The sequence below is a fragment of the Bradyrhizobium sp. BRP23 genome (assembly GCF_020194135.1).
Classification (GTDB): Bacteria; Pseudomonadota; Alphaproteobacteria; order Rhizobiales; family Xanthobacteraceae; genus Bradyrhizobium; species Bradyrhizobium yuanmingense.
On sequence record NZ_JADYVW010000027.1, the window covers coordinates 1 to 46895 of the forward strand.

Consider the following 46895-nt stretch of genomic DNA (forward strand, 5'->3'; position numbering starts at 1 on the left):
GCGCCGAGCCTTTCAAGCTCTCTCGACCAAGATCTGTGCCGCTCTCCCAGTCAGTCCGATCCGCCGACCGCAATCAATCCGCTGGTCCGAATGATTAGGCAATGTTGCCCGCGCGTCATTCCATGACATCTCGCCTTGCGCCGCGCTGAGATACGGTCCTTCGTGTCACCCGTGCAACGAAAGCTAGCTCACACTTGCCGCGGATGAGGCTCAAGGTCAGGCGCCAGTACTGCGGCCAGCTGCCGATTGGCCTCACATAGGATCCCGCCCCATTGCATTTCCCCTCGGGTCTACGGGCAAACTAGCACCGGGAAGACGTCGTTTCTCGGCGATCTGACTGCCTTCGCTGGAAACTAGCGGTGAAACTCCACGAAAGACTGGAGGTAAGTGAATGATTCCTGCAAGATACGATGGATTTTGACGCGCGAACGAATCAGCATCGGAAAGCACCCGCACCGAATGTCGCGCGCTCTGGCGCAGCCGGAGACCTAACTGGTCGTCGTGAGGTTGAGTTTCAGCGTGCGCGGCAGCGATCGTCCGCCATCCATGACGATTGATTGTCCCGTCACCGCGGAAAACTCCGATGTACAGAGAAACGCCACCATCCGGGCGACCTCCTGTTCGGTGACCAGTCGCGCCATCGGTGTTTCCATGACGACGCTGGCCTTGTAGTCGGCCATCATATTGGTACGCTCGCTGGCGATCTGGCCGGGTACGATCGCGTTGACCGTAACGAGCGGCGCAAATTCGAGCGCGAGGCACTGCGTCAAATGGATCAAAGCCTCTTTGGCAAGCCCGTATACCGAATGCGACCTCGCATAGGCCGAGGTTGCGCTCACATTGATGATCCGGCCCCAGCCCATTCGCTCCATGCCTGTGATCGCGCTTTGAGCAAGCTGGTACGGGGTCCTTAGATTCACCGCCATGACCGTCTCCCACTCCGACAAGGATAGCGACCGAAACGGTGTATCTGAATAGGGACCCGCATTGTTGACTAGGATGCCTAAGGCTCCCAGTCGCTCTGTGACCCGGCATACAAGCGCTGCCGCCGCCTCTGGGTCTCTTAGGTCAACCGGAAACAGCATCGCTTTTCCACCGATCGCGGCGATGCGAGCGACAATGCTTTCGCCCTCGCTCAAAGCACGCCGGCAATGCACCGCGACACGCGCCCCACGCCGGGCGAGCTCGACTGCGATTGCAGCGCCGGTGCCTGATGAGGAGCCGGTGACAAGGGCGACCTTGCCGTTGAGATCACATTCGCCCGCACTCATGGATCGATTCTCCTAGACCAGATCAACTTCAGCTTCGACTCGTCCAGATATTTGTTGTGTATCAGGTCGATCAGATCCTTGGCGGATGTGGCGAGCTCCGCCTCATAGGCGGCGCGATCGGTCACCTCGATGCGCTCGATGTAATCCCAGGGGCCGCCGTCGAACGGCACCGGCTCCGTCAGGCGATGAATCCGATAGCTGATGATCGTCTTCAGCTTTGCTGTAAACGGATAGTCAACCTCGCGCTCGAAGCGTTCATATTCGTCCGGGTCGACACCGGTTTTCAAGGCGGTCAGGATATAGACGACCGTCGTCATCATTTGCTCCTTATGAATATTGCTCAGAGAGGACGAACGAGCTTTGATAGCCTGAAGGCCAAGCTTCGGCAGATCCTTATGTTTGGGATCATCGGGCGCCGATAAGTACCGCTGTCCGCCAAGCACGAGCCACTCGTCTTCACCATCCCGCTCGTCTCCGACGCCAAGCTACACGCGTCATCCGTCACGTCCCTGGCAGGGCTTCGATCAGCGCGGCGCAAAGAGCCCGCGAGGAGACTGCCAGTCCTCTTTTGGGAAAAAAAGTTGGCTCGAGGCTTATGCCTGCCGATCGCTCGACGCCTTCGCGAAAGCCGCCTCGACGGCCGGCCAGACTTGCGTTCCGAAGCGCATGATGACGTCTTCGTAACTGACGCCAGGAGCCGGAACCGGAAAGATGTTGAAGCCGGTGACGCCGGCGCGGCGGAGGTCAATGACGTGCTGGGTCACCTCTTCGACAGTCCCGCAGAGGGTGAGAGCATCGACATGGCGGTCGGTGACGAGAGGAAATAATGCGGCGAACGGGGCGACGCCGGCAGCATAAGGGACTGGACCAATGGCATCGACGACCTCTTTTGGCAATGTAAGTCCCTGTGTCTGAAGCGTGTAGAACCGCGAAGTGGCTTGCGCAATGATCCGCGTCACTGAAGGGCGCAATATATCGCGCGCCTGCTTACCGTCATTGGCGATACAGCAATCAAGGCGCGCGACAAGCTTGATCTCGCCCGGAGAACGGCCGGCCTTTGTCGCCCCCTCGGCGACGGCCGACGCGAAGGCCTTTGCTTCGTCGACAGAGCCGCACCCTTCCATCATCACGCCATCGGCGACTGCGCCGCCCAATTTCTGACCGAGCGGACCATTGCTTGCGACGCGAACAGGGACGCGCGCGCGCGGCGGCGTGAAATTCAATCGGCCGCGGTGAAATCGAATGATCTCGCCCTGGTAGTCGACCTCCTGCCCGGCCATGAGCTGACGAATCAGATCGACGGCTTCGCGAATGGCGAGAGGCGGCTTGCGCGATTGGATCCCGAGCTCGGCGAAGCCGGAGACACCCGCGCCGATGCCGAGAATGGTGCGCCCCTTCGAGATTTCATCGAGGGTGCCCAGGGCCATGGCGGTCAAAGCCGGGTGGCGCGCGAACGGATCGGTCACGCAGGGACCAAGCTTGACGCGTGAGGTTTGCCCGGCCAGATAGGACAGACACGAGTAGGTTTCGCGGTAGAAGCGCTCATCCGCAAGCCAGACGGTTTCAAATCCGCTCTCTTCGGCAAGCCTGGTACGAGCGGCAAGGCGGGACACCGGTTGGTCGCCGAGCATCAACAGTTCTATCGACATGAACGTCTCCGACAGTTGCCTCCCTCCGCGCTCAAGCGAGCTGACCCGGCCGAGAGGTGATGAAGAAAAAGGGCTTGACTTGCCGCCTCGCCGGTCCGCGGCCAGGTCCCTAACCAGCCGAGGCATCCGATCCTTGAGGGCGAATGCGCGATGACGCCGAGCCACGTATTCGGGCGTCGCCATGGCGCCGGCCTTCACGAGGGTGGATTACCGGGCAACAGATAGACGAAGAAAGCCGGTCACGCTGACGCCGAATAGGGTCGGCGTCAGCAAAGAGTGACTGGCGAAGCACGAAAGCGAAGAACGACATGATCTTGTCAGCGCGTCCAGGCCGCTCTCAACTCAGCTTCATCTTGTTGAAGCGCTCGAAGGAATCCCAGTACTTCGCAACGCCCGCGAGCTCGGAACGAGTCACCCTCGCCCAATTGTCATACCAAAGCAGACCCCAGGCCGCGTCATCCAGAAGAATCTTCTGCGCATCCTTGACTGCGGCCATGCGCCTGGCTGGATCAGCCTCTCGGATATTCTCGTCGATGATCTTGTCGAGGGCAGGATTGGCGTAGCCCCCCTTGTTGGTCGCGCTGGCTTTGCTGTGAAAATTCCAATAGAGGTGATAGAATGGGTCGTTGATCCAGGACTGCCACGATTCAATCGACAGCTCGTGCCCGCCGGTCGATGACAGTTGGCGGAAGGTCGCGTCAGTCTCCTTCTCGATGCTGACCCGGAATCCGATTTTCTCCAGTTCGCGCTGAATCCATATCGCTGCTTGCTCATGCGGCGCATATCCAACACGCACCGCGAGCTTGACCGGGATCGGCTCCGAGCCGAGCCCAGCTTCCGCCATCAGTGATTTTGCTTTGGCGACATCGTAATTGTACGGCGAGAGCGAACCATCATGGCCGGGCGTTTGAGCTGCGATCGGGCTTTTCATCTGTTCGCCATAACCGTAGAGGACGTTCGGGATGATTGCGTGGATCGGCATCGCGTAATTGATCGCCTGGCGAACTTTCACGTTATCGAACGGTTTTTTCTTCAGATTCATGCAGAGAAAATTGCAATTGGTGTCGGGCAGCGACACGACATTGAGACCCGGCTCGCCCTCAAGGCTCTTGAGATTCTTCGGCGACATCGAGTTGGGTCCGATCACCATGTCGATGGCTTTGCGCTTAAGCAGGAGAATCCGGTCAGCCTCATTCGCCGTTGATTTGATGACGATGCGCTTGAAATAGGGTGACGCCCCCCAATAGCCTTGTGTGGCTTCCAGAACCACCTCGACGCCTGGCTCGTTTCTGACGGCTTTATAGGGCCCGAGCCCGGCCGTGTTGCGCTTAAGCCATTGAGAGGCCCAAGGATCGTCGGCGGTCGCGTGCAGCTTGATCTCTTCGGGATCAAGAAGTGCGTTGTTGGACAAGGACAGCACGTCGAGCAACATGGCACTCGGCGCCGGCAGGTTGATCGCAAAGGTACTATCGTCGCGCACCTCGAATTGATCTGCCTCCGTCACCCCGATCATGGTTGGAAAGATGAGCCGCATGTAGCCGGAAGATTGCAGCCCACGGTCGAAGAGATATTTCACCGCGTTCGCATTCACCGGCCGGCCGCTCGGAAATTTCAGGCCACGACGGATGTTGACGACAAGGGTTTTGTTGTCGTTCTCATACGTCCAGCTTTCGCCGATGCCGCTTGCGAAAACAGCGGGCTTGGAAATCGCAAGGTTAGGCGATCCGGCGACTGGCTCTGCACCCCAGCTCAGCACCGTGTCGTAGATGTTTGCCTGAACGATATAAGCGCCGTCGGACTTGAATTGCGCCGGATCGAAGGAATCGATATCCGTGCCCCAGGCCACCGTGAGCGTCGGACCAGCCTGTGCATTTGCAGACCCGGTAAAAAGGCCCGGCGTGAACATCGCACTGCCGCTCGCCGCCAGCTTGAGAAAGCTGCGGCGTGATTGATTTCCCAACATTCAAGTCCCCTGCGTAGGTTCTGGATTTGCGTGAACAAGCTCGAATGACGTGGATAGCTCTGTCTCGTGCGCACGAGTCTTCGAAGGCGCTCCCGCAAAGGAGCGACCCAGGAAGTTCCGCTTGCGTCCGCACAATCGACGATCGCGGAGATAAAGATGCGCCTGACGTGTTCAGACACACAGCTCGGGATAAGGCATGAACCGCTGCAGGATCCTCAGGCAGAGGCGTTTCCGCGCCTGCCTTTCGGAGCGGCCGCCGATCGCTTCTTTACGGGTTTGTCGATAACGCGCGAGAGGCAATTGGCCGCCTGCATGATGTCATCGGTCACAGCCGCGCGGGCGGCGGGGCCGTCGCGATGCGTCAGCGCATCAAGGATGCGGCGATGAGCATCCATGGAGCGGCGCAGGTGCGCGGCGTCGGGCGCAACGAGCACGAAGCACGGGCCAATCAGAACCCAGAAATTCTCGACCGCACCAAGGATGATGGGTGCTTGAGCGATCTCATAGATCCGCCTATGAAAGGCGAAATTCGCCGATAGATAAGCGGGCACATCGACTGCATCGGCCGCCGCCTGGAGACGATCATAGAGCTCAGCGACCTCACTATCGTCAACGCCCGTCATGCGGATTGCCGCGCGCTCGGCAAGAAGCCCCTCAAGCGCCACCCGTGCATCGCGCACGTCGCGCAATTGCGCGCCTGACAGATGAACGACGCTCAGGCGCGCCGTGTCGCTGAACTCGAATGCACCTTCAGCCTGCAGGCGGCGGAGCGCCTCGCGCACCGGCATCGGGCTCGAACCCAACGCCTCGGCAAGTCCTCGAATTGTCAGCCTCTGGCCCGGCGCGAAGCGGCCGGCCATTACGCCGTCACGCAAATGCCGGTAAACCTGATCCGCCATCGAGTCCCGGGCAACGGACGGCAGTAGCGGCAGCGGTTTCTTGTCCTTCACCATCGCGGGTCCCCCCAAGTCTTAATTTCGGATATGTGATCACAAATTCGCGTCTACGTCAAGTTTGCTCAGCCCATTCTTGATTTTGGACTTAAGGTTGCAGACTTGTCGGGTCGTTCGGTCAACGTGAGACTTCAGATGGGACGCGAGCGGCGGAGCACCGTTCGTCCCGCGGATCATGGGCCTGAAAAACCGGTTCTTGGAAAGGCCTCCGGCGGGCATGCCGGAGGCCTTCTGGAGGTCAAACTCGATTCTAAAAGCCTCTTCCTTTCTCCTTCGTGCTAGTTGCCAAAACAGATCACCAATTGCGCTGAGCTCGCAGGAGCAAGCTCACCGTGCTCTGGTCCTTCAGCTCGTAGGTAACTCCGGGCTTGGCAATACCCGTCTGCGCCGGCAACACCACAGTGCCGCCGGCCGCATACTTCTGGTCGAGCACGCTGTATGCCAGATCGGCCGAGAAGGTCAGGTTCTTGACCGGAGTCCAGCGAGTGATCACGCCTGCGACCGCATAGTTGAAGTCGGGGTTGCAGCCGGCCGCGCCGCTCGAGAGCGCAAGGCCCGCGACGAATGCACCGCAGATGTAGCCTTTCGCTGCACTATTATATCGCGCAGCAGCCCACGCACCGTAGATGCCAGTGTTCCAGTAAGGATCCCAGTTGTGGGTATAGCCGCCACGGAAGCCGTAGGTGGTGGTCAGTTCCTGACGGGAGCCCGCCACGAAGACCGAGTCGGCGAGACCGGCAAGGCCGACGCTCTGGTAGACCCCCGCAAGTCCCGCCCCCCCGTACATCGCGTAGGTGGTGGGTACGAGGTCCTGGAAATTATAGCGGCTTGCGCCATACGTATAAACGCCTTGGACGTTGATTGTGTCACCCGGACCGGTCGGGAGATTCTTGATTGACAAGGCCAGTTGACCCGCCCAGCCCCACTTGTCGCCGGGATGACCGGTCGTCTCGTCGGCGCCGTAGTAAGCGGCATGATTGTCATGCATCGCGACTGACGCCTGGAAGAGGCCCCAAGCCTGATCGACTCGAAGCATAGCGACAAGGTCAGGAGAGCTTGCACCGGCAATGTCGCTCGCGCCGTACGCGCCTGTCGCAAGACCAGCCACTGTCGCGCCGCTGATGTTCCAGATGTTGGTCGTGTAGTATTGGACCTGATCCTGCGCCGAGAATGATGCCGTGATACCCTGGCCGAAGTCAGCGGTGTACGTAAACTGATTCACACCCGTAACCGCACCGCCGCCGCCCGGCAGACCGTCAAAGTTGTTCGCGGGGTAATTGATCCAGGGCGTTGAGAACTGGGAGATGGTTTTGCCTATCGTGAACCCTGCGAACTGGATGAAGGCCAGATAGACACCAACCGATCCACCAGCGACGCCAGTTCCGCCGTAAACCGTCGAGCCGTTAACACCGCTGGTCCCAACACCGGTATAGCCGCCCGACCCCCAGTCGAACACACCATCGAAGAAGGTGCGGAGCATACCGTATTGTGTTGCGGTGCGCGTATCGATCGTCAGATCTTCACGGGCATTGGTGGAATAGGAGTTGCGCAGGCGATTGCCCGCTCCAGGCGCACCATTCACCGCGCCCTGCGTGTAGATCGAGTTGGTGTTGAAGGCCGCATCAACGCGCAGATAACCTCCGAGCTTGATGCATGTGTCGGTGCCGGGGATATAATAGAACCCGGCGCCATAGAGAGAGCAGACCTTCACGTATTCAATCGGCCCTGCCTTGGCCGGCAGGTCGGCCGCCTGTGCACCACCCATCAAGCTGAGCGCAGCGGCCGAACCGCAGAGCATTCGGTTAAACGTCTTCATAAAAGCCCTCCAACATCTTCTGCGGCCCTTATGGGCGGTTGCCGAAGAATGATCCCAAGTTCACGACTGTTGCTTCTCGTTTCGCGCACCTCGACGTCTTCGCCACGCGCGAATGGATCGATTTGCTTGACGTGCGACCGAGGGGCCGCTCCGTCACGGGATGGACATTATATAAGCTACTTATATATGCAACTGATATAAGTTAGCGAAGTGTCGATTCGGGAAAGAGTCGTGGTATTCGAGCAACACACCACCGCACCCGCATTGTTGCTGCGTGTTGCAAACCGGGTTAGGTAAGTTGGCGAAATAATGAAGAGGAGGTCTCGGATCATGTCCCGAGATACGACCCGGCAGCAGCCCTCGCTGAGCGCGAAAGGTCACAGGACAAGCAAACAAACCGCTCCGTCGGACCGAATCATAGGAGAAGTCGGTTGGGACATTGCGGCCATCAATGTGCATCTGGAGGACATTCGGCGGACCTGGGCAAAGGCACTTGGCGTCAGCGGCCCCCAATGGCTGATCCTAATGGCGATTGCCGATCTGGATCAGGGTGCAGGCGTGTCCGTCGGAGATGTTTCGGCGAAGATCAACGTCCGCTCCCCGTTCGTGACCGCAGAGACCAAAATGCTGGAAAAGGGGGGCTTCGTATCTCGCACTGCCTCTCCGGCGGATGGCAGGGTCGTTTTGATGTCGCTGACCGAAAAGGCTCGTAAGGCAATTACGAGCCTTGCAGCCAAGCGCAGAAAACTGGATGAGACGATTTTTGCAGATCTTGGGCACGAAAGGCTGCAAGATTTCAGAGAAGTGCTTTCGACCATCAAGCGCAGAATGGAGAAAGTGGCCCTTCAGCTCGAGCTGGATGCAAGCAAGCCGGACGTGTGAGTGGCTATATTACAGGAGCCATTCGGCTCCGAAGGATTTATGAGCAGATTGTGCGCACCGGACGCCGAGCGCGAGAGCGATTGATCCCAATTGAATTCGCGCCCTAGGCCCTCGACGCCGTGCGGGTATCATTGAGCGCCAGCGGCCGAGCGTTCTTTACGCAATTCTTTCGCGTTGGAATGCTAGGCGCCTGGTCGTTTCGGTCGATGCGCAGTTTGTCTCTGAGCCAATCGAAGATAAACTGCCGCCCAATGCTCGGATTGTCGAGTTGCCGGTGCGATGAACCGGTCTCCTCGCCCTTGAAGATCTTGAGATCCATGGGTACGCCGGCGGCGCGGCAGTGCTCATGCAAGGCAGTGATATCCTCCAGGCTGACATAGTCGTGCTCTCCCACAACGACCAAGGATGGACATTTGATCTGACGGGCAAGCTTACAGAACGGGGATAGTTTTATATCTGGACCGAAGAGGCTGGCGGTGACATATCTGTGCTCGAGATCATCCCAAAATCCGCCGTCGCAAACGGCAGCAGCCCACCTCGTTTCGGTTGCCGCCACGCGTGTGGCAAGGGCCCCTCCAAGACCATCGCCTATCAAGGCGATTCGCCTCTGATCGACGTCATCGCGGCTGAGTAGATAATCCAACCAGCGACGTAGAGCCACGCATTGATAATGGTGGACCGGTCGATCCTGGAAGCGCTCGATCTCTCGCGGCAGGTCGGTAACGAGCAATGACAGGCCGTTTGCAATGGCATGAGACTGAAATCTCACCAATAGGTCTTCTTTGGTATCTCTTTCCTCGCCGATAGCCACGACCACCGGGGATTTGCGCGGCGCGGCCGATGAACGAATGAGATAACCTTGGAGCAAATTGGTACCGAAGCGGATCTCGAGCACCTCTCCACGCGGAGACAGCACTTCCAGGAAGGCCTCGGCACATGAGTTGGCAATGCGAGACAGTTCGGGAATTCTCGGATCGCTGCGAACAAGAAAGGCGGAAGCTGTGCGATAATAGTTCAAGGCGCGCAGCCATTCGTTCCTTGCCGTCGTAAAGTGGCCTTCTGCGCTTGAGAGGCGCGCGCGCCTTGCGATCCGGTCGGCCAGGGCACGCCACTCCTCGAGCCAGCTCTCGTCGTCGCCGACAACGATCTTGCCGGCAATCATGAGGCACTCGGACACGAAGCTTGCGCCCTCTTGAGCATCTCCCAGCAGGCGTCTCAGCTGGGTGCTCTCGACCTCATGATCCGGCCAGTGGGTCCAGCCGTCAGCGTCATATCTGGGCGAGCGGTGGACATTTTTCGCCTGTTCTCGCATCATCCTGCCCTCCCTATTAAGCCGCGTAGAACGCCTCTGTTCTTTGCGGTCGATCACCTTTTTTTCGTCCAAGCGCCGAATTGACACGTGGCGATATGTCGTATGGTGCGGCGCGCGCATGCAATGCTATTTGAACTCATGCTCGAACCCGAAAACGCGACGATTAGGCCGGCTGGTCACATTGAACCGCCATCGGCTCGTCCTGCGGAACGTGTGACCATTTCGTGTTCGCCTATGCCCAGCGGAGTCTAGGCGACGACAACGCACGCGCTCACGGCAGAGAGCCAGACGCTATTCACAGCTCACCGAGTTCTCCTGTCTTCGCCCCGAACGCTGATCGGTGGCCCTTGGCTGCCTTGCTGAGCTGGCGCCGGTCTCATTCGCAAAAGGTCGCCACAAGATCGCACTCAGAAGCCGACATCGCTCGTCCCTTTCAACTTCAGCATGACACGAGCCTCGTCCGGGGTTGCTGCCTCTAATCCGAGTCCTTTCAGGATCGAGCGGGCTAGCCTCACTTGCTCGGCGCTGGAGGTGGCGAGCTTGCCAGGCCCCGCCCAAAGGCTGTCCTCGAGTCCCACGCGGATATTGCCGCCCATTGCCGCAGCCATGGCGCCTATGCGCATCTGCGCGGCGCCCGCGCCGAGTACCGACCAGACATAGTCGTCGCCGAACAGCCGCTCGGCCGTGCGGCGCATGGTGACGATGTCCTCATGATGCGCCCCGATCCCGCCGAGCAAACCGAAGACGGACTGGATGAAGAACGGCGGCCGCACCACTCCGCGGTCGACAAAGTGCTTAAGATTATAGAGGTGGCCGACATCGTAGCATTCGAATTCAAATCGCGTGCCACTGGGCGCGCACAATGCGAGGACCTGCTCGATCTCGGCAAAGGTGTTACGGAAAACGAGGTCGCGTGAAGACTCCAGGTGCTCGCGTTCCCACTGATGGGTGAACTCGTGATAACGCTCGAGCATCGGAAACAGGCCGAAATTGAAGGAGCCCATGTTGAGCGAGGCCAGCTCAGGCCGGAAATGCCGGGCGGGCTCCACGCGTTCGGCGACCGTCATGAATGGGCTGCCGCCGGTCGTGATGTTGATCACGGCCCCCGATCTGCGGCTCAACTCCGGGAGAATCTTCGCAAATCCTTCGACCGATTGGTCCGGCTGACCAGTTTTCGGGTTGCGTGCATGCACATGCAGAATCGCAGCTCCCGCTTCCGCAGCCCGCACGCCCTCTTCGATGATCTCCTCCGGTGTCACCGGCAGGTGCGCGGACATTGAGGGCGTGTGGATCGCGCCGGTTAAGGCGCAAGTGAGAATGACCTTGCCAGGCCTGGCCATGTGAAACCTCAAGAGCTAATCGGTAGTGGGTAAGCGGCGGCGGCCGCGGAATTTTCGGCTTTTATGGCAGGACAGCCGGATCAGGAGTGCCCATCGCGCTTGCGCACGATGGATCTCCTCGCCTGCCAATTGATGACGAGGCAGCTTTTCGCGAGGTCAGCTGGCGAACCGCGGCTCCGGTATGCCCCGGACGCCAAGCCCCTTGATTGCAAATAGGGCCCCGCGCTGCTGTCCGTCATCGGGAAATCGCGGCAAGGGCGGCTTCGCCATGGAGGTCACATAGAGAATGTCGAGGTTGGGACCACCGAACATCACGCTCGTGACCTTGCGCACCGGCATCTGAATAACGCGCTCAACGCTGCCGTCGGGCGCGTAGCGTACGAGCTTTCCATCATAAACAAGCGCTTGCCAAAGAAATCCTTCTGCATCGACCGTAGCGCCATCGGCAGCACCGCCGTTTGAGCGATCTACTGGCGCGAAACGGCGCCGCTTGGTCGCAGCGCCGGTCTCGATGTCATAGTCGTAGGCCCAGATTTCTCCAGTCCAGGTGTCGGCGAAATAGAAGGTCTGGTCGTCCGGGCTCCAGCACGGGCCATTGGACACGATGATCTTCTCGTCCAGGACGTGCAGCGAGAGATCGGGATCGAGCCGGTAGAGACGGCCAGAGGCCTGATCCTCCAGTGTATCCATGGAACCGAACACGAAACGCCCGCGGCGATCGACTTTGCCGTCATTCAATCGATTGCGCGGCAAATGTGCCTCGGGGGCCGCGATCAGCTTCAGCTCCCCGCTCTCCAGATCGAGATCATGCAGGCCCGATTGCAGCGCGACGAGCGCATGCGTACCGTCGCGACGAAGCGCCATCGAGCCGATTTTCGCTCCAACATCCCAGGCGCGAAGCTCGCGTCCATCTGCGGTCGCACGAAAAACGCGACCATCGATGCTGTCTATCCAGTACAGACGCTGCTGCTCGGTGTCCCAAAGCGGGCCTTCGCCAAGCGTCGTCTTCAGATCCGCCACGATCTCGATCTGCAAAGTCATCCCCCCCATTCTCACGTTTCACAGGTATTCCACATTCCCGTCAACGCTGATCGCCTGGCCAGTCACATTGCGTGCACCTGGCGAGCAGAGGAATAAGGCCATGGCCGCAACGTCCTCAGCCGTCACCATGCGACGCAGCGAGATCTTCTTGAGGTATTCCTGGCGCATCGCCTCGTAGCTGGTATGGAGCTGCTCGGCGCGCGCGCGGATTACGCCCTCCATGCGCGGGCCCTCGACGATACCGGGCAAAAGCGCATTGACGCGGATGTCGTCAGGACCGAGTTCGGCAGCAAGCGATTTGACGAGCCCAACAATAGCCCATTTCGTTGCCGCGTACGGGGTACGCCAGGCATAACCGAGGCGGCCGGCAACGGAGGCCATGCAGAGGATTTGTCCATAGCGAGATTGGCGAAGCATCGGGACCGCATGACGGGCGAAGCGGTACTGTGCATTGAGATTGATATCGATCGTTTGCTGCCAATCGAACTCTGCAATGGCATCGATTCCGCCCGTCGGTCCGGCAATGCCGGCATTGTTGATGAGCACGTCGAGCCCACCCCAACGCGCAGCCTGCGCGCGAAAGACGGCCGCGACCGCACCGCGGTCCGATACGTCGGCCTTTGTGGCAAGGACCTGCGGATGTTGATTGCAGAAGCTTGCAAGCGCATCGTCGTTGACGTCGCAGATATGCACATACGCACCAGCCTCAACGAAGGCACCCGCAAGTGCGGCGCCAATGCCGGATGCGCCCGCCGAGATCAGGACGCGCAGCTCGGGATGAGGCACAAGACGCTGCAGCACGCTCATGCCGGTGCACCTCCCCGGCCGCGTCTCGGAACGGCCACGGAGCGCCCAATGCCCGCATTGTCGAGAAAGCGGGACAGACAATTGGCGGCCTGCATGATGTCGTCTGTCACAGCGGCACGAGCGGCGGGCGCATCGCGGCTCAACAGCGCATCGAGGATCTGGCGGTGCGCGTCCATAGAACGCTGCAGGTGGGCAGCGTCGGGAGCAACGAGCACGAAGCACGGACCAATGAGCAGCCAAAAATGCTCGACGGCGCCGAGAATCGCCGGTGCCTGTGCAATTTGGTAGATCCGCCGATGAAAGGCGAAGTTGGTCCAGAGATAAGCGGGTCCATTGACTGCATCAGCGGCGCTCTGCAGCCGGCCGTAGAGTTGCGCCACCTCGGCATCGTCGACACGCGTCATACGCGAAGCCGCGCGCTCGGCCAGCAGCCCCTCGAGCGCCACGCGCGCATCGCGCACATCCCGCAGCTGCGCCTCGGACAGGCTCCCAACGCTCAGTCGCGCCGAATCGCGGAATTCGAAGGCGCCCTCGGCTTGCAGGCGGCGGAGCGCCTCCCGTACCGACGTCGGGCTTGAGCCCAGCGCCTCGGCAAGGCCCCGGATTGTCAACTTCTGACCCGGCGCAAAGCGTCCGGCCATCAGACCATCTCTCAAATGCCGGTAAACCTGATCCGCCATCGAGTCCCGGACGAGGGACGGCAACGGCAGCAGGGCAATGAGGTTGCGCGATTCCAAGTTCCCTCTCCTATATGAGATATGTGATCACATTATGAAAAACCCGTCAAGCTTCGTCGGCGGGATTCCCGAATCGCGCGTTGAGGCAATTGCCGCCCGGCTGGCGGCGGCAGAATGCCTCGCAGAGGAGGCAAGAGGATTGAGCTTTTCACGCACCGAGGAGTTCGTTCGATGACAGCTGAAGGATGCCGACTGCGTAGAGCCCATCCACGAAGGCCCGATACTGCGGTCGCGCCGCAACGATGGCGGCAACGAGTCTCCTCCCTGAAGCGATCTCGCCGGCGCGGATCAGCAGCACGCCCTTCCAGAAGGTTGGCTCTGGATCAAAGCCGATCAATCCCTGGGCGTTCGTGAGCATGCGCAGCGCCTCTGCAAGCTGCGGACCTGTCGCTGCCGTCTCGCCCGAGAGCAGCCCGGGTGTGAAGACAGATGCGCCGAAGATCGTGTGGGCCTGAGAGAGCTTGGTGAGCCTGCGCAATTCGGCAAGCGGCTCCGGATGGTCGTCAACTCGCACATCGATGAGCCGGTTAGCCCAGGGCGCTGGAGCGATTTCGGCGGACACAACGAGGAGCGCGGCCGACATCCGGCCGCGGGCGTCACCTCCAGCGGCTTCAGCTGCATCCATCGCCGCGAGCATGCGGTCGAGAAGTGGGCCGGCAGTATCCTCGTAAGCTGCCAGCATGGCGGGAACCACGGCGTCGCTGGCCAGCATGTTTCCCAGCACCACAACGTTGCTGGCCTCGAGCTGAGCGCGGTGGGGAACGCAGCGATCGCCAGTGAACATGGCTTTGCCGCCAGCGGCATCGAGAAAGGCGACTTGGCGCAGCTCTCGGTCCTCGTCCTTCGCAAGCAGGCTCGTGAGCGCCATCGGCGCCGACACGCCGGAGGCCATGAGATCCAGCCCGTTCGGCCCGTAAGCTGGATCAACGAACGATTGGGTCGCAACAACACCAACGCCGGCTCGCGCAAACGGCACAACGCGCCCGAGGGCGAAATAATGCGATTGGCTCGCAACACCCAACTCACCCGTAACCGAATCCCGGGCGACAATCGAGTACGTCATCATCAAGACTCCACACGCTCGAGGTGCGCCTTGATCGCCGCGATCAAAGCCAGCGGATCCTCCAGCATCGGCAAATGACCGATACCTGGCAGGAGAACGTGCGGAGCATGCAGCGAGGCTGCCATTTCTGCGCCGGCTGCGGGAGGGCAAGTCAGGTCGAACTCCCCGGTCAGAACCGTCACAGGGCAATTGACGCTGGCCACATGGGCGCGGATATCGGCCGCGCAGGCGGCTCTCCACACGCGACGGATGTCGTCCTTTCCGTTTGGATTGCGCAGCGCAATGGTCTTGGCCACCACTTCGGCAGACGCGTGTGGACCCAGCGCATATTTCGGCAAGATAAGCTCAAACATTTCGGTGACGGTGTGATACTCGAGGGTGGCTAGAACAGCCGCATTGTCAGAATCTCGCGAGTAGAGCTGACTGCCTACCGCAACAACCGAGAGGACCCGTTTGGGCTCTGCAGCGGCGAGATAGACCGAAATTGCTCCACCAAGCGAACCGCCGATGGCGTGGAAGCGATCGATGCCTGCCCGGTCCACGGCATCGATGCAGTCCTGCGCCCACCGCGCAAGGTCGTACTGTTCGGCCGGCGGCGAGTCACCGAATCCACGCATGTCGGGGACAATCGTAAATCGGTCGGCGAATGCCGGAACAATTTCGGCCCACGCCGCGCCCTTGAGATTGATAGGATGCACGAACAGGATTGGCGGCCTGCTCGCGTCGGTCTCGCCATGGTAAGAAACGGCGATCGGACCGACCGGTCGCTTGATAGTGAGCCGCCTCATGAGTCCTCCACGGTCACGACGTTCCGAACGGCCGAAGGGACGCTCGATTGCGTGTGCTCTCCCTTTCCAGTGAGGCTCGCGCACTACGGTCCATCCGCTTCTCGGCGGTCACATCGGGCGGCAAGTTCAGCTGGAAAATCTTCTTTGGACGTTCTTCGCCCCGGCGGGATCAGCCTGTCCGCCGGATGTAGGCGGCGCGGCCAGCCCGGCGGGGCGCTCGCTTTGATTACAGCTTTTGGTCGTCCGTAACCGAGAAGCTCTTGCCGAAGCCTGGCGGCAGATAACCCACGCCGCGGCTGGCGTAGCTATCGCCGAACGGCTGCCGGATCTTGTCTTTGGGCGCCATCTCCGAGCAGTGGAAGTGCCAGATCTTCCACTCCGGCTTTCCCTCTCCGTCGTTGCGCACGTAAATTTCGGTGCTGCGCAGGTACTGGTCCGGTTTGTCGGCTTCCTCGAAATTGCCTTCGCAAAGCAGGTAGGCCATGTCGCCATGGAGATCCAGACGCCAGATGTGCATGACCGCAGGCTTCGATCGCGGCCTGTCCTTGAACGACTCCCAAAAAGCGGTCAGTTCCTCCCGCCCAAAGTACGGATCGCCGCTAAGGTTGAAATTCAAGAACGCGGTGCCACTCGGGAAGCAGGTTCGCATCAAGGGGATATCCCACTTGTGATTGGCAACCCACCAGTCGCGGTGCACTTTCAAAATGGCTGCTCGGTCCTCATTTAAAGTCGGCATGAATGCTCCTGATTGGTGTGATCGTTAAATTGGCCGCCGGGAAAATCCCCCTCAGATTGGCGACCTCATCGGCCTTCGGGTCAAAGACCGAGGCAGATTCTTGTGCTTACGCCTCGGCCACTAGCAGTCGCTCTGGACAGCAGTTCTGAGCGGTTCAGCTGAGCGCGCGCCAGAAACGCGAAATTTCGAGCGCTGAAGCAGGGCGTTGCCGCTGCTCGTCGTGATCCACTGACGCGGACGGCGCCAAGAATGCACTTGGATGGCCTGCAACGCTGAGCCAACTCATAGGCCGCGGAATAGTTGATCCAATGACTCTTGCGGCACAGCGCATTGCGCGCCCACAACAAGCTTGAGCTGAGAGCAACACGAAGAGATGGCGCGAAGCGCCGGCCGATCGAAGCTGGATGCGCGATCAATGCCCGGCGAAGCGTGCGCTGGCGCGATAATGCGGCTCACTTTAGGGTCCCTCCGTTCTCGATATGTGATCACAAATCAAATTCAGCGTCAAGCATTCCCGGCCGACGCCTTTCGGCATCGTCTCAGGCTCGCGCGGGACGCGCTCCCATTACGTCATTTCAAGCGCGCGGGACCGAGGGATGTTTCGCACCTCGCGATGGTCGTCCAGTCCCGTAACAATCGGAGTGAGCGCCGGAGGGTTCAGCGACGCGAGATAACGATCGTCAGCAACTTCGCCATAGAGCGTCGTACGTTGGCGCGGCAGGCGTGCCATGGCCCGGATGAGCTCTTCCATTTGTTTTGGAGCCATCTCGTGGCCATGCTGAGCACCGGCTGAACGCGAGATCGTTTCGTCCATCAGCGTGCCGCCGAGATCGTTCACACCAGCCTCAAGGCAGGCGCGAATGCCTTGTTCGCCGAGTTTCACCCAAGAGGTTTGGATGTTGGAGATTTTCGTGTGGAAGACGAGCCGCCCGATGGCATGCATGAGAACGACTTCGCGGAAGGTCGGCCCCTTGCGCGAGCGCCCTTTCAAGTAGATCGGGGCCTCCATGTGCACGAACGGCAATGGGACAAATTCAGTGAAGCCGCCGGTCTCGGTCTGAAGATCCCGGATGCGCAACAGATGCTTTGCCCAATGCTCGTAACGGTCGACATGACCGAACATGATCGTTGCGGTGCTGCGCAATCCGGCTCTATGGGCCGCTGCCATGACCTGCAGCCATTGCGCGGTGTTGATCTTGTCGGGACACAGAATCGCGCGGACCTCGTCGTCCAGGATTTCTGCGGCGGTCCCGGGCAATGTACCAAGACCGGCGTCCTTCAACTCGCGCAGAAACTCATCGACCGAAACTCCGAGCGTCTTGGCCCCCTGAAACACCTCCAAGGGCGAGAAAGCATGGATATGCATTTCGGGCGTGAACTGCTTTACGGTCCGACAAATCTCAAGATACTTTGCGCCGGTGTAGGCGGGATGGATGCCGCCCTGCATGCAGACTTCGGTCGCGCCACGCTCCCAGGCTTCGCGCGCGCGCCGCCCGATCTCATCCATGGAAATATCGTACGGCCGCCCGCGCAAGTTCTCGGCGAGCTTTCCTTTCGAGAACGCGCAGAACTGGCACCTGAAGTAGCAGATATTAGTGTAGTTTATGTTGCGGTTGACGACATAACTAACGCAATCCCCATTGACGGAGCGGCGCAGCTCGTCAGCAGCGCGGCACACGGCCGTGAAATCGCACTCCTCGGCTTCGAACAGCGACACGATCTCTGCCTCGTCGAGTCGTGCCCCAGAATGAGCCTTTGCGACGATTCTCCGAAAGCTGCCGGTTAGGACGGCGGGCGAGCTGGCATCTTCACGCAGCATCGCGAGGTCCCCGGCAGGCGGCTCGCACCTCGCTCCAGGGCACCATTCGTCTCGGCGCGGCCAGCCATGTCCGTCGACAAGACCGAGCAGGTTCTTCTGCAGCGACATGTCAGTCCAGCGAGCATATTGACGCGCATAGGGCGGATAAACTGCGAGGCGTTCGACGAGCGTCTTGCCGCATTGAACGGTGGCCTCGGAGAGACGTGCCAGATGCGGCCATGGCGCCTCCGGATTGACATGGTCCGGTGTAACCGGGGATACGCCGCCCCAGTCATTGATGCCAGCGGCCAGAATCTTGTCCAGTACGCCCGGGCTGAGATTGGGGGGAGCCTGGATGTTCATGTCGGGCCGGAACAGCAATCGCGCGAGCGCAATGGTCCACAGATGCTCTTCCATTGTTGGGGCCGCCGCGCCCCTCATGCGGGTATCCGGCTTCGGCTTGAAGTTCTGGATAATGACTTCCTGAATGTGCCCGTAGCTTTCGTCTAAATTGCGCAATGCAAGCAATGAGGAGATGCGCTCAAGCGGCGTCTCGCCGATACCGATGAGCAATCCGCTCGTGAATGGGACCGAGAGCTGGCCTGCCAGTTCAATTGTCCGCAACCGACTTCCAGGCTCCTTGTCAGGTGAGCCGAAATGTGGCCCCCCGGGCTCGCACAGTCGTGCCGAGGCGCTCTCGAGCATGATCCCTTGCGAGATGGAGACCTTGCGCAAAGCTGCGATATCGTCGGCCTCCATCAAGCCTGGATTGAGGTGCGGCAACAAGCCAGTCTCGCAGAAAACCACGCGCGCGGCTTCCTGGAGGTAGGCGAGCGTCGATGCAAAGCCCATCTCGTGCAGCTCTCGCTCGGCCTGGCGGTAGCGCAGCTCAGGCTTGTCGCCCAGCGTAAACAGCGCCTCCTTGCAGCCGGCCTCACGACCGGCACGCGCGATCGCCAGCACCTCATCGATGGTGAGGTAGGCACGCTGCCCTTTTTGGGGCGGATGGGCGAATGTGCAGTAGTGGCAGACATCCCGGCATAACTGGGTCAGCGGAATGAAGACTTTTCGCGAGTAGGAGATCTTTCTGCCGTGAGCCTCATCCCGCTTTGATGCCGCCATCCGCATGAGATCGGGAAGGGACACGTCGCTGACGAGAGACATGGCCTCGGAAGCGGAAATGTCACTTCGCCTCAAGGATTCCAGAAGCATCCGATCCACCATTCTCAGAACTCCTCACGCTCCGCGAAAAACGTCGGAGCTCTCTGCATTTTGGGCAACCAACCCCGAGCTCACTTCGGCCGCCGCATCGACGCTTGCGCGCCCCGTCCGTCCGTTCCCATCCCCAGCCGCCTTTGGCCGAGATTAATCGAACGCAAATAGCGATCGGTGGCTGTGGACGTGTTCAGGTCAAGAAAATCAAAGACATCGGCGGGAGCATCGAGATCAAGCCCAATCCTTGCATTGCGGCACACGATAGGCTGAATGCCGAGCCTATCGGCTGCGGCGATGTGGCGGGCGAAGCTATCGGGGCCGAAACACGGCTGCAAGGCTCGCGCTACGGTGAATGCAACCGCGTTGGTGCCGCCATCGCGCGGCGCCGGCACGATCACGGCGTTGCCTTGCGCGGCTTGGAGGAGCGTCGAAACGTCCTCGCTCAAGATAGCCGGCACATCGCTCGGCAGAACAAGGATGAGTTCGTCCCCACGATTTTCGACCGCGGCGAGCCCGGCTGCCACTGCCGCATTGGTTCCGTCCGCACCGCCGTCACCAATCACGACAGTCCCCAGACGAGCCGCCTCTTGAGCGACATCCTCAGCATTTGTTACCACAGCGATATGATTTAGTTTTATCACGCCACATGCCGCGCTCAGAACATCGCACAGCATAGACCGGGCCAACAGGGCGCGCTCGGATGCCGTCAGCAATGGGGAGAGCCGCTGCTTCGCGCACGAGAACGATTTTGCCGGGATGACTACCCATGCATCACGTGTCGTCATGATGCGCCTCCCTTTGAAGGGGCCCTGCCCCGCCGCTCGTGCGTTGCGCGAAGGTTTTCGCCGAAGGCAAGCGCATGCTCTGCGAGCATGAACTTCGACTGCATGTCTGTCATGAGCGTAGGCGCCGGGTGTACATCGACCCCCAGGTCGCCTGCCCCTGCCGAATCGGCAATATCTATGATCAGGCCATCGAGCAGCCCCGCATAATGCCTGGAAATCTCTGCATTTGACGGCTCAAGGCCGAGTTCGTCCATGATCTTGCGCGTCGGTCCTTTGATTGCCTGACCGCCGATAATCGGGGAAATGGCCACAACGGGAACGCTGGTCGCGCGCAGTTTTTCAGCCATCCCTGGAACAGCCAGGATTGGATCGATGCTGAGATAAGGATTGGAAGGACATAGGATGATGAGGCGGAGATCCTCGGCATCGAATGACGCAAGCACCTCCTCGCTCAGGCGAGCGTTTTGCGCCCCGCTGAACCGGATCTGCTTGACAACCGGTTCGCAGCGACGCTCGACGAAATAGCGCTGGAATTCGAGCTCGCCTTCCGTGGTGTCGAGGATGGTCGAAAGTCTGTCATTGGTGACGGGCAGCACAGCTGAAGCGATCCCGAGCCGTCGTGCAATGTCGCTGGCAATCGCTGTGAGACTTTCTCCCCTTAAGCGGCGGCGGGTCCGCTCGATATGCATCGCCATATCGCGATCCCCGAGCAAGAACCAGGTCTCGCCGCCGATCTGCTTCAAGGCCTCCATGAAGTTCCAGGTCTCATCGGATCGGCCCCAGCCGCGCTCGGGATCGCTGAGACCGGCGAGCGTATAAAGGACTGTATCGAGGTCCGGCGAGATATGGAGTCCGAGATGCTCGAAATCGTCGGCCACATTGATGACCACGGTCAATCGTTCTCCGAGAACGTGCTGTAATCCAACAGCGAGCTTTGCTCCTCCGACGCCCCCGCAGAGCGCCACAACACGCCCTTTTCCCGGCAAATGTGACCGCCCGTTCATCTGAACATATCCCGTTCTTTCGCACGCACGAGCGCGGACGCCGAATTGATAGGCGCACGAGAGGAGAATCCACGAACATGGATTACTGGTTGGCCTTCGGCCGCCTGTCCCATCAAGAGCGAGGCGGCGGCCGCCAGCTCATCCGCGACCGCGATCTCTGTTACCTGCATGGGCCGGCCGAACAGATCGGGCTTGCCGATCATGCTCTGAAGGGCAGGAATTCCAGCACTTCCAAGCGCCACACCTACGACGCCGTTGCGCCATGGACGGCCGAAGCTATCGTTTATGATGACGCCGACATCGACCCCGAATTGTCGATCGAGGCCGCGCTTGAGGTGCCGGCAACTGTCATCCGGATCTTCAGGCAGCAACAACACGCGATGGCCGCGATCCTGCTCGATATTGGATTCATCTATGCCGGCGTTCGCCATCACGAAGCCGAGGCGGTGAACAACGATGATCACATTCTGTCTTGCGCGAAGGACCTCGGTGGATTCTGAGAGTACCACCTCGATGTGCCGGGGATCTTTGCCGACCGTTTTTGCAAGCTCCACAGCGCGGTCGGAAGGCCTCACATCATCGAGATAGACGTACCTGTTTTCCGCCTTCGACACGATCTTTTGTGCGACGACAAAAATATCGCCAGATGCCACGGCGATCTCTCCGGTCTTCGCGCCATCCGCGATGACACCAACCAGATCGTCGCCAGGCCCCACCAGAGGGATCCCGGGAAGGGCGCTGTATGTGATGCTCCTCGTCATCGCGACTTTTTCCTCCTTCGCCGCTGCCCACACGTCTTGTTGTTTCTGGCGCGGGGCATCTCTCCTCGAATACGATCTCTACGCGCCGTACCCGAAATCAGTTCTGTATCCTATCTGCTTCTCCCTTAAGCAGACCCTGGCACACCTCCTGGATAAGTCTTCGACGTTCGCATCCTTCAAGCGTGCTGACGCGCGTTTCCGTGCTATCTCTTGCCCTTATTCCGAACTCCGCTTCGCAACGGAGAGGCTAGCCATGAAGCGCCGCCGGAGAAATTGACCGCTTTATGACAGTGCGCATTGCGAAACTCGATTGCAGTCTTGCCACCCCCGGCAGGCGTGACAGGTGCTGCTTATGAATGCGTTCGTAGTCCTCCATGTCGCGCGCCAGTACCGAAAGCCGATAATCGTCCGTACCGGACATCAGATGGCAGGCGATCACGTCGGGGCATTTCTGAATTTCGGCTTCGAAAGCCCTGAGCGCGCCCTCGCTTTGGCGGTCAAGCGTGATGTGGACGATCACGGTGAGGGGAAAGCCAAGCGAGTTTGCATCGATCTCGGCCGAGTAGCCTTTGATGATCCCGGCTTTCTCCATTTGCAGCACGCGCCTTGCGCAAGACGTTGCCGAGAGGCCGACCCGTTCGGCCAACGCCAGCTGGCTTATGCGGGCATCCCGAATGAGTTCGCTTAGGATTTTGCGGTCTAGAGGATCGAGGGCTGTGAGCATCGTTGCGAACGCCCGTGTGGTTTTCCATTCAGGTCAGGCCGGAAATCGTGATGCCGGCACCCTTCACCTTGTATTTGCGGTTGATCGCGATCAGGACGGAGGTGAGGGCCTCGGCTGCAGCGGAGTTCGCGAGCGCACCGCCATCGATCCCGCGATTGCTCACCGCATCCGCCAGCAACATCACCTCCTTGCGGGCCTCAGGATCATCGCTGAACACCAGAACGTCGCAGTCCGCCTTTCCTCCGGCATGGAGCTTCTGTGAGCCGACATTGTGAAACGCTCCGACCACCCGCGAACTCGGATCAAGCTGCGATTGGGCGATCAGCGCAGCCGACCCGGCGCTCGGGAGTTGAACAACAGAGACCTTCGGCGGCACGAGCGGCACGACCGCGGTGACAACAATCTTGCCCTTGGCCGCGTCCTTGATCTCGGCCAGGCTTGTCTCATAACTGGAGAATGGCACCGCAACGACAACAATATCGCTCTTCGCCGCGGCGGCAGCGTTGGCCTCGCCAGTCACATTGGCGAACCCGTCGGATTTTAAGAGCGCGACTGCATCCTGAGCGCGCTCAATCGAGCGCGATCCAAGAATGACGGAATATCCGGCGCGACTCCAGCTGCGGGCAAGGCCGGATCCGAGATCTCCAGTGCCGCCGACGATCGACAAAGTCGGAAGGGGCGCGTTCGACATTTGGCTTACACTCCTTTGCTTGCGGCATGACGCCTTGACAGTGAAACTCTGCTTCGCTCGAGCGTGCTTGACCGTATTCACACCAGGCCGAACACTCAATAGATCAGTCGCACCGCTCCTTCACGTGAACGAATTAGTTCAAAGACGGCTCGATCGCGGGTCAACACTTCTGGGTCCGTCGCCGAACAAAGAAGTTCATACTAGCCGCCTTCAAGATAGGGAAAGAAATTGAGCTCGGCTCCGTCTTTGACTTCAGCTGACAACGGCACGACCATGTCACCAATCGAGGCCAGCCAGACATCATGCTCGGCGCTCAACGAGCCGATCACGTTGAGAATCGTCGCTCCCTCGGGGAGGTCAAGCTGAATGGATCCAACCCCGCCGGGCAAGAACCGACGGAGATTTCCATGCATATTGACCTCGACGCGGATCATGAGTGCGGGGCTCGCATTGTGGCGGCAATCTTTTCAGCGGTCATCGGCAGCGAGTTCGGCCAGCAGCCAGTCGCCGCCGCGATCGCATTGCCGATTGCAGCCGGTGGTTCGATGCATGGTGGCTCTCCAACGCCCTTGGCACCGTAAGGACCGGCAGCGGATCGGCATTCGACGATAATGCTCTCGATCTCCGGGACATCCATCGCCGTCGGCATCTTGTAATCTGTCAGGTTCGCATTCATGACGCGACCGTCCTGATAGACGATCTCTTCCGACAGGGCCTGGCCTATACCTTGCGCCACGCCACCCTCGATCTGTCCCTCAATATAGGTCGGATTGATCGCATATCCGACGTCCTGGGCCACGACATAGCGATTGATCGTCACTTTGCCCGTGGCTTGATCGACCGAAAGGTCGACGGCGTGGGCATGGTAGCTCGGCGTATTCCAGACCGGGAGCGGATGGTTCTTGACGCGTGTCGGATCGTAGGCTGGTGCCGGTGAAATGGCTGTGCCATGCGCAATGAGCCCGCCACCGGCAAGACGCGAGATGCGTGCCAGCTCCGCAATCGAAATCGACTTGTTGCCGACGACCACGTGCTTGTCCTGCAGCTTCATATCCTCAATCGGTGCTTCCAGCTGCTTGGCCGCGAGTTCGAACATCTGACGCCGCAGCTCTTTAGCTGCCGCAACGCACGCATTGCCCACAGAAAAGGTCGTACGGCTGCCTTGAGCGCCGTAGTCGAACGGCGCGGCCTGAGTGTCCACCCCGGTGACGTTGATGTCCGTCAAGTCCAGAGACAGCTCCTCGGCGAGCACTTGAGCGGCTCCCGTGATCGCGCCGGTGCCGATTTCAACGGCGCCGCTGACGAGCGTCGCACTCCCATCGGGATTGATCTTGACATAGACACCAGACGAGCCACCCGTCGTCATCCACCAGCTGCAGGCGATGCCCTTGCCCCGTCCTGGCTCGGGATTACGATCTTGCCAGCCGATCGCATCGGCTGCCTTGCGCAGACATTCCTCGATGCTCACAGAGGTGTGCGTCTCGCCCGAAGGGCCTGGATCCCCCTCCTTGACGATGTTGCGCAGGCGCATTTCGAGAGGATCCAGGCCGAGATCCTTTGCGATCATGTCGATCTGGCTTTCCATCGCGAAATTCGCCATCGGTCCCGCCGGAGCACGGAAGGAGCCAGAATGGACCTTGTTCGTGTAGACAGCGATGCTTTCGAACGCGAGCGCTCCTGTCTTGTACGGACCTGCCATGACCTGAAGTGCGATAGCAGCCGTGCCTGGACCTGAGCCGGCATAAGCGCCACAATCCACGATGACCCGACCGCTTCGGGCAAGAAGATGCCCATCCTTGTCAACGGCAGTTTTGAGCAGAACCACGGAAGCCTGACGCGGAAGCGCGGCTATAAGCTCCTCTTCGCTCGTCGACATCACTTTGACCGGGCGGGCAGTCTTGCGCGCCAGGAGAGCTGCGAAGTGCTCGACACCGATCCTCAGCTTGCCACCGAAGCCACCACCAATTCCCGGCACGGTGACGCGCACCCGCGCGGCCGGCAAATCGAGGATTTCGGCCAATGTCGTTTGCGTGTCGAACGGCAATTGGGTGTTGCACCAGACCGTCACTATCCCGTTCGCATCCCAATCCGCGGTCGCAACGCGCGGCTCGGTGTATCCTGGATGCTGAAGCGAGGTCGTGAACCGATGCTCATAGACCTTATGAGCCTTTGCGAAGGCTCCTTCGACATCGCCGACGTGAATACGGGCGTGACCTGCGATGTTGTCCTTGCGCGAAATGATCGGGAGCGCCTTGTAGGTTTCCCAATCAGGATGGATGCGGATATCGCTTGTGAGCGCCTCTTCCGGATCGTACAGTGCCGGTAGATCCTGATATTCAACCTTGATGGCTTCAATCGCGCGCTCGGCGATCTCGCATGACGTGGCAGCGACCGCGGCGATCGCATGTCCCATGAACAGGACGCGATCGGTTGCAAATACGGTCGTGTCGCGCACCGCCGTTCCATAGCGGACCTGCGGGATGTCAGCGGCGGTGATGATGCCACGCACGCCTGCGATCGCAGCCGCGCGCGAGATGTCGATGTTCTTGATCAGAGCGTGCGCGCGAGCACTGCGCAGGATCTTGCCGTAGAGCATACCGGGCAGCTTGAAATCCGCAGCGTAAACGTGCTTTCCGGTAACCTTGCCGACGCCATCCCGCCGGGGCAGGCGGTGACCGGCAACGCGATGGGTTTGAGCGTTCATTGCTTGGCTCCCGAAAGTGCGATGCGCTCTGCCGCGGTTTCCACGGCATCGATGATCTTGCGATAGCCGGTACAGCGGCAAAGGGTACCTGCGATAGCTTCCCTGATCTCGTCGCGCGAGGGGCGGCAGCCCGGATTTTCGTCCAGGAATGACTTTGCCGTCAGGATCATGCCCGGGATGCAGTAGCCGCACTGAACGGCGCCGCATTCGATGAATGCTTCCTGAAGGGGATGCAGATGCTCGGGATCGCCGATCCCCTCGATCGTGGTGATCGAGCATCCCTCAGCTTGCCCCGCGAGCAGGATGCAGGAATTGACGGCCCTTCCATCGAGCAGCACCGTGCAGACCCCGCACTCTGCTTCCAGGCAGTTCTCCTTGGTGCCCATCATGCCGATCCCGTTGCGCAGGACCTGTAGCAGCGTCCAATGAGGCTCAATGAGCAGCTGATGGCTCTCGCCATTGACAACGATATTGAGAATTTTCCGGTTCATTGATCCTGTTCCCGAATTCGTTGCAAACATGTCCCGAGCGCGCGCTCGACCATGACCGCGACAAGACCGCGGCGGTAGCCGGCCGACGCGCGAACATCAGAAATGGGACTGGAAGCCTCTGCCGCGATCCTGCCCGCCTCCACAAAGCTTTCCTTTCCGGCAGATCTGCCGATGAGATAACTCTCCGCCTGTTCGGGCCGGAACGCCTTTGGGCTTGCGGCTCCGATTGCCAGGCGCACTGAAGCGCAACGCGAGGTGGAGGCATCCAGCGTCAAGCAAGCTGCAACACAAACCACCGATATCTCCATGGCCCGCCGGCGCCCTTCTTTCAGGAAGGCGGTTGCGGATCCGGCCGGAAGCTTGGCAAATCGGATGCTGGTCACGATCTCGGCGGGCAAGAGATCAGTCTTTCCCGGGCCGACGATGAAGTCGCGCAAGGGGACGGAGCGCCGTCCATTGGGACCTGTCATGTCGAGGCTTGCATCGAGCGCGAGCAGTGGCGGCACAAAGTCGGCGGCAGGAGAAGCATTGACGATGTTGCCGCCGATGGTTGCGATGTTTCGTACTTGATGGCCACCGACGACGCTGGCAGCTTCGACCAACGCTCGCAGATTACCCCGAAACGCAGAATGCGTTTCGATCGTGCGGTACCTCGTTAACGCGCCAAGGGTGAATGCTTCGGTAGTCTCGGTGATTTCGCTCATTCCGGCCAGGCAGGCGACATCGATCAGATGTACGGGATCGATCTTCTTCCGATTGATCTGGATAACCGTATCGGTCCCGCCGGCGACATAGCGCGCGGTCGGCGCAAAGCGTTGAGCAAGGTCGATAGCTTCAGTGACCGTGGCCGGCCGATGGAGATCAAAGCTCATGGCTTGCTCCCTTCCAGCGCCTGGGCGGCAGGCCACACCTCGGAGCCCATCTTGGCGATCGTATCCTCGATCGTACCTCCTTCGGGAGCGAAGGGCATGATGATAATCCCGTCGACGCCGGCCTGGCGCAGTTCGATCACACGCGCGGTCACCTCCTCCACATTGCCGGCCAAAGTGAAGGCGTTGATATGGCGATCGGTCACGTATGGCAGCAGAGGAAGGTAAGGCGTCACCCCGGCGGCGTAATGGGCGCCCTGGACAGAGGCGAGCACGTCCTCCGGCAAGGTCAGCCCCTGCTCTTCGGCTGTTTCAAACTTGAGACGCCCTGCCCCGAGCAGTCTTGCAACCGTCGGCCGAAGCGCGTCACGGGCGGCCTGACCGTCTGAGGCAACACAGGCATTGAGCCGAACGATCAGCCTGACGGATTTGGGATCGCGGCCCGCCTTCCTGGCCCCATCGTCCAGTCTCGCGCGGAAGGCCTTGATTTCCGGAGCATTGCCGCCGGCCTCCATGAACGCGGCATCGGCGCAAGCGCCTGCCGTCCGTTGGCCGAGCGGACCATTGCTGGCCACATAGATTGGGATATCGGCGCGAACAGGGGTGAAATTCAGCTTGCCCTCCTTGAACCGAATGACCTCTCCCTCGTAGGTGACGGTCTCGCCGCGCAGGAGCATCCGAATGACCTCGATCGCTTCGCTGATAGCGCGCGCCGGCTTCTTCCGATCGATGCCAAGCTCAGCAAAACCGGAAATACCGGCGCCGAGGCCGAGAATTGCGCGCTTGTTGGAAATCTCGTCGAGCGTCGCAATCGCCATGGCCGTCAGCGCCGGATGTCTGGCGTAGGGATCTGTCACGCAAGGTCCGAGCCTGACCCGAGACGTATTTTGTGCAAAATATCCAAGACACGAATAGACCTCCCGATAGAACCGTTCATCGGCAAGCCAGACCGTGTCGTATCCGCTCGCTTCGGCGAGCTTCACGCGATCAAGCATCTTGGCCATTGGCGCGTTGCCGAGAATCAGCAGGTCGAGGGTCATCTTGTTGGTGTCCTGTTTGCGCTTACGTTCTTGGACTAGGCAGAGCTCAACGCGGAGCACAGATCATTCTATCTCGTCGCTGACGAAATAGATGTTCTTCGAGCGATCGAGAAACTTGCCATAGAGCTCCTCTCGCAGCGCAACACCAGCCGGTGAGGCAAGGTCCCTGTCGTGTTGCTCCAGGCTTTTGACCTCGATCCTTTCGATGTATTGCCACGTCGAGTTTTCGGCGCCCTGGATGGGGCGGCGAATGCGATGAACCTTGTAGCTCACGTAATTGTCGAGGCTCCGCACGAGAGCGTAGTCGCGCTCGCGGACCCAGGCCTCATATTCCGCTGGGTCGACCCCTTCCTTGAGCGTGCTGATCAGGAAACGGACTGGCATGTGACTTTCTCCTTGGCTGTTTGCCCAATTCGGGTTGATCGGATATTGCCGACGACTTTGACGCGCACGCGCATGGCATTTCCGGGCAGATAGGCGATCGGCGTATCCTCTGCCTCGACCAGGGCAAGCGATTCCGAATCCGCGCCGGCCTCCACTGCCCGGGAATCGGCAAGCTTGCGTGCTGAAGCAACCGCCTCGTCTCGCGTCAGCCCCTGGAACACCTGATCGACTTCACCACTGACCTGCGCAATGGCTGCGCCAACCGCATTCGCGCAGCCCCCGTGTTGAACCCGAACGACACGCCCGACGCCCTGCAATTCTTCCGGAACAAGAAACGCGCCGCCCCCGACCGCAATCAGCGTGACGTCTGAAGCGCTTGTCTTCATCCGGTCGACGTTCTCTTCCAGCATCTCCTTGCAGCGGCGCAGAACCCTCTTCACGTCATCGGCAGTGATGTGTGCCACACGCTTGCGATCGCCAAGGTCGATCAGTCCGGCGGCAACGCCGATGTCGGTCGAGGTCACGCGATTGCCGCCAAACACCAGCGCTTCCGTGGACAGGCGATACCCAACGCTGAGCGGCCCGATGGCTGCCGCTCCAAGGTCGATATGGCTGCCGCCACCAAGTCCGATGGAAACGAGGTCCGGCATGCGGAATAGGGTCCTGACGCCTCCAATATGAACGACCGTGTTGGCTTCACGGGGAAAGCCGTTCCGCAAGTAGCCAAAGTCCGCCGTCGTTCCGCCGACGTCAACCACCACCGCATCTTTGAGCCCGGAAAGATAGGCCGCACCGCGCATCGAGTTGGTCGCACCGGAGGCGAAGCTGAACACAGGGTATGCGGCGGCACGCGAGGCCTCCGCGACGGTGCCGTCGTTTTGCGTGACAAAAAGCGGCGCGTTCAGCCCGACCTTTGACTTGGCTTGCTCAAAAGCCGTGATGGTCTCCCGAGCAAGCGCAATGAGAGAGGCATTGAGAATTGCGGCGTTCTCACGTTCGAGCAATCCGATCCCGCCGAGCAAATGTGCGCAGGTCACCGACACATCGGGGATTTCTTCGCGCAGGATGGCGGCGACCGCTTCTTCGTCGGACGGATCAAGCGGAGAGAACAGTGCGTTGACCACGACGTATTTGAGGCCGAGATTGCCGATTTCGCGCGCAATTCGCTTGGCTGCCGCGATATCCAGAGGGGCGAACCTGCGCCCGTCGTAATCGTGGCCGCCTTCGATTTGAAAGACCCCGCCATTGGCGAGCTCGGCAAGCCCAGCCGGCCAGTCGGTAAAGGGCGGCAGGGAGCTCGTGGCGGGGAGTGCAACTCGGATTACTGCCACTTTCGTCAGATGACGGCGCTGAACGACCGCATTGATGAAGTGGGTCGTACCTATCATCAGCGCGTCGAGACCGCTCGCATGCTCGGCACTCAGATCGAGCGCCCCGATGGCCGCAGCCACACCACTGGTGACGTCGGCCGTGGTGGCGACCTTCACGCCTTGAACGACTTTTCCGCCGTCGATCAGCACGGCATCCGTATTGGTGCCACCTACGTCAATCCCAATGCGTCTCATGAGCAGAATACCGACTTGAAATCGATGTCATAACCAAAAGCGCGGGGGCCGACATGGTCGAGCCCGCGCGGCGAGAGGAAGACCGGAGCCGCCGGCAGCGCGATCACGGTTGTCCGCTGGCCGTAGCGAATGGTTTCCGTTCCGATCGCTTCGCCGGATTCACTGTCGAGAACGCAAATGAGGTCGGGCGTCGAGACGAGCGCCTGCCCATCGCGCCACACGACGATCCACTCGTTCTGGAAATCGATCCGGATCTGGCTGCTGTGATCATCGCCAAGCCCCTCCACGACTGTGCGGCCGCGCAGGAAGCCCTCCGTTGTCCGCCGCTCGACTTCAACGACCTTGCCGGAGAACAGGAACCTGCCGGATTCCGCTTTCAGAATGGCTGCAATCGGGTCAGCGTGCTGCCGGTTGGCCTCGGCAACCGCCCGCCCGAGATTGATGGCTTTGGATGTGGTACGGGGAATGGCCCATTTCTTCACCTCAGCACCGGTGCGCGGCGCCTTGCAGGTCGCGACGATGGACCCGAACTCGGTACAAAGCTTTCGGCTCACACGTTCCATCCATTTCCAGGAGGAGGTTTTGCCAACGATCGCCTCATTACCGCGCGGGTCTACGGAGGTCAGCGGATAGGGAGCGAGACCGCCCACCGCAAAGCTCGTCATTTGCGCCTCAGGATAGGCACGCCCCATCGCATCGGCGTCGACAACTGGAATTTTCAGGTGGACGGCAGCGAGCAAGGACTGCATGCCGTTGCCGCCACCGATTTCGACTGCCATCACCGCCCTGAACTTGCGACCAAGATGCTCCTCCATGGCCGACACGGCGCGCGCGATGAGCCTGCTGTCGACCAGACGCTCCTGGAAAACAAGCGGCGCGCCCATAATGGAGACAACCGCGATCGCATCATCATCGTCCAGCTCGTCGGGATCGATCAGATCTACGCGAACGCCTTCATTGTAGTAACTCCGCATGCTCAAGAGCGCGTGATACGGACTCCCGCCGCCACCCGTTCCGAGAATCCAGGCGCCGACGGAGAGCGCCTCGATATCCTCCGGACTCAATTGTCTCATCTATAGCCTCCGAGCCGCGTCAATTGCGGCGACAAAAAACCGGATCAAGCAGCAACCGGGCCGCCACCACCAAGGGCGCGCTGCGCACGCTGCATGAGAAACTGATCGCCGAAGCGGTGCGCGATACGCTCAGCGGCAGTCGTAAGCAGCGTGATCGCACGATTCCTCTCCTCATCGCTCATGTGCGAGGCTGGATAGGAAATACAGAAGCCCACCGTCTCGCGGATTTCTGGATCGGAGACGCTCACGGAGATTGAGCCGACCCCGGGGATCGCTTCATCGAGGGCCTCGGCCCAACCGAACCGGCGCGGCTGATCCAGCGCCGCCACCAGCTCGTCGACATTTTGAGGGGCGCGCGGCGAAGGCGGCGTGACGCCTTCAGGATGAAGGGAGCGCACCACATTATCTGGAAAGCGCGAGAGCAGACTGCGCCCAATCGCAGTCGCAAATGCAGGAGCACGCTGGCCCAGCGGCGTGAATACGCGCAAGGCATGAGACCCCTGGTGCATCCGGATGACCAGAACATCCGCACCATCAAGGATCGAGACATAACCGGTATGCCCAGTCTCCCGGGTGATCTCCTTTACGGCCTCATCGACCGCGTCGATCAAGGAGGAGTTCAGCTTGTAGAGGCGCGAAATCTCAAAAAGCAAATTTCCAACCTTGTAGCGCGGAGGATTTTCCGAGCGCGACAGGAGCCCCTCAACCAGCATCGTCTTCAGCAAACGAGATGCTGAACTTTTGGGCATACTCAATAACTGCGAGACTTCTGTCACGGAGACTTCAAGCCTGCCGGGCCCAAAAAGTCTAAGGATTTGCGCGGCATTTTCAATTGCGCCCATTTTTTGATCACCTAGTTTCGTATATTGAAACTTAGTTGACAATAGCAGGACGATGACAATAATGCAAGCCATCGCGCACCGGACGACCGGCAAATCTTTCGCGCACAGTCAGGAGGGGAATGAGATGAACAGGGACACGCGCCGTCGGGATTTCTTGAAGTTCGCCGCAACCAGCGTCGCGGCGCTCACATTCACGGGCACAGCTCGTTTAGCTGCCGCACAAGATAAGCGAACGCTGACAGTCGCCTGGGATGCCGACATCGACACGCTCGATCCGGCCTCGTTCAAGACGTCGGCCGGCTACACGGTGCAGGCAAACGTTTACGACAGTCCGCTGATGTGGAAGGTGCAGCCGGTCGAGGGAAAGCCGGGAGTGTCGCAAGCAAAGCCTGGCGAGATCGAGGGCGGCATCGCTCAGTCCTGGTCCTTCGAAAATGGCAACGCCACGCTGGTGCTGAACATCCGCAAAGGCCTGAAATTACCGAGCGGCCGCGACGTCAACGCCACGACCGTGAAGTATCTCCTCGACCGCGGGCTGCAGTCGCCGGGTTATATGCGCCTCCTGTTTCCGCGCCTTCTTGGGGTAACCAAGCCCGAGCAGTTCAAGGTGCGCGACGACTTCACGATCGAGATCAATATGCCCTCGCCAAGCCCGATGGCGCTGGACATGATGGCGCTTATGAACAACGCGCTGCTTGATCCGGATGAGGTAAAGGCGAATGCGAACGCAGACGATCCCTGGGCCGCCAACTGGTTGAAGCGAAATACGGCCGGCGTCGGGCCGTATCAACTAGTCAAGAACCAGCCGGGCGTCGAAGTCGTCCTGGAAGCGCAGGCTGATCACTGGCGTGGTCACCCCTATTTCGATCGGATCGTTCTCAAATATGTGCCGAACGAAGCCGATCGCGTGCTGCTGCTCAAGCGCAAAGCCATCGACATGGTCGTCGGCAGATCAACGCTGTCTCCGCGCAATGTGAAGAGCCTCGAGGCGGAGCCAGGTTTGAAGACAGTCTCCGTGCCGGACACCCTGTGTCACTGGCTTTGCATGAACACGCAGAAGGCTCCGCTTAACAATGTCAAAGTGAGGCAGGCCATCAACTACGCCATCCCGGTCCAGGCGATCATCCCGAGCGTGCTGTATGGTTTCGGCACCGAGATGAAGAGCCCTGTACCTAGTTTGACGCCCGGTTACGACAACACGATCAGTCCCTACAAGTACGACATCGCAAAGGCCAAGGAGTTGATGCGCGAGGCGGGCTTCGGCAAGGATCCGGTTCCGATAGACCTTGCGGTACGCGCTGGATGGCAGCCGCACGAGCAGGCCTCGATCTGGCTCCAGACCGAGCTGGAGAAGATCGGCTTCAAGGTGAACATCGTCAAGGAAACCGAAGCCACCTTCCGCCAAATCGCAACCAAAGGCGATCACCAGCTTTCGATCGAGTCCTGGCAGTCCTGGATCAACGATCCCTTCTATCACCTGTTCTTCAACTTCCACAGCACAGCGAAGGGCACGAACACCTCGTTCTATTCCAATCCAGAAGTCGACAAGCTGATCGATGAGAACATGCATGAAACCGACACCAGCAAGCGTCTGGCGGCGGCAAAACGCCTGCAGGAGATCATCATCGGCGACGCCGTTTGGGGGCACCTCTGGTACGAAAACTGGACCCGCGTCATGCGATCCGACCTCGTTGGCATTGAGAAGCGTTGGGATAGTTATGAGCGCTTTTTCAGCATGAAGCTCGCCTGAGCACGTCATCTTCGTATTAAACGGGAGAGCGCTCCAATGGGTTTCTTCAATTATGTCATGCGACGGTTTGCGCTGGCTCTGCCGACCTTGTTCGGGGTCAGCGTGATCTGCTTTACCCTCACCTACCTACTCCCGGGCAATCCGGCCATGGTCAAGGCGGGCCCGTTTGCCACGCCCGAACATCTCGCTGAAATGGAGCACCAAATGGGCCTGGATCGCCCGTTTCCAGAGCAATACTACCGCTACGTCTCGGGCATCTTCAAAGGCGATCTTGGCGAGAGTGCCTCGACGGGACGGCCGGTGTCTCAGGACTTTCTGCAGCGCCTGCCCGCCACTCTCGAGCTCAATCTGGCGAGCCTTCTCATCGCGATCGTGATCGGACTGCCTCTTGGGGTCTTGTCAGCGGTGCATCGCGACACATTGATCGACCATATCGGACGAGTGGTCGGCATCATGGGTGTCGCCATGCCGAGCTTCCTGACCGGGCTCCTGTTCGTTTACGTCTTTTTCTACATGCTCAACATGGCCCCCTCACCGCTGGGGCGCCTCGGATCCGGCATAGAACCTCCCGCACACATAACCGGACTTTATGTGATCGACTCCCTGCTTACCGGCAATTGGACCACCTTACGATCAAGTCTGCATCAGCTCATGCTGCCTGCAGCGACCCTCGGGCTCAGCGCGATCGCGCCAGTCGCACGCATGGTGCGGTCCACCATGCTTGAGATCCTCGAGTCCGACTACATCAAGGCGGCCTGGGCGGCCGGATTGCCGCGAAGAACGGTGATTTATCGGGATGCGCTGCGAAATGCGCTGATACCTGTCATCACTATTTCCGGAATCGTTTTTGGATTCTTGATGGCCGGAAATGCGGTCGTCGAAAGCGTGTTCTCATGGCCCGGCATTGGCAATTACGCGGTGACTGCATTGCTTACGAAGGACTCGGCTCCGATCCAGTCTTTCATCCTCTTCGTCGCAGTGACGTGTGTCATGGTCAATTTGGCAGTCGATATCGCGTACGGCCTCGTTGACCCCCGGATTAGGTTCAGCTGATGTCCTCATCATTCTCCTCTTCGATTTCGCAACCGGCTTCATCTCTGGTGTGGCAGCGGCTTCAGCGCAATCCTGTTTCCTTTGCGGCACTGTGCGTGATCGTGCTGATCGCGGCGGCTGCGATATTGGCGCCGATCGTGGCGCCCTACCCGCCCGATGCCACCGACCCTGCAGCTTCTTTGCAGCCGCCTTCCTGGCAGCATGCGCTTGGAACTGACGAGTTCGGCCGCGATCAACTCTCGCGAATCATTTTTGCGGCCCGGGTCGACCTGCTGGTTGCCTTTGCAGCAACGTTTGTTGCCGTTTCAATCGGAGGGTTGCTTGGAGCAGTCGTCGGATACAGCCGGGGGTGGGCTGATACGATCGCGATGCGCGTCGTCGACGCTCTGATGGCCTTCCCGGCCTTCGTACTGGCCATGGGCATCACGGCAGGGCTTGGCAATTCCACCACCAATGTCGCAATTGCCATCTCGATCACACAAATCCCGGCTTATCTGCGGCTGACCCGTGGAGAGATGCTTCGGCTCCGGGAGATGGAATATGCCGATGCTGCTCGCACGCTCGGCAATCCGACCTGGAGGATTGTGTTCATTCACCTGCTGCCGAACTGCCTTCCCCCGCTGATTGTGCAGGCGACCCTCTCGACGGGTTTTGCGCTTCTGACGATGGCCTCGCTCTCCTTCATTGGCCTTGGAATTCAGCCGCCACAGAGCGAATGGGGCGTGATGACCGCGGAAGGTGCCTCACAGATCGTCACGGGAGAATGGTGGCTGTTCCTGTTTCCTGGCCTTGCCATCATGATTTCCGTTCTCGCATTCAACCTTATCGGCGACGGACTCCGTGACTTGCTTGACCCGCGCATGAGGGGATTGAGATGACCGAGCTGCTTGAGATTTCTGATCTGACCGTCCACTTTCAGATAAACCAGGGTGCCATTGAAGCAGTCGACCACATCAACCTGACGATCCGCCGGGGCGAGGTTCTCGGGCTGGTCGGCGAGTCCGGGTCGGGAAAGTCAGTCACGTCTTTCGCCATTCTGCGCCTGATCCGTCCCCCAGGGCGCGTCGTCTCCGGAAGCGTTCACTTTGACGGAGTTGATCTGGGTACGCTCCCTGAGGAACAGATGCGGCGCATGCGCGGCGCAAAGATCGCGATGGTATCGCAGACGCCGCGAACCGCCCTCAACCCGCTTCTGACCGTTGGAAAGCAGATCTCACGCTTGCTGATGGTCCACGCCGGCTTGTCGGCACGAGAGGCGGACAAGAAAATGCTCGAGATGCTGCGCCTTGTGCGCATTCCGGCGCCGGAAAAGCGAGCCAAGCAATACCCGCATCAGCTCTCGGGAGGGATGTGCCAGCGGATCATGATCGCTATGGCTCTTGCAACCTCACCTCAGCTCCTGCTCGCGGACGAGCCAACGACCGGGCTCGACGTTTCAATCGCGGCCAAGATTCTCGATCTGCTGCGCGAATTGAGCGCGAAAACAGGTGCGGCGATCATGCTGGTCACGCACGATCTCGGCGTTGTTGCCGAGATATGCGACCGCGTTGCCGTTATGCATGCGGGCCAAGTGGTGGAATGCGCCCCCGTGCGGGAGCTGTTCCATAATCCCGCCCATCCCTATACCAAGGCGCTCGTCCGATCGATACCGAGGGTCGATCGGGACGTCGTCCTAGAGCCCATACCGGGGTCGGTTCCTTCCCTGGTCAACCCGCCGAGCGGATGCCGTTACGCAGGACGCTGTGAGTGGGTAATGGATCGCTGTCGCGCGGCACGCCCTGCGATGATCGAGGCCGCCCCCGGCCATGTTGTAGCATGTTATGGATTCGAGGAACGCCGTGGCACTTGTTGAGATACGTGATCTGCAAATGCACTTTCCGCTCGGCGGGATGGCCGGGACGCTCGCACGCCTGCGAGGTCAGGATCAGCCCGTCGTGCGGGCAGTTGACTCTGTCTCCTTCGATATAGAAGCCGGCGAGACGGTTGGATTGGTCGGCGAATCCGGCTGTGGAAAATCGACAGTCGCGCGGTGCCTGGTCCGGCTAATCGAGCCGACGGCGGGATCTGTCTGCTATGATGGCACGGACATAGCGAGGCTTGATGCGCATGCCATGAAGCCTTTGCGCCGCGACATCCAGATGGTGTTTCAGGATCCTACTGCCTCGCTCAATCCCAGACTATCGGTGAGACGGATGGTGGAGGAGGCGCTCACGCTTCATACCAAGCTTCCGGCGAAGGAGCGGCGCGACCGCATCGAGGAGCTCATGCAGGAGGTGGGGCTCGGCCGCGATCTATTGGACCGCTATCCGCACGAGCTTTCGGGCGGTCAACGCCAGCGGGTCAATATAGCCAGGGCCATTGCAACGAATCCCCGCTTCGTTGTTCTTGACGAGCCAACCTCCGCACTGGACGTATCACTACGCTCGCGGGCAATTCTTCTGTTGGAGAAGCTGCGTGAACAACTCGGGTTGTCCTACCTCTTTATTTCCCACGACCTGGCCACTGTGAAGTACCTGGCGAGCCGCGTTGCGGTGATGTATCTCGGCAGCATTGTGGAGATGTCGGGCACAAAGGATCTGTTTGCAAAGCCCTTGCATCCCTACTCGCGCGCTTTGCTGGCGGCCATTCCAGTTCCGGATCCCGACGCAAAGCGCGACGATTTCGCTTTGTCCGGGGAAATTCCAAACCCTATCGATATCGCGCCTGGATGCAAGCTGAGAGGGCGTTGTCCTTTAGCCAAGCCTGTCTGCGCGGAAAGACCGCCTTTGAAGGAGGTTGCGCCCGGCCGGTTCGTCGCCTGCCACCTGGTCTGAGACGGATGTCTTTACGTTAGAGCCGCGATACTGAGGAGCCCGTGGGACTATATCGAGCGTATCGAGGTGACTGATCGCGCGGTCTACGAAGCTGAACTCGCCCTCGCCGGCAAGGAACTGATCGACCAGCGAGAAGTATCGGGGTAAATCGAAGACGATATCGCTCTGGTCGGAACGTATCGAGCCGTAACACCCCCGGCGAAGCGTGGGCTTGGTCTGAGTGCGTCTCCTTCGGATCTTTGGGTTGTAATGCACTTACTAGTCATCCACGCGAGTTCGCTCAGGGGATGATTCACGTTGATTCGATCCCGTGGGGGATTTCATAGCTATCCAAAAGTAGAGGGCTTCCACCTCCAAGCTGCCGAACATGCCGGGCACAAAAAAAGGGCCACTCCAAGGAGCGGCCCTTAAGTGAGGGAGGAAACGTCCCATAGGGACTTCTGGGATCAGGCCGCAGCCTGTTCGATCGGGGAGAATGGCAGGCCGAGGCTCTCGGCTACAGCCTTGTAAGTAAGCCGGCCGCGATACGCATTGAGGCCTGCCCGCAGATGCGGATTCTCGAGCACCGCCGCGAAACCCTTGTTGGCGAGCGCCAGCCCGAAGGGCAGTGTGGCATTGTTCAGTGCCTGGCTCGATGTGAGCGGGACGGCTCCGGGCATATTGGCGACGCAATAGTGAATGACGCCATCCACCTCGTAAGTTGGATCGGCGTGCGTGGTCGGGCGCGATGTCTCGAAGCAGCCGCCTTGATCGATGGCGACGTCAACGATGACGGATCCCTTGCGCATTGAGCCTAGCATGCTGCGGCTCACGAGTTTCGGTGCGCTTGCACCGGGGACGAGGACCGCGCCGATGACAACGTCGGCTGCAAAGACCTCCTCTTCGAGGGCATCTATGGTCGAGAATCTGGTACGAACGCGGCTTTCGAACAGTTCATCCAGCTCGCGAAGGCGGGGGATCGAACGGTCGAGGATCGTGACCTCGGCGCCCAGGCCAGCGGCCATTCGGGCCGCATGTGTCCCAACAACGCCGCCTCCGATCACGACGATGCGGGCCGGCTGCACGCCAGGAACGCCGCCGATCAACAGCCCTCGCCCGCCGCTATAGCGCTTCAGGGCGCTGCCTGCCGCTTCGACCGCAAGCCTTCCCGCGACTTCGCTCATCGGCGCAAGCAGCGGAAGCCCGCTATGCGCATCCGTCACGGTCTCATAGGCGATAGCGGTGCATCCAGACTTGAGGAGTCCCCGCGCCTGTTCCGGGTCTGGCGCCAGATGCAGGTACGTGAAAAGGATCTGCTCCTCGCGCAGCTGAGTCCATTCAGAAGGTTGCGGCTCCTTCACCTTTACGATCATCTCGCTGGATGCGAAGACCTCACGAGCTGAGCCGACAATCGTCGCGCCGGCCTTGCGATAAGTGTCATCGCTCGCGCCAATGCCGGCACCCGCATTGGTCTCGACCAGTACATTGTGACCGGCAGCCACATATTCGCGGACGGCGCCAGGGGTCAGACCCACGCGGTATTCGTGCGTCTTGATTTCCTTAGGGACCCCGACCTTCATATGCAATCTCCTGTTTGGCCCCTCCTTTTAATCGAAAGGCCAGGTTGTTTCTCTGCAAAATCGCGAAGAATGGGCGACACAACGGCGACAATATGCGCTGACCGAGATCGTTCTGCAGAATTCCAAACAAACGCGGCCAGCCCGGCAAAGTCACACGATCCACTGCACGGGGGCGACACGATCAGTAAAAGCTCTCTCATCATTGTTGGAAGGCGTCCTGCAAGCGGACCGCTGGGCGTCCGCTCGGCTGGCGGAGGTTCCATGTATGGAGACAGCGGTCAACCTCATGCGGCTGGGTCTCGTCACTGAGAACGGTTTAACCTCGGCCGGGCTTGAGGTCTTCGTCGTCGCTTTCAAAGCGCAACGTGACGCGCCTCAGCGGGAGTTGCTGCCGTAAATCACGCAGCGTTACCAGAACGCCAAGCCGGCTGAGAGATCTATGTTCGGTTAGACGGGTCGGTGCGCTGCTGCGCCGGACCCGATGCCAAGCCAAAAGTGGTTGGCGGCTTGCAAGCCCAGCAGCATGGTGCCTGATTCGGCAAATATCGCGATCATTTTGAGCAAGCTTTCGCACGGCGACGGAAACTGTCGCGGCATTGCGCGGTGACGAAGTCGGATTAGACTTTGCTTAAGTCAGATCGGCTGCCTGCACTGGATCTGGTACTGTCTGTCAGCGCGAAGCGGTCGCTGGCCATGGAATTGCTACCATTGAACTAGACGCCTTCCGTGCCGGTAACTCTACTCAGGCGCTATAGGTGATTGAATCATCGTCCCTTCGGCCGCTGGCCGCAAACGCGCCACCTAATTGCCTCGTCGCCCATCCCGCATCCTCCGCAACGTCAAACTATTTTTCAAATCGCTCGAGATCATACTCAGAAAATAAAAGCCCTATTTTATATCACGATGCTAGCTTCCGCGCGCTGGCGATATGCCGGTCACTCTGGAGAAAGTGGATGAATACAACCGCTATCAATGAAACCGCTATCAATGACACGGTGCAGGACCTCGGGGACGCCACCGAGCTCACAAAAGGCTTTGGGGGCTCGTGGCGCGCAGAACACACGACCGGCGATTATTATTTCGTGGATGAGTCCGATTGACGCGGACCGTCTTGATGGGATGGGCTTCGGCCCATCCCATCAGTTTGAGGCGGTGGCCAAGGGATCGCTGCTGTGAGTGACATATTTCATGCGTGGTCTAACGGGCGTTGGATCAGCCTCGACCTGCAATCCAATCGTTACAGCATGGCGAGCACTTCTGCAGCTTGTCCGGAGGAGCGTGAACGGCTAACCGAGACGACGGCCAAGTTGCGCGATTGCCTGAGTTCACCGCCAGCCTTTCTCCCACCCCTCCATCTGGTGTGGCACTATGCGCGTGCGGCTCATGCTGCTCGCTTCGTTCGCAGCCAGACCATCGCTCGTCAACTCGACTTTTTACGTGCCTCGCGTCGGGGAACAGCACCGGCGTCAATGGGAGTCGAAACAATCGATTACTACGCCAGCGTATTCCAACATCTGCGCAATCTTCGGTTCCGCCGCCCGCGCTGCCTTGAGGATTCCGTAGGGGGGTATCTGTTTTTCTATCCCTACATCGCATCGCTCGAGCTCCTCGTTGGTGTGAAGCAGCCCCCGTTCAGAGCCCACGCCTGGCTGCAATCTGGTGACCTCATTTTGAACGACGCGAAGCGTGCTGTGGAGGACTACAGCGTCATCTTGAGCTTCGCGAAATGAGACTCAATGTAGATGGGCTCTTGGATTCAGCGAAGGAGCTTGCCACCATCATTGTAGACGGCCGCGTGGAAATCACGGTGCTCAACGATATTGTTGACGCCGAGACCGGCATGCCGACTGAATTGGAGCCAACACAGTTCAAAGACACGTCTCTGCCGGAGATTGTCGCCTTGCTGCAGGAGCGGTACGCTGGCGATGCGGCGTTCATTGTTCGCGCGCCAAGTGGCATCGCGATCGTACGCCCACCTTTCTCGGAGATCTCCATCTTCTACCAGGTCAGAAATGATGAGATTGAGTGCTGGGCAGGACTGAAGCTGCCAGATGCCGCCTTGGCGCAACGCCACGCCTTCAACTTTGGCTATTTGACTGGCCTGATACGCAACGCGTCTTGGTTGACCCCGGAAACAGGGTTGTGTGGGATTTTTGAGCTACTGAGTGGCGCGGCGCTCATCGTCTCAAGGGGGACTTTTCGGCAAGTCGATTTTCTGGCGGGCGCCGTAGCCAGGCTCAACACCTCGGCGTTCTCTTTCAAGGATGACGTGGCCAGTTTTCGCCAATTGATCTCAGCGAGCGTCGCTCACAAAACCCGCCACTATGGCGGTGCTTTCAGTATTCAATGTTCCGGGGGCCTTGATTCGTCGGTAGTGGCGCTGGCTGCGGCCGACCTCCATCGAGGCAGGCCCCTTTCCCTCCTGAACAGCTACTCAGAGACGGACGTCAATGGTGACGAACGCTTCTTTTTTGCCGCGCTAGCCGAGCAGGTGGGCGGCGCGCCAACCTATGTCGAAACGAATGCTCGCTCGTCGATGACCCATCTATCGTCAGAATTGCTGGCTCCAACGCCGCGACCTTGTAAGCTAGCGGCCACGATCGCCACAACGGCTCAACTTCACGAGGCTGCGCAGGCCGCAGGATCGCGCCTGGTGCTCACAGGAGACGGAGGCGATCAACTATTTCTCAGAATGCGCCGCTTGACGATGGCCAGAGAGCTGCTTGCCGAATCCCGATCGCCACAAGATGCATTGCGCGAGCTCGCCGGCCTTGCGATTCAGGCTCGAACGTCTGTCTGGCGTGTTCTTCGCGAGGTGATCACCGGTCGGAGCGGCCGGGACTTACGCCGCCATATGCTCGGTGATCATCGGCCGCAGTCGCCTGTCGCGTCAGTGCGGCCGGATTTCGGTGCAGAGCTCGTACCAGGCGCCAGGTCCCTACGCCACCTGCCGACGACGCGACTGTTTCAGTTCTTCGGCATGCGTCATGCGGAGCTCAATCGCATCGCACTACGAGACATTGCGGTAGAAGAGCGAAAGGCGTTTGTGTTCTGGCCGCTCATCAAGGCAAGTCTCGTCACGGCTCGCCGACATCATCACTCAAATGGAATTGATCGTGCACTTGAGCGCGAGGCCTTCCGGGAACATTTGCCCGACGTGATCTACTATCGGGTTGGCAAAGGTGCCGGGCGCGACATGCTAATGCGGTACGAATATGGTGCCTTAGTGTCACGTGTCGAGCGTAGTGCATTGTATCGGCAAGGCTTGATCTCCCGCGATCTCCTCCGTTCAGCTATCGACAATTTGTCATACGACTCAGCGTTTGCACTCGTTCGTCTCTGCGCTGTTGCCGATTGGATGGACCTTCATGAACTGGGGTAAGCCGCTCTTGCCCCCGCTCCAATGGGACATCATCAAGACGAGCCTGCAATCTTCCCGCGTTCTTGTCGCGGGCTTCTTGCTCACGACCATTGCAGCGTCTGCCTGCACGGTCGCCGGGCCGCTCTTGTTCTCACGGGCCGTCGCCCGGCTGGCCAGCGCGCCGCCGCTTCTTACGCTCAGTTTGTTGTTGCTGTTTGCCGTTACGACCGCACTTGCTCGGTGCTTGCAGGAGGTCAAGGCGGTTCTGTCGAACAGGCTGGAACAGGACGTTCGTAATCTCTCCAGCAAGAAGATCATGGCCGCTCTGGTGAGCGCCGAGGGCTCGCTGTTTTCTCAAAACAATCCGAGCAAGATTTCGGCAATGGTAGAGAGTTGGCACCAGTCCAATAAGATGTACATTCAGCTCTATTTGATGGTGCTGATGGGCGGGGTCGCCGATGTTGCGTTCTCGTTCCTTGCCGTCGGTGGAGCAGCAAATTGGTTTGTGGCGCTGTTCGTTCTAGCCTACGGCGCCGTCCTCGTGTTGATAACGTGGAAGAGCAATAGAGTTACAAAAGTGTATCAGGCTGAGGCGCAGGCCTCAAGTAACGAGGGCTCGAACGTTTTAGGAAATGCAATCGAGAACATCATTTCGATCAGGGTGTTCCGCGCTCAACCCTGGATAGCTGAGTTGTATGACCGCCAGGCCGCCGCCACGCGCCGAGCCTGGCTCTCGTTCTATGGCGCCCGGTTGCGCTATGGCGCTTTGCAAGCGACCCTCTTGTTCGTTCAGTATGCCTCGATCTTGGGGCTTTCGCTGTGGCTCTATGACCGATCAGGCGAGATAGGTGGGCTCGTCATGGTGAGCATGATCCTGGTTCAACTGAACCGGCCCTTCGAGCTTATTGGCATGTCAATTCGAGACATCATCATTGCGCGTGGCATGGCCCGGCCGCTGCAGGCGCTGCTTGATGCCCATGCCCCAGCGGCACGACCCGCTATGCTCAAGCGTACTATGCCGATATCGGGCTCACTCGCCATTTCCATCAGCGCGCTTTCGTTTGGTTATGAGCGCGCCGCCTCGCCGCTTCTCTCTGGGATAACGGGCGAGTTCAAGCCCGGCGTCATCAACTTCATCATCGGACGCTCGGGCGCTGGCAAATCGACGCTTATGCAGCTCCTGCTAAAAATGCATCAAGGCTACAGCGGCCTGGTACGCGTTGGCTCTCTGGACCTGGCCACGATCGATCCGGAAGATTACTTGGCGCACGTAGGTTACGTGCCCCAAGAGCCTATGATGATGAATCTGAGTATCCGCGAAAACGTTCTGCTGGGCCGCCCGTTTCCCGATGCGGACGTGTTCCACGCACTAGAATGCGTCCATCTGGCTGATAAGGTGACCTCCTTGCGGGACGGTTTGGACTACCGCGTCGGCGAGCGGGGCCAATTGCTAAGCGGCGGCGAGAGGCAGCGCCTTGCGATCGCCCGTGCCCTCATCGCAAGGCCTCGGCTGTTGCTCCTCGACGAGGCCAGTTCCGGGTTGGACGAGCAGACCGAGCGCGGAATCTTCGACGAACTTCGGCAACTCGCGTCGGACACGACGATCATAGCAATCACGCATCGCCGGGGCGTGATAAGTCCACGTGACTACGTGCTAGATTTGTCGTGGTCGGCATCCGCGAGAGCCTCGCTTGTGCTCGCATAACTTCCGTGACCCGGCGCCTGAAAAAGTCTTGGATGGCACGGGCTGCGCCTTTGTGCTGCCCTTCGACCATCAACGCACTGATACTTTGACTTTCGACAAGCAACTCGCTGTAGTACGTACGTGTTCCCATTGCGCGTGAAAGGTAGACATAAACGACGTCCGCGACGTGATCCGCAATGTGGCGATGCTGTTTGACCAGCAACGCGCGCCGATAGCACTCGCCTGCTTTCAAGAAGAGTTTGGCGGGATCCTCATTGCTTGCGTAGATGGGCTTAATTTCACCGCAGAAGCTTGCCGCCACTTCATCAATCAGCTTCGCCTTGGTGAAATCGCTGATGCTATCGACATACATTTGCGACAGCATGTTGCAGAACAGGATGGCTTGATGTGGGTCGATCGGCCTGGCGTTGAACCCCTTGTGGTCGACATTTTGCACCACATCGCGCTCAGTCAGCCGTATCAAAGCCTCTCGTACGGGCGAAATTCCGACGCGAAGCTCATCGGCAATGTCGGCAGGCTTCAAGGCTGTGCCGGGTAGCCAATGGCCCAGTAATAGACGCTCGCGCAAGGCCTGGAATACTGGATGCTGTGTCTCAAAAGCCATGATTACTCGCCCGTTCAAGCGGCCTGACTGAGGCGGTCAAGGGAGCCTCACCTCTTGGCATAGCTCATGCCGCCCCGGAAACCATGCGCGGTCCGGTCCGCGGCGAAATGGCTGCTAGCATAGGCCGCCATGGCAGGCCGTCCGCTAGGGCCACGAAGCTCTGCTGCCGAGTAGGAGGTGGGTATGTCCAAAGCGGAATAGGCGGTCGCAACGGGTAGAGGCGATGATCGAGCGGCATTTCTGCCATTGTGCAACCCGCCCAAGAAGCAGCGTCGCTGCCACTGGTGCCGACGTCGGCGCCAACATGTTGGTTTCGCTGTTCACGATATTGCGTCCGCACTCGCGGTCCGCCGCCCAAAATCAGGATAGATTCGCCGGTCATCATGGCTCCCATTTCGTTCATCAAAATGTTAGTCGTTTGTTGGATCGGTGGAGAGCTCCAGCTCCGCTCGTCGCGCAGCCGCGTTCGTAACGAGATCAGCATCGGCGATTCGTAAGCCGCCACTTGCGCAATGGCGTGTTGGTGCTCCGAGGTGCATCCGAAGGGGAACGGGCCTGCATCGGGTGAACAACACCGCCACCATCGCTAAAGAAGAGCGTGCCGTTCAAACCGCCCTGCTTTCGCTGATCACGGAAGTCCTGCGGCGTGAGTCTAAGAATTGAAACATTCGCAATCCTTTTCGCTCGTTGGATAGCCTTGGCGTGGTCGGGGGCCGTCCCACCCATCTGAGATACAACTTGACGCTACGTACGATTCAAGGGATCTGAGGCCGTCAAACTGGACCATTTTTGGCTAGAGTTTTCGCCGCCGAATCCTCTCGGCTCGGAGCTTAACAACGGACTTAATCCCTCGATTTTCGAAATTTGCACTCGGCACGAATGCAGGTCGTCCCCGTGATGCCGTGTCTTTCGTTCTACCCGGAGACGTAGATTTTCCTTACGGCGTGCATGCCGCTTGGCCTCGCGGTAGTTGAGTACACACAATCGAAACAGAGCGCCCACAGCCGGGAATATCGCTCCGAAGGCGTCTTTGCGTTCTCAGACTGCAAGCCGCAAATTCCGGCTGCCTACTTGCCTCACTATGAGCGACACGACACTGAAGGGCGGTCGGATTTCAGATCATAAGCCACGGATGTAGCTTCCTCATGATCGGTCTCTCTTATCCTTGGCTTGAGCTCGAGTGCTCGCCAAGACTAGGCGCGACGTCGACCTCGCCGCGCTGCGCCACCCGCGCACGACGTTCGACGGCTTTGCCTTCATCGCAATCGCAGCGATATAGACCGATACATAGCGACTCGCTCTTGCACATCACACCTAATTTTGGAGCCATCCCGTCGCCGGCCATGCAGGCTTAAATGCCGGCTCCGATGATCAGATCAAAGAGCACTTTCGATTCCAGGCTGAATGTGTCGGCCGCATCGCCTGAGCTCAACGAACTGACGGCGCATGATAAACAGTGCAATCATCCCGGCGCCTAGCTCCGCGATGGCTTGACTGGCCAATACTCCGCTGAAGCCAGAGATGGCAGGGAAGAACAGTACAGCCGGAATGAAGAGATAATGTCTCGCGAAACACACAACCGCGCTGAGACGCGCTCTCCCGAGCGATTGAAGCATCGCCGTGACGACAGTCTCAATACCATACAGTCCAAAAAAGAGATGGAAGACGGTGCAGGCAGAAACGGCAATTTCCCTGACGCTATCGCTATCGCTGAACAGCCCGACCAAAGGACGGACAAAAACCATA

41 protein-coding genes and 1 pseudogene are annotated in these 46895 nt (G+C 59.6%); 10 read left to right on the forward strand and 32 right to left on the reverse strand.

The annotated features are described in order from the left end of the window. Window positions 1-488: 488 nt before the first annotated feature. From I6F24_RS35935 to I6F24_RS35960, 6 genes are all read right to left on the reverse strand, one after another. Complete coding sequence (locus tag I6F24_RS35935) at window positions 489-1271, reverse strand: SDR family NAD(P)-dependent oxidoreductase (RefSeq protein ID WP_225131283.1); 783 nt, start codon at window positions 1269-1271, stop codon at window positions 489-491. Then, window positions 1268-1714, reverse strand: a complete 447-nt coding sequence (locus I6F24_RS35940; RefSeq protein WP_225144544.1) for a hypothetical protein — start codon at window positions 1712-1714, stop codon at window positions 1268-1270. Before I6F24_RS35940 ends, I6F24_RS35935 begins: the two co-directional genes overlap by 4 nt. Window positions 1715-1864: 150 nt before the next feature. Then, window positions 1865-2920 carry an LLM class flavin-dependent oxidoreductase gene (locus tag I6F24_RS35945; RefSeq protein WP_225131287.1) on the reverse strand — a complete coding sequence of 352 codons (1056 nt, stop codon included), beginning with the start codon at window positions 2918-2920 and terminating at the stop codon, window positions 1865-1867. Between the two features lie 337 nt (window positions 2921-3257). Next, window positions 3258-4883, reverse strand: a complete 1626-nt coding sequence (locus I6F24_RS35950) for an ABC transporter substrate-binding protein (protein WP_225131289.1) — start codon at window positions 4881-4883, stop codon at window positions 3258-3260. A 215-nt stretch (window positions 4884-5098) separates the two neighbouring features. Beyond that, window positions 5099-5836: a GntR family transcriptional regulator gene (locus I6F24_RS35955; RefSeq protein WP_225148707.1), complete on the reverse strand. Its 738-nt coding sequence runs from the start codon at window positions 5834-5836 to the stop codon at window positions 5099-5101. Window positions 5837-6131: 295 nt separating this feature from the next. After that, window positions 6132-7652, reverse strand: a complete 1521-nt coding sequence (locus tag I6F24_RS35960) for a porin (protein ID WP_225131292.1) — start codon at window positions 7650-7652, stop codon at window positions 6132-6134. 330 nt (window positions 7653-7982) lie between these two features. Here I6F24_RS35960 and I6F24_RS35965 point away from each other — a divergent pair, with 330 nt between their 5' ends. After that, on the forward strand, window positions 7983-8534 hold the full coding sequence (locus tag I6F24_RS35965; RefSeq protein ID WP_225131295.1) for a MarR family winged helix-turn-helix transcriptional regulator: 552 nt from the start codon (window positions 7983-7985) through the stop codon (window positions 8532-8534). A 103-nt stretch (window positions 8535-8637) separates the two neighbouring features. On the opposite strand, the gene I6F24_RS35970 is transcribed toward I6F24_RS35965, so the two are convergent. From I6F24_RS35970 to I6F24_RS36080, 23 genes are all read right to left on the reverse strand, one after another. After that, window positions 8638-9849 carry a dienelactone hydrolase family protein gene (locus I6F24_RS35970; RefSeq protein ID WP_225131297.1) on the reverse strand — a complete coding sequence of 404 codons (1212 nt, stop codon included), beginning with the start codon at window positions 9847-9849 and terminating at the stop codon, window positions 8638-8640. 404 nt (window positions 9850-10253) lie between these two features. Continuing rightward, window positions 10254-11186, reverse strand: coding sequence for a 3-keto-5-aminohexanoate cleavage protein (locus I6F24_RS35975; RefSeq protein WP_225131299.1), 933 nt, complete (start codon window positions 11184-11186; stop codon window positions 10254-10256). Between the two features lie 156 nt (window positions 11187-11342). Then, on the reverse strand, window positions 11343-12221 hold the full coding sequence (locus I6F24_RS35980) for an SMP-30/gluconolactonase/LRE family protein (RefSeq protein WP_225140369.1): 879 nt from the start codon (window positions 12219-12221) through the stop codon (window positions 11343-11345). 24 nt (window positions 12222-12245) lie between these two features. Further along, window positions 12246-13034, reverse strand: a complete 789-nt coding sequence (locus tag I6F24_RS35985; RefSeq protein ID WP_225131302.1) for an SDR family oxidoreductase — start codon at window positions 13032-13034, stop codon at window positions 12246-12248. Beyond that, window positions 13031-13771, reverse strand: a complete 741-nt coding sequence (locus I6F24_RS35990) for a GntR family transcriptional regulator (protein ID WP_225131304.1) — start codon at window positions 13769-13771, stop codon at window positions 13031-13033. Before I6F24_RS35990 ends, I6F24_RS35985 begins: the two co-directional genes overlap by 4 nt. A gap of 148 nt (window positions 13772-13919) precedes the next feature. Further along, entirely contained in the window at window positions 13920-14837 is a 918-nt protein-coding gene (locus tag I6F24_RS35995) for a DUF1028 domain-containing protein (RefSeq protein ID WP_225131306.1), read from the reverse strand. Further along, on the reverse strand, window positions 14837-15622 hold the full coding sequence (locus tag I6F24_RS36000; protein WP_225131308.1) for an alpha/beta hydrolase: 786 nt from the start codon (window positions 15620-15622) through the stop codon (window positions 14837-14839). The genes I6F24_RS35995 and I6F24_RS36000 overlap by 1 nt, the downstream gene beginning before the upstream one ends. A gap of 226 nt (window positions 15623-15848) precedes the next feature. After that, window positions 15849-16358 carry a nuclear transport factor 2 family protein gene (locus I6F24_RS36005; RefSeq protein ID WP_225131310.1) on the reverse strand — a complete coding sequence of 170 codons (510 nt, stop codon included), beginning with the start codon at window positions 16356-16358 and terminating at the stop codon, window positions 15849-15851. A gap of 565 nt (window positions 16359-16923) precedes the next feature. After that, window positions 16924-19380, reverse strand: coding sequence for a 5-amino-6-(D-ribitylamino)uracil--L-tyrosine 4-hydroxyphenyl transferase CofH (gene cofH, locus I6F24_RS36010; RefSeq protein ID WP_225131312.1), 2457 nt, complete (start codon window positions 19378-19380; stop codon window positions 16924-16926). A 68-nt stretch (window positions 19381-19448) separates the two neighbouring features. Continuing rightward, entirely contained in the window at window positions 19449-20156 is a 708-nt protein-coding gene (gene cofC, locus I6F24_RS36015) for a 2-phospho-L-lactate guanylyltransferase (protein ID WP_225131314.1), read from the reverse strand. Next, window positions 20153-21160, reverse strand: coding sequence for a 2-phospho-L-lactate transferase (gene cofD / locus I6F24_RS36020; RefSeq protein ID WP_225131316.1), 1008 nt, complete (start codon window positions 21158-21160; stop codon window positions 20153-20155). Before cofD ends, cofC begins: the two co-directional genes overlap by 4 nt. Then, window positions 21157-21921 (reverse strand): coenzyme F420-0:L-glutamate ligase, encoded by a 765-nt coding sequence (gene cofE, locus I6F24_RS36025; protein ID WP_225131318.1) that lies wholly within the window; start codon window positions 21919-21921, stop codon window positions 21157-21159. The genes cofD and cofE overlap by 4 nt, the downstream gene beginning before the upstream one ends. A gap of 247 nt (window positions 21922-22168) precedes the next feature. Further along, window positions 22169-22645: an Lrp/AsnC family transcriptional regulator gene (locus I6F24_RS36030; RefSeq protein WP_225131321.1), complete on the reverse strand. Its 477-nt coding sequence runs from the start codon at window positions 22643-22645 to the stop codon at window positions 22169-22171. A gap of 28 nt (window positions 22646-22673) precedes the next feature. Beyond that, on the reverse strand, window positions 22674-23336 hold the full coding sequence (gene npdG / locus I6F24_RS36035) for an NADPH-dependent F420 reductase (RefSeq protein ID WP_225131330.1): 663 nt from the start codon (window positions 23334-23336) through the stop codon (window positions 22674-22676). Between the two features lie 200 nt (window positions 23337-23536). Further along, the gene (locus I6F24_RS36040; protein ID WP_225131332.1) at window positions 23537-23770 is read right to left on the reverse strand and encodes a MoaD/ThiS family protein; all 234 of its coding nucleotides are present in this window, start codon (window positions 23768-23770) and stop codon (window positions 23537-23539) included. Beyond that, window positions 23767-26040, reverse strand: a complete 2274-nt coding sequence (locus I6F24_RS36045) for a xanthine dehydrogenase family protein molybdopterin-binding subunit (protein ID WP_225131334.1) — start codon at window positions 26038-26040, stop codon at window positions 23767-23769. The genes I6F24_RS36040 and I6F24_RS36045 overlap by 4 nt, the downstream gene beginning before the upstream one ends. Beyond that, complete coding sequence (locus I6F24_RS36050) at window positions 26037-26531, reverse strand: (2Fe-2S)-binding protein (protein ID WP_225131379.1); 495 nt, start codon at window positions 26529-26531, stop codon at window positions 26037-26039. Before I6F24_RS36050 ends, I6F24_RS36045 begins: the two co-directional genes overlap by 4 nt. Further along, window positions 26528-27403: a xanthine dehydrogenase family protein subunit M gene (locus tag I6F24_RS36055; protein ID WP_225131336.1), complete on the reverse strand. Its 876-nt coding sequence runs from the start codon at window positions 27401-27403 to the stop codon at window positions 26528-26530. Before I6F24_RS36055 ends, I6F24_RS36050 begins: the two co-directional genes overlap by 4 nt. Beyond that, the gene (locus I6F24_RS36060; RefSeq protein ID WP_225131338.1) at window positions 27400-28440 is read right to left on the reverse strand and encodes an LLM class flavin-dependent oxidoreductase; all 1041 of its coding nucleotides are present in this window, start codon (window positions 28438-28440) and stop codon (window positions 27400-27402) included. Before I6F24_RS36060 ends, I6F24_RS36055 begins: the two co-directional genes overlap by 4 nt. A 63-nt stretch (window positions 28441-28503) precedes the next feature. Beyond that, window positions 28504-28824, reverse strand: a complete 321-nt coding sequence (locus I6F24_RS36065; RefSeq protein ID WP_225131341.1) for a hypothetical protein — start codon at window positions 28822-28824, stop codon at window positions 28504-28506. Continuing rightward, window positions 28806-30389 (reverse strand): hydantoinase/oxoprolinase family protein, encoded by a 1584-nt coding sequence (locus tag I6F24_RS36070; RefSeq protein ID WP_225131343.1) that lies wholly within the window; start codon window positions 30387-30389, stop codon window positions 28806-28808. Before I6F24_RS36070 ends, I6F24_RS36065 begins: the two co-directional genes overlap by 19 nt. Next, window positions 30386-31462 (reverse strand): DUF917 domain-containing protein, encoded by a 1077-nt coding sequence (locus I6F24_RS36075; protein ID WP_225131344.1) that lies wholly within the window; start codon window positions 31460-31462, stop codon window positions 30386-30388. Before I6F24_RS36075 ends, I6F24_RS36070 begins: the two co-directional genes overlap by 4 nt. A gap of 44 nt (window positions 31463-31506) precedes the next feature. After that, window positions 31507-32304 (reverse strand): IclR family transcriptional regulator, encoded by a 798-nt coding sequence (locus I6F24_RS36080; protein WP_225140372.1) that lies wholly within the window; start codon window positions 32302-32304, stop codon window positions 31507-31509. Between the two features lie 61 nt (window positions 32305-32365). Here I6F24_RS36080 and I6F24_RS36085 point away from each other — a divergent pair, with 61 nt between their 5' ends. Genes I6F24_RS36085 through I6F24_RS36105 form a run of 5 tightly spaced genes read left to right on the forward strand, consistent with a single transcriptional unit; the run spans window position 32366 to window position 37920 of the window. Further along, window positions 32366-34054 carry an ABC transporter substrate-binding protein gene (locus I6F24_RS36085; protein ID WP_225131356.1) on the forward strand — a complete coding sequence of 563 codons (1689 nt, stop codon included), beginning with the start codon at window positions 32366-32368 and terminating at the stop codon, window positions 34052-34054. 36 nt (window positions 34055-34090) lie between these two features. Beyond that, a complete protein-coding gene (locus tag I6F24_RS36090) occupies window positions 34091-35107 on the forward strand; it encodes an ABC transporter permease (RefSeq protein WP_225131358.1) in 1017 nt (338 codons plus the stop codon). Next, window positions 35107-35985, forward strand: a complete 879-nt coding sequence (locus tag I6F24_RS36095) for an ABC transporter permease (protein ID WP_225131360.1) — start codon at window positions 35107-35109, stop codon at window positions 35983-35985. The genes I6F24_RS36090 and I6F24_RS36095 overlap by 1 nt, the downstream gene beginning before the upstream one ends. Continuing rightward, window positions 35982-36959, forward strand: coding sequence for an ABC transporter ATP-binding protein (locus I6F24_RS36100; protein ID WP_225131362.1), 978 nt, complete (start codon window positions 35982-35984; stop codon window positions 36957-36959). The genes I6F24_RS36095 and I6F24_RS36100 overlap by 4 nt, the downstream gene beginning before the upstream one ends. Next, complete coding sequence (locus I6F24_RS36105) at window positions 36946-37920, forward strand: ABC transporter ATP-binding protein (protein WP_225131364.1); 975 nt, start codon at window positions 36946-36948, stop codon at window positions 37918-37920. The genes I6F24_RS36100 and I6F24_RS36105 overlap by 14 nt, the downstream gene beginning before the upstream one ends. A 446-nt stretch (window positions 37921-38366) precedes the next feature. On the opposite strand, the gene ald is transcribed toward I6F24_RS36105, so the two are convergent. Further along, window positions 38367-39479: an alanine dehydrogenase gene (gene ald, locus I6F24_RS36110; RefSeq protein ID WP_225131366.1), complete on the reverse strand. Its 1113-nt coding sequence runs from the start codon at window positions 39477-39479 to the stop codon at window positions 38367-38369. A gap of 953 nt (window positions 39480-40432) precedes the next feature. Between ald and I6F24_RS36115 the strand changes: the two genes are divergently transcribed. From I6F24_RS36115 to I6F24_RS36130, 4 genes are all read left to right on the forward strand, one after another. After that, complete coding sequence (locus I6F24_RS36115) at window positions 40433-40579, forward strand: hypothetical protein (protein ID WP_225131368.1); 147 nt, start codon at window positions 40433-40435, stop codon at window positions 40577-40579. Window positions 40580-40651: 72 nt separating this feature from the next. Next, a complete protein-coding gene (locus tag I6F24_RS36120) occupies window positions 40652-41209 on the forward strand; it encodes a lasso peptide biosynthesis B2 protein (RefSeq protein ID WP_225131370.1) in 558 nt (185 codons plus the stop codon). Between the two features lie 20 nt (window positions 41210-41229). After that, window positions 41230-42861, forward strand: coding sequence for an asparagine synthase-related protein (locus tag I6F24_RS36125; protein WP_225131372.1), 1632 nt, complete (start codon window positions 41230-41232; stop codon window positions 42859-42861). Further along, a complete protein-coding gene (locus I6F24_RS36130) occupies window positions 42848-44545 on the forward strand; it encodes an ABC transporter ATP-binding protein (RefSeq protein WP_225131375.1) in 1698 nt (565 codons plus the stop codon). Before I6F24_RS36125 ends, I6F24_RS36130 begins: the two co-directional genes overlap by 14 nt. Here the strand turns inward: I6F24_RS36130 and I6F24_RS36135 are convergent. Together I6F24_RS36135 and I6F24_RS36140 are read right to left on the reverse strand one after the other, a co-directional pair. Next, window positions 44454-45149: a GntR family transcriptional regulator gene (locus I6F24_RS36135; RefSeq protein ID WP_225131377.1), complete on the reverse strand. Its 696-nt coding sequence runs from the start codon at window positions 45147-45149 to the stop codon at window positions 44454-44456. The two genes, I6F24_RS36130 and I6F24_RS36135, sit on opposite strands and share 92 nt — an antisense overlap. A gap of 1376 nt (window positions 45150-46525) precedes the next feature. Continuing rightward, a pseudogene (locus tag I6F24_RS36140) lies at window positions 46526-46895 on the reverse strand (MATE family efflux transporter); the annotation flags it as partial.

What these genes read in the sequence shown, in the direction of transcription:
- I6F24_RS35935 (WP_225131283.1), bottom strand. Translation starts at nt 1,271, where the DNA reads ATGAGTGCGGGCGAATGTGATCTCAACGGCAAGGTCGCCCTTGTCACC.
- I6F24_RS35945 (WP_225131287.1), bottom strand. Translation starts at nt 2,920, where the DNA reads ATGTCGATAGAACTGTTGATGCTCGGCGACCAACCGGTGTCCCGCCTT.
- I6F24_RS35950 (WP_225131289.1), bottom strand. Translation starts at nt 4,883, where the DNA reads ATGTTGGGAAATCAATCACGCCGCAGCTTTCTCAAGCTGGCGGCGAGC.
- I6F24_RS35955 (WP_225148707.1), bottom strand. Translation starts at nt 5,836, where the DNA reads ATGGTGAAGGACAAGAAACCGCTGCCGCTACTGCCGTCCGTTGCCCGG.
- I6F24_RS35960 (WP_225131292.1), bottom strand. Translation starts at nt 7,652, where the DNA reads ATGAAGACGTTTAACCGAATGCTCTGCGGTTCGGCCGCTGCGCTCAGC.
- I6F24_RS35965 (WP_225131295.1), top strand. Translation starts at nt 7,983, where the DNA reads ATGTCCCGAGATACGACCCGGCAGCAGCCCTCGCTGAGCGCGAAAGGT.
- I6F24_RS35970 (WP_225131297.1), bottom strand. Translation starts at nt 9,849, where the DNA reads ATGATGCGAGAACAGGCGAAAAATGTCCACCGCTCGCCCAGATATGAC.
- I6F24_RS35975 (WP_225131299.1), bottom strand. Translation starts at nt 11,186, where the DNA reads ATGGCCAGGCCTGGCAAGGTCATTCTCACTTGCGCCTTAACCGGCGCG.
- I6F24_RS35985 (WP_225131302.1), bottom strand. Translation starts at nt 13,034, where the DNA reads ATGAGCGTGCTGCAGCGTCTTGTGCCTCATCCCGAGCTGCGCGTCCTG.
- I6F24_RS35995 (WP_225131306.1), bottom strand. Translation starts at nt 14,837, where the DNA reads ATGATGACGTACTCGATTGTCGCCCGGGATTCGGTTACGGGTGAGTTG.
- I6F24_RS36000 (WP_225131308.1), bottom strand. Translation starts at nt 15,622, where the DNA reads ATGAGGCGGCTCACTATCAAGCGACCGGTCGGTCCGATCGCCGTTTCT.
- I6F24_RS36005 (WP_225131310.1), bottom strand. Translation starts at nt 16,358, where the DNA reads ATGCCGACTTTAAATGAGGACCGAGCAGCCATTTTGAAAGTGCACCGC.
- cofH (WP_225131312.1), bottom strand. Translation starts at nt 19,380, where the DNA reads ATGGTGGATCGGATGCTTCTGGAATCCTTGAGGCGAAGTGACATTTCC.
- cofC (WP_225131314.1), bottom strand. Translation starts at nt 20,156, where the DNA reads ATGACGACACGTGATGCATGGGTAGTCATCCCGGCAAAATCGTTCTCG.
- cofD (WP_225131316.1), bottom strand. Translation starts at nt 21,160, where the DNA reads ATGAACGGGCGGTCACATTTGCCGGGAAAAGGGCGTGTTGTGGCGCTC.
- cofE (WP_225131318.1), bottom strand. Translation starts at nt 21,921, where the DNA reads ATGACGAGGAGCATCACATACAGCGCCCTTCCCGGGATCCCTCTGGTG.
- I6F24_RS36030 (WP_225131321.1), bottom strand. Translation starts at nt 22,645, where the DNA reads ATGCTCACAGCCCTCGATCCTCTAGACCGCAAAATCCTAAGCGAACTC.
- npdG (WP_225131330.1), bottom strand. Translation starts at nt 23,336, where the DNA reads ATGTCGAACGCGCCCCTTCCGACTTTGTCGATCGTCGGCGGCACTGGA.
- I6F24_RS36040 (WP_225131332.1), bottom strand. Translation starts at nt 23,770, where the DNA reads ATGATCCGCGTCGAGGTCAATATGCATGGAAATCTCCGTCGGTTCTTG.
- I6F24_RS36045 (WP_225131334.1), bottom strand. Translation starts at nt 26,040, where the DNA reads ATGAACGCTCAAACCCATCGCGTTGCCGGTCACCGCCTGCCCCGGCGG.
- I6F24_RS36050 (WP_225131379.1), bottom strand. Translation starts at nt 26,531, where the DNA reads ATGAACCGGAAAATTCTCAATATCGTTGTCAATGGCGAGAGCCATCAG.
- I6F24_RS36055 (WP_225131336.1), bottom strand. Translation starts at nt 27,403, where the DNA reads ATGAGCTTTGATCTCCATCGGCCGGCCACGGTCACTGAAGCTATCGAC.
- I6F24_RS36060 (WP_225131338.1), bottom strand. Translation starts at nt 28,440, where the DNA reads ATGACCCTCGACCTGCTGATTCTCGGCAACGCGCCAATGGCCAAGATG.
- I6F24_RS36065 (WP_225131341.1), bottom strand. Translation starts at nt 28,824, where the DNA reads ATGCCAGTCCGTTTCCTGATCAGCACGCTCAAGGAAGGGGTCGACCCA.
- I6F24_RS36070 (WP_225131343.1), bottom strand. Translation starts at nt 30,389, where the DNA reads ATGAGACGCATTGGGATTGACGTAGGTGGCACCAATACGGATGCCGTG.
- I6F24_RS36075 (WP_225131344.1), bottom strand. Translation starts at nt 31,462, where the DNA reads ATGAGACAATTGAGTCCGGAGGATATCGAGGCGCTCTCCGTCGGCGCC.
- I6F24_RS36080 (WP_225140372.1), bottom strand. Translation starts at nt 32,304, where the DNA reads ATGGGCGCAATTGAAAATGCCGCGCAAATCCTTAGACTTTTTGGGCCC.
- I6F24_RS36085 (WP_225131356.1), top strand. Translation starts at nt 32,366, where the DNA reads ATGCAAGCCATCGCGCACCGGACGACCGGCAAATCTTTCGCGCACAGT.
- I6F24_RS36090 (WP_225131358.1), top strand. Translation starts at nt 34,091, where the DNA reads ATGGGTTTCTTCAATTATGTCATGCGACGGTTTGCGCTGGCTCTGCCG.
- I6F24_RS36095 (WP_225131360.1), top strand. Translation starts at nt 35,107, where the DNA reads ATGTCCTCATCATTCTCCTCTTCGATTTCGCAACCGGCTTCATCTCTG.
- I6F24_RS36100 (WP_225131362.1), top strand. Translation starts at nt 35,982, where the DNA reads ATGACCGAGCTGCTTGAGATTTCTGATCTGACCGTCCACTTTCAGATA.
- ald (WP_225131366.1), bottom strand. Translation starts at nt 39,479, where the DNA reads ATGAAGGTCGGGGTCCCTAAGGAAATCAAGACGCACGAATACCGCGTG.
- I6F24_RS36115 (WP_225131368.1), top strand. Translation starts at nt 40,433, where the DNA reads ATGAATACAACCGCTATCAATGAAACCGCTATCAATGACACGGTGCAG.
- I6F24_RS36130 (WP_225131375.1), top strand. Translation starts at nt 42,848, where the DNA reads ATGAACTGGGGTAAGCCGCTCTTGCCCCCGCTCCAATGGGACATCATC.
- I6F24_RS36135 (WP_225131377.1), bottom strand. Translation starts at nt 45,149, where the DNA reads ATGGCTTTTGAGACACAGCATCCAGTATTCCAGGCCTTGCGCGAGCGT.